Source organism: Pseudomonas sp. LH21 (assembly GCF_036549575.1).
In the GTDB taxonomy this organism is placed as follows: Bacteria; Pseudomonadota; Gammaproteobacteria; order Pseudomonadales; family Pseudomonadaceae; genus Aquipseudomonas; species Aquipseudomonas peradeniyensis.
The window spans coordinates 2,529,833-2,586,462 of the sequence record NZ_CP144367.1; the positions used below are offsets into that span (position 1 = coordinate 2,529,833).

The 56,630-nt window shown below is 63.7% G+C and carries 52 protein-coding genes (2 of these 52 running past the window's edge); 31 read left to right on the top strand and 21 right to left on the bottom strand.

All coding sequences use genetic code 11. The features are described from left to right. On the bottom strand, positions 1 to 341 hold the 5' portion of the coding sequence (locus VUG52_RS11650; RefSeq protein ID WP_050705154.1) for a DMT family transporter. Its footprint begins 619 nt before the window's first position; only the first 341 of its 960 coding nucleotides appear in the window; its start codon is at positions 339 to 341; the stop codon falls past the left edge of the window. A 104-nt stretch (positions 342 to 445) separates the two neighbouring features. Between VUG52_RS11650 and VUG52_RS11655 the strand changes: the two genes are divergently transcribed. After that, entirely contained in the window at positions 446 to 1,330 is an 885-nt protein-coding gene (locus tag VUG52_RS11655) for a LysR substrate-binding domain-containing protein (protein ID WP_050705574.1), read from the top strand. A 120-nt stretch (positions 1,331 to 1,450) separates the two neighbouring features. After that, the gene (locus VUG52_RS11660) at positions 1,451 to 2,605 is read left to right on the top strand and encodes a GGDEF domain-containing protein (protein ID WP_050705575.1); all 1,155 of its coding nucleotides are present in this window, start codon (positions 1,451 to 1,453) and stop codon (positions 2,603 to 2,605) included. A 1-nt stretch (position 2,606) separates the two neighbouring features. On the opposite strand, the gene VUG52_RS11665 is transcribed toward VUG52_RS11660, so the two are convergent. After that, positions 2,607 to 2,930: a DUF2790 domain-containing protein gene (locus VUG52_RS11665; protein WP_050705576.1), complete on the bottom strand. Its 324-nt coding sequence runs from the start codon at positions 2,928 to 2,930 to the stop codon at positions 2,607 to 2,609. Between the two features lie 279 nt (positions 2,931 to 3,209). Here VUG52_RS11665 and VUG52_RS11670 point away from each other — a divergent pair, with 279 nt between their 5' ends. The 8 genes from VUG52_RS11670 (at position 3,210) to VUG52_RS11705 (ending at position 12,857) form a co-directional block, all read left to right on the top strand. After that, complete coding sequence (locus VUG52_RS11670) at positions 3,210 to 4,553, top strand: OprD family porin (protein WP_050705577.1); 1,344 nt, start codon at positions 3,210 to 3,212, stop codon at positions 4,551 to 4,553. A gap of 362 nt (positions 4,554 to 4,915) precedes the next feature. Next, the gene (locus VUG52_RS11675; protein ID WP_050705578.1) at positions 4,916 to 7,747 is read left to right on the top strand and encodes a xanthine dehydrogenase family protein molybdopterin-binding subunit; all 2,832 of its coding nucleotides are present in this window, start codon (positions 4,916 to 4,918) and stop codon (positions 7,745 to 7,747) included. Beyond that, positions 7,740 to 8,279, top strand: coding sequence for a (2Fe-2S)-binding protein (locus VUG52_RS11680; RefSeq protein WP_110738705.1), 540 nt, complete (start codon positions 7,740 to 7,742; stop codon positions 8,277 to 8,279). The genes VUG52_RS11675 and VUG52_RS11680 overlap by 8 nt, the downstream gene beginning before the upstream one ends. A 2-nt stretch (positions 8,280 to 8,281) precedes the next feature. Then, positions 8,282 to 9,493: a cytochrome c gene (locus tag VUG52_RS11685; RefSeq protein ID WP_331832987.1), complete on the top strand. Its 1,212-nt coding sequence runs from the start codon at positions 8,282 to 8,284 to the stop codon at positions 9,491 to 9,493. Between the two features lie 3 nt (positions 9,494 to 9,496). Continuing rightward, positions 9,497 to 10,468, top strand: coding sequence for an XdhC family protein (locus tag VUG52_RS11690; protein WP_331832988.1), 972 nt, complete (start codon positions 9,497 to 9,499; stop codon positions 10,466 to 10,468). Further along, positions 10,465 to 11,028, top strand: coding sequence for a nucleotidyltransferase family protein (locus tag VUG52_RS11695; protein ID WP_262951239.1), 564 nt, complete (start codon positions 10,465 to 10,467; stop codon positions 11,026 to 11,028). Before VUG52_RS11690 ends, VUG52_RS11695 begins: the two co-directional genes overlap by 4 nt. 267 nt (positions 11,029 to 11,295) lie before the next feature. Further along, positions 11,296 to 12,150: a glyoxalase III HchA gene (gene hchA, locus VUG52_RS11700; protein ID WP_262951241.1), complete on the top strand. Its 855-nt coding sequence runs from the start codon at positions 11,296 to 11,298 to the stop codon at positions 12,148 to 12,150. Positions 12,151 to 12,155: 5 nt separating this feature from the next. Continuing rightward, the gene (locus VUG52_RS11705) at positions 12,156 to 12,857 is read left to right on the top strand and encodes a PA1136 family autoinducer-binding transcriptional regulator (RefSeq protein WP_262951242.1); all 702 of its coding nucleotides are present in this window, start codon (positions 12,156 to 12,158) and stop codon (positions 12,855 to 12,857) included. A 1-nt stretch (position 12,858) separates the two neighbouring features. Here the strand turns inward: VUG52_RS11705 and VUG52_RS11710 are convergent, their stop codons facing one another. Beyond that, entirely contained in the window at positions 12,859 to 13,851 is a 993-nt protein-coding gene (locus tag VUG52_RS11710) for an NAD(P)H-quinone oxidoreductase (RefSeq protein ID WP_331833169.1), read from the bottom strand. A gap of 189 nt (positions 13,852 to 14,040) precedes the next feature. On the opposite strand from VUG52_RS11710, the gene VUG52_RS11715 reads away from it, so the two are divergent. After that, the gene (locus VUG52_RS11715) at positions 14,041 to 14,904 is read left to right on the top strand and encodes a LysR family transcriptional regulator (RefSeq protein WP_186714121.1); all 864 of its coding nucleotides are present in this window, start codon (positions 14,041 to 14,043) and stop codon (positions 14,902 to 14,904) included. A 24-nt stretch (positions 14,905 to 14,928) separates the two neighbouring features. On the opposite strand, the gene VUG52_RS11720 is transcribed toward VUG52_RS11715, so the two are convergent. Then, positions 14,929 to 15,876 carry a LysR substrate-binding domain-containing protein gene (locus VUG52_RS11720; RefSeq protein ID WP_050705587.1) on the bottom strand — a complete coding sequence of 316 codons (948 nt, stop codon included), beginning with the start codon at positions 15,874 to 15,876 and terminating at the stop codon, positions 14,929 to 14,931. Positions 15,877 to 16,022: 146 nt separating this feature from the next. Here VUG52_RS11720 and VUG52_RS11725 point away from each other — a divergent pair, with 146 nt between their 5' ends. Continuing rightward, entirely contained in the window at positions 16,023 to 17,399 is a 1,377-nt protein-coding gene (locus VUG52_RS11725) for an L-serine ammonia-lyase (protein WP_050705588.1), read from the top strand. A gap of 121 nt (positions 17,400 to 17,520) precedes the next feature. Then, positions 17,521 to 18,828: a serine/threonine transporter gene (locus VUG52_RS11730; protein WP_050705589.1), complete on the top strand. Its 1,308-nt coding sequence runs from the start codon at positions 17,521 to 17,523 to the stop codon at positions 18,826 to 18,828. Positions 18,829 to 18,912: 84 nt separating this feature from the next. Here the strand turns inward: VUG52_RS11730 and VUG52_RS11735 are convergent, their stop codons facing one another. Continuing rightward, on the bottom strand, positions 18,913 to 19,590 hold the full coding sequence (locus VUG52_RS11735; RefSeq protein ID WP_331832990.1) for a DUF3313 domain-containing protein: 678 nt from the start codon (positions 19,588 to 19,590) through the stop codon (positions 18,913 to 18,915). Between the two features lie 181 nt (positions 19,591 to 19,771). Between VUG52_RS11735 and VUG52_RS11740 the strand changes: the two genes are divergently transcribed. Next, on the top strand, positions 19,772 to 20,077 hold the full coding sequence (locus VUG52_RS11740) for a helix-turn-helix domain-containing protein (RefSeq protein WP_050705591.1): 306 nt from the start codon (positions 19,772 to 19,774) through the stop codon (positions 20,075 to 20,077). Between the two features lie 10 nt (positions 20,078 to 20,087). Here the strand turns inward: VUG52_RS11740 and VUG52_RS11745 are convergent, their stop codons facing one another. From VUG52_RS11745 to VUG52_RS11755, 3 genes are all read right to left on the bottom strand, one after another. Further along, positions 20,088 to 21,383 (bottom strand): NAD(P)/FAD-dependent oxidoreductase, encoded by a 1,296-nt coding sequence (locus VUG52_RS11745; protein WP_050705592.1) that lies wholly within the window; start codon positions 21,381 to 21,383, stop codon positions 20,088 to 20,090. A gap of 13 nt (positions 21,384 to 21,396) precedes the next feature. After that, positions 21,397 to 22,485, bottom strand: a complete 1,089-nt coding sequence (locus VUG52_RS11750) for a polyamine ABC transporter substrate-binding protein (protein WP_050705593.1) — start codon at positions 22,483 to 22,485, stop codon at positions 21,397 to 21,399. 155 nt (positions 22,486 to 22,640) lie between these two features. Continuing rightward, positions 22,641 to 23,999 (bottom strand): glutamine synthetase family protein, encoded by a 1,359-nt coding sequence (locus tag VUG52_RS11755; protein ID WP_262951252.1) that lies wholly within the window; start codon positions 23,997 to 23,999, stop codon positions 22,641 to 22,643. A gap of 164 nt (positions 24,000 to 24,163) precedes the next feature. Between VUG52_RS11755 and VUG52_RS11760 the strand changes: the two genes are divergently transcribed. Continuing rightward, positions 24,164 to 25,063 carry a helix-turn-helix domain-containing protein gene (locus tag VUG52_RS11760; protein WP_262951254.1) on the top strand — a complete coding sequence of 300 codons (900 nt, stop codon included), beginning with the start codon at positions 24,164 to 24,166 and terminating at the stop codon, positions 25,061 to 25,063. A gap of 54 nt (positions 25,064 to 25,117) precedes the next feature. Then, on the top strand, positions 25,118 to 26,521 hold the full coding sequence (locus tag VUG52_RS11765; RefSeq protein ID WP_331832991.1) for an aminotransferase-like domain-containing protein: 1,404 nt from the start codon (positions 25,118 to 25,120) through the stop codon (positions 26,519 to 26,521). On the opposite strand, the gene panB is transcribed toward VUG52_RS11765, so the two are convergent. Then, a complete protein-coding gene (gene panB / locus VUG52_RS11770) occupies positions 26,509 to 27,324 on the bottom strand; it encodes a 3-methyl-2-oxobutanoate hydroxymethyltransferase (RefSeq protein ID WP_050705597.1) in 816 nt (271 codons plus the stop codon). The genes VUG52_RS11765 and panB overlap by 13 nt on opposite strands. 240 nt (positions 27,325 to 27,564) lie before the next feature. Beyond that, positions 27,565 to 28,950 carry an aldehyde dehydrogenase family protein gene (locus tag VUG52_RS11775; RefSeq protein WP_220690016.1) on the bottom strand — a complete coding sequence of 462 codons (1,386 nt, stop codon included), beginning with the start codon at positions 28,948 to 28,950 and terminating at the stop codon, positions 27,565 to 27,567. A 105-nt stretch (positions 28,951 to 29,055) separates the two neighbouring features. Here VUG52_RS11775 and ptrR point away from each other — a divergent pair, with 105 nt between their 5' ends. From ptrR to VUG52_RS11790, 3 genes are all read left to right on the top strand, one after another. Beyond that, complete coding sequence (gene ptrR, locus VUG52_RS11780; protein WP_052896490.1) at positions 29,056 to 29,931, top strand: putrescine utilization regulator PtrR; 876 nt, start codon at positions 29,056 to 29,058, stop codon at positions 29,929 to 29,931. An 88-nt stretch (positions 29,932 to 30,019) separates the two neighbouring features. Then, positions 30,020 to 30,463, top strand: coding sequence for a hypothetical protein (locus VUG52_RS11785; RefSeq protein WP_050705600.1), 444 nt, complete (start codon positions 30,020 to 30,022; stop codon positions 30,461 to 30,463). Between the two features lie 600 nt (positions 30,464 to 31,063). Then, complete coding sequence (locus VUG52_RS11790; RefSeq protein WP_331832993.1) at positions 31,064 to 31,585, top strand: acyloxyacyl hydrolase; 522 nt, start codon at positions 31,064 to 31,066, stop codon at positions 31,583 to 31,585. Positions 31,586 to 31,639: 54 nt separating this feature from the next. Here VUG52_RS11790 and VUG52_RS11795 read toward each other — a convergent pair whose 3' ends face one another. Beyond that, entirely contained in the window at positions 31,640 to 32,530 is an 891-nt protein-coding gene (locus VUG52_RS11795) for a universal stress protein (protein ID WP_331832995.1), read from the bottom strand. Positions 32,531 to 32,613: 83 nt separating this feature from the next. Then, positions 32,614 to 34,614: a peptidase U32 family protein gene (locus VUG52_RS11800; protein ID WP_262974271.1), complete on the bottom strand. Its 2,001-nt coding sequence runs from the start codon at positions 34,612 to 34,614 to the stop codon at positions 32,614 to 32,616. Positions 34,615 to 34,821: 207 nt separating this feature from the next. On the opposite strand from VUG52_RS11800, the gene VUG52_RS11805 reads away from it, so the two are divergent. After that, on the top strand, positions 34,822 to 35,703 hold the full coding sequence (locus tag VUG52_RS11805) for an RHS repeat-associated core domain-containing protein (RefSeq protein WP_082337733.1): 882 nt from the start codon (positions 34,822 to 34,824) through the stop codon (positions 35,701 to 35,703). Positions 35,704 to 35,737: 34 nt separating this feature from the next. Here VUG52_RS11805 and VUG52_RS11810 read toward each other — a convergent pair whose 3' ends face one another. Continuing rightward, complete coding sequence (locus VUG52_RS11810) at positions 35,738 to 36,118, bottom strand: RidA family protein (protein ID WP_050705604.1); 381 nt, start codon at positions 36,116 to 36,118, stop codon at positions 35,738 to 35,740. 168 nt (positions 36,119 to 36,286) lie between these two features. Here VUG52_RS11810 and VUG52_RS11815 point away from each other — a divergent pair, with 168 nt between their 5' ends. Next, positions 36,287 to 36,982: a tRNA (adenine(22)-N(1))-methyltransferase gene (locus VUG52_RS11815; protein ID WP_331832997.1), complete on the top strand. Its 696-nt coding sequence runs from the start codon at positions 36,287 to 36,289 to the stop codon at positions 36,980 to 36,982. Between the two features lie 6 nt (positions 36,983 to 36,988). Here VUG52_RS11815 and VUG52_RS11820 read toward each other — a convergent pair whose 3' ends face one another. Continuing rightward, positions 36,989 to 38,293, bottom strand: coding sequence for an MFS transporter (locus VUG52_RS11820; RefSeq protein ID WP_331832998.1), 1,305 nt, complete (start codon positions 38,291 to 38,293; stop codon positions 36,989 to 36,991). A gap of 99 nt (positions 38,294 to 38,392) precedes the next feature. Next, on the bottom strand, positions 38,393 to 38,638 hold the full coding sequence (locus tag VUG52_RS11825; protein WP_050705607.1) for a DUF2790 domain-containing protein: 246 nt from the start codon (positions 38,636 to 38,638) through the stop codon (positions 38,393 to 38,395). Between the two features lie 115 nt (positions 38,639 to 38,753). On the opposite strand from VUG52_RS11825, the gene VUG52_RS11830 reads away from it, so the two are divergent. After that, complete coding sequence (locus VUG52_RS11830; RefSeq protein ID WP_050705608.1) at positions 38,754 to 39,686, top strand: LysR family transcriptional regulator; 933 nt, start codon at positions 38,754 to 38,756, stop codon at positions 39,684 to 39,686. 90 nt (positions 39,687 to 39,776) lie between these two features. Here the strand turns inward: VUG52_RS11830 and VUG52_RS11835 are convergent, their stop codons facing one another. From VUG52_RS11835 to VUG52_RS11845, 3 genes are all read right to left on the bottom strand, one after another. Next, the gene (locus VUG52_RS11835; protein WP_050705609.1) at positions 39,777 to 40,088 is read right to left on the bottom strand and encodes a hypothetical protein; all 312 of its coding nucleotides are present in this window, start codon (positions 40,086 to 40,088) and stop codon (positions 39,777 to 39,779) included. A gap of 93 nt (positions 40,089 to 40,181) precedes the next feature. Further along, positions 40,182 to 41,486 carry an MFS transporter gene (locus VUG52_RS11840; protein ID WP_050705610.1) on the bottom strand — a complete coding sequence of 435 codons (1,305 nt, stop codon included), beginning with the start codon at positions 41,484 to 41,486 and terminating at the stop codon, positions 40,182 to 40,184. Between the two features lie 303 nt (positions 41,487 to 41,789). Next, positions 41,790 to 42,461: a class I SAM-dependent methyltransferase gene (locus tag VUG52_RS11845; RefSeq protein ID WP_050705611.1), complete on the bottom strand. Its 672-nt coding sequence runs from the start codon at positions 42,459 to 42,461 to the stop codon at positions 41,790 to 41,792. Positions 42,462 to 42,557: 96 nt separating this feature from the next. Here VUG52_RS11845 and VUG52_RS11850 point away from each other — a divergent pair, with 96 nt between their 5' ends. Beyond that, the gene (locus tag VUG52_RS11850; protein ID WP_262951272.1) at positions 42,558 to 43,310 is read left to right on the top strand and encodes a methyltransferase domain-containing protein; all 753 of its coding nucleotides are present in this window, start codon (positions 42,558 to 42,560) and stop codon (positions 43,308 to 43,310) included. 118 nt (positions 43,311 to 43,428) lie between these two features. Here the strand turns inward: VUG52_RS11850 and VUG52_RS11855 are convergent, their stop codons facing one another. Further along, positions 43,429 to 44,094 (bottom strand): HAD family hydrolase, encoded by a 666-nt coding sequence (locus tag VUG52_RS11855; protein ID WP_050705613.1) that lies wholly within the window; start codon positions 44,092 to 44,094, stop codon positions 43,429 to 43,431. Positions 44,095 to 44,439: 345 nt separating this feature from the next. On the opposite strand from VUG52_RS11855, the gene VUG52_RS11860 reads away from it, so the two are divergent. From VUG52_RS11860 to VUG52_RS11895, 8 genes are all read left to right on the top strand, one after another. Continuing rightward, positions 44,440 to 44,850, top strand: coding sequence for an acyl-CoA thioesterase (locus tag VUG52_RS11860; RefSeq protein ID WP_050705614.1), 411 nt, complete (start codon positions 44,440 to 44,442; stop codon positions 44,848 to 44,850). Positions 44,851 to 45,119: 269 nt separating this feature from the next. Further along, positions 45,120 to 45,647, top strand: a complete 528-nt coding sequence (locus tag VUG52_RS11865; RefSeq protein WP_050705615.1) for a thioesterase family protein — start codon at positions 45,120 to 45,122, stop codon at positions 45,645 to 45,647. A 160-nt stretch (positions 45,648 to 45,807) separates the two neighbouring features. Continuing rightward, complete coding sequence (locus VUG52_RS11870; protein WP_050705616.1) at positions 45,808 to 46,569, top strand: hypothetical protein; 762 nt, start codon at positions 45,808 to 45,810, stop codon at positions 46,567 to 46,569. Between the two features lie 3 nt (positions 46,570 to 46,572). Beyond that, positions 46,573 to 48,171 (top strand): hypothetical protein, encoded by a 1,599-nt coding sequence (locus tag VUG52_RS11875; RefSeq protein WP_050705617.1) that lies wholly within the window; start codon positions 46,573 to 46,575, stop codon positions 48,169 to 48,171. 1,424 nt (positions 48,172 to 49,595) lie between these two features. Then, positions 49,596 to 50,294 carry a hypothetical protein gene (locus VUG52_RS11880; protein ID WP_137164076.1) on the top strand — a complete coding sequence of 233 codons (699 nt, stop codon included), beginning with the start codon at positions 49,596 to 49,598 and terminating at the stop codon, positions 50,292 to 50,294. Positions 50,295 to 50,407: 113 nt separating this feature from the next. Then, positions 50,408 to 52,204, top strand: a complete 1,797-nt coding sequence (locus VUG52_RS11885) for a hypothetical protein (RefSeq protein ID WP_137164075.1) — start codon at positions 50,408 to 50,410, stop codon at positions 52,202 to 52,204. After that, positions 52,201 to 53,115: an ATP-binding protein gene (locus VUG52_RS11890; RefSeq protein ID WP_196188235.1), complete on the top strand. Its 915-nt coding sequence runs from the start codon at positions 52,201 to 52,203 to the stop codon at positions 53,113 to 53,115. Before VUG52_RS11885 ends, VUG52_RS11890 begins: the two co-directional genes overlap by 4 nt. Continuing rightward, positions 53,105 to 54,433 (top strand): hypothetical protein, encoded by a 1,329-nt coding sequence (locus VUG52_RS11895; RefSeq protein WP_331833001.1) that lies wholly within the window; start codon positions 53,105 to 53,107, stop codon positions 54,431 to 54,433. The genes VUG52_RS11890 and VUG52_RS11895 overlap by 11 nt, the downstream gene beginning before the upstream one ends. 45 nt (positions 54,434 to 54,478) lie before the next feature. Here the strand turns inward: VUG52_RS11895 and VUG52_RS11900 are convergent, their stop codons facing one another. Next, on the bottom strand, positions 54,479 to 55,570 hold the full coding sequence (locus VUG52_RS11900; RefSeq protein ID WP_137164072.1) for a site-specific integrase: 1,092 nt from the start codon (positions 55,568 to 55,570) through the stop codon (positions 54,479 to 54,481). Positions 55,571 to 56,367: 797 nt separating this feature from the next. Then, positions 56,368 to 56,630: the final stretch of a plasmid partitioning protein RepB C-terminal domain-containing protein gene (locus VUG52_RS11905; RefSeq protein WP_015270467.1), read on the bottom strand. 643 nt of this gene lie beyond the right edge of the window; only the last 263 of its 906 coding nucleotides appear in the window; the start codon falls outside the window, past its right edge — the gene reads right to left on this strand; the stop codon is at positions 56,368 to 56,370.

The following is a 56,630-nucleotide window of genomic DNA, read 5'->3' on the forward strand; positions in this document are numbered from 1 at the left end:
AACAGGATCAGGCGCTCCAGGCCGGCGCTGATGAACTGCAATCCATAGAAGTCGAACAGGCTGGCCAGGTAGTAGCCGAACAGGCCAAGCAGGGCAACCCGCAGGCCATCGCCAGCGCTCAGCGGCGCACCGCCCTGGCCACGACTGGCCCACACCAGCCAGGCGAACAGCGGCAGCGACAAGGCCATGCGCAACGCCAGCAGGCTGATGGCGTCCACGGGGCCGGCGGCATAGGCGAGCTTGACGAAGATGGCCTTGAAGCTGAAACCCAGGGCTGCGAGCACGGCATACAGGCTGCCGTTGGCGAGGGCGCGGTGGAGCGGGGTGGGCAGGCGGGTCATGACAGGTCCGTGACGGCAAGGGGGCGTGGCTTATTCTGCGCAGAACGCAGGCAGGCTAGAATCGCTTTTTCTCGAACATGGTGTTCTGATTTGGAGAAGCCCTGATGCACTTTGATCTGGCGGACCTGCGCCTGCTCGCGGCCATCGCCGCGACCGGCAGCCTGAGCAAGGCGGCGGCGACCTTTCCGGTGGCGGTCTCGGCCGCCAGCACCCGGCTGCGCCTGTTCGAGGCGCGCTGTGGCTTGACCCTGTTCCTGCGCAAGACCGACGGCATGCAGCTGACCCCCGCCGGGCGCCTGGTGCTGGAGTCGGCACGCGGCGTGCTGGGCGAGGCGCAGAAACTGCACGACACCCTCGGCGAGCTGGCCGGCCAGCGGCGCATCACCCTGCACCTGGCGGCCTCCACGGTGACCAACAGCACCTTGCTGCCGGCGGTGCTCGGGCCATTCCTGGCCGACTACCCGGAAGTGGACCTGCAACTGGTCGAGCACAAGAGCATCGATGTGCTGCGGGTGGTACTGGCCGGGGAGTGCGAGATCGGCGTGTACGACGGCAACCTGGTCAACGATGGCCTGGTGTCGCTGCCATTTCGCACCGAGCGCCTGGTGCTGCTGGTGCCGCTCGATCACCCGTTGGCCGGGCGTGGCCAGCTGCGCCTGGCGGATGCCCTGGGGTTTCCCTTCGTCTGCCTGCCGGCCGAGCGCGCCATGCAGCGTTTCGTCGAGGAGCTGGCGATGAACCTGGCCATGCCGCTGAAGGTGCGGGTGCGCGCCCCCAGCTTCGAAGCCATCGCCCAGCTGGTGGCCCAGCACGCCGGCATCTCCATGTTGCCCGAGACCGCCGCGGTGCGCGCCGAGCAGGAACTGGCGGTGCGCCGGGTGGCGCTGGAGGAGCGCTGGGCGACCCTGGAACTGCGCATCTGCTTCCGTGGCTGGGAGGCGCTGAGCTCCCATGGGCGGCAGCTGGTGAGCTTCCTTTCCGGGCAATAGCGCGGGCGGATGGGTTGTTCGTCAGAATGCCATCATTTGGATATCAAATGTGCCTGTGCAAACGCCGTCGAGCGCATACAATCAGCGCTCTGAACGGTAATACACAGGCCACCCCCACCCATGGCGTTCGACGCTTCCACCCTGCTGACCCTCTCCATTGCCCTGGCCGCGGTCGCCGCCTTGTACCTGGCCGCGGAATGGATCAGCGTGCGCGAGTCCTCCTTGCTGTGCTGGAGCGCCAGCTTCGCCACCATCAGCGTCGGCTCCTCGCTTGCCCTGCTGCGCGGCAGCGGTTATCTGTTCGTCGGCATCTGGTTTGCCAACGGCATGCTGGTCGCCGCTCACTGGCTGTTTTTGCTGGGGGGGTCGCGCTTCACCGAGACGCGGCTGTCACGGGCCTGCTACCTGGCGCCGCTGCTCTGGTCGGGCCTGTTGCTGCTGCCGCAATGGCCGCTGTGGTCGAAGACTTTCCTGGTGCTCAACTCGCTGCTGGTCGCCGGCTTCACCCTGTACGCCAGCGCGTTGCTGCGCCCGCACGGCAAGTCCCTGAGCGTGGGGGCGGTGCAGTTGCGCTACATCCTGCTGCTGCATGGCCTGTTCTACCTGGCCAAGACCTTGCCGGCGCTGCTGCCGGGGACGCTGATCGACCTCACGGCGTTCCGTGGGCAGATCATCCAGGCGTCGCTGGTGGAGGGCGCCATGGCGATCATGCTGATCGCCCTGTCGATGACCGGCACCGTGCGCTACCGCCGCGAGGAGCGCATCGAGCGTCTGGCCGCGCGCGATCCGTTGACCGCGCTGTACAACCGCCGGGCCCTGGAGGTGCGGGCGGCGAGCCTGCTGAAGGAGGTCTCGCCGCAGCGTCCGGGTGCTCTGTTGCTGATCGACATCGACCACTTCAAGCTGGTCAACGACCTGCACGGGCACGCCGCCGGTGACCGCCTGCTGGTGGCCTTGAGCGAAATGATCCGGGCATTGCTGCCGGAACGGGCGATCGCCGCGCGCCTGGGCGGTGACGAGTTCGTCATCCTGCTGGGTGATGCTTCGCGCCAGGCCATTGAACAGCTGGCCGATACCTTGCGCCGGCAGTTCCAGGCCACGGCCGAGCAATCGTTCCGCACCCCCGAGGCGGTGACCCTGAGCATTGGTGCCAATCTGTTCGATCGGCCACCGGCCAGCCTGGCGGCCCTGATCGAGCAGGGGGACGTGCTGCTGTACGCCTCCAAGCGCGGCGGGCGCAACAGCCTGCAGCTGGTGGACGGGCTGCGCGGCTGAGCTACTTGTTGTTGATGCATTGCGACTGCACCGAGTAGCGCACGGTGCGCAGGGTGCCCTGGCTGTCCTCGAAGGTCATCAGCCGGGGCACCACCTCGCAGGTGCGCGGGTCGCCCGACTGGCGCACGAGGCGGGCGACGTCGAGCTTCATGCCATAGCGATAGTCGACGATCTCCGGCATCGGCTTGGCGCGTTGCGCCGCGTAGGCCGCCACGGCCTGCTGATGGTCTTCGAGCAACTGCTCGTTGTCCAGCTTGGAAAAGCCCGTGGCCTGGGCCGAAAGGGAAAGCGCCAGCAGGGCGGCGATCAGGGTCGGTCGTAGCATGGTGCGTGTCTCCGAAAGGTTCGTTTCGCAGTCCACGCTAGCGACGGGCAGCCGACAGCGGCATGACGCCCGGGTTACAGATATGAAAGGTGGCCGTGGATGCCGATCCCGCGGCCGTGAATGACACGATTGTAATCCTCCCATCACCTTCCCGTTATCCGCCAGCGGCGAGCATCAGGCTCGGCCAACGGGGCTGGGTGCGCACGCATCTGGCCAGACCAGGGACGCTCCAGCGCCAAGGCCCGAGAACAAGAACAGCCGCAATCGAAGGAGCATCGGATGACAAGCAATCCAACACTTTCCCTGGCCGCCCTGCTGGCCCTGGCTGGCTTCGGCCCGGCGGCCTGGGCCGCGCAAGAGCAGCAGGAGGGGTTCATCGAGGGCAGCCGCCTGAGCGTGCTCAACCGCAATTACTACTTCAATCGAGACCATCGCGACGGTCGCGCGCCCACCTACAACCCCGGCAAGGCCAGCGACAACGGCTACTCCGAAGCCTGGGCCCACGCCATCATCACCCGCTTCGAATCCGGCTTCACCCAGGGCACGGTGGGTGTCGGCGTGGATGCCTTCGCCATGCTCGGGCTCAAGCTCGACACCGGTGGCGGGCGCAACGGCGGGCGCAGCTCGTTCGACGTGCTGCCGGTGGACCGTGACGGCCAGGCTCGCGACGAATACAGCAAGGTCGGCGGCGCGGCCAAGGTGCGCCTGTTCGACACCGTGCTGCGGGTGGGCGACGTGTTTCCGGTCAACCCGGTGGTCGCTGCCGGCGACTCGCGGCTGCTGCCGGAAAGCTTTCGCGGGGTGACCCTGGAGAACACCAGCCTGCAAGGCCTGACGCTGCAGGCCGGGCGCCTGCACGCCATGAGCCAGCCGGTGTCCAGCAACCTGCGCGAGAACTTCGTGACCTTCTACGGCGGCCCGGTGGACTCGCCGTGGATCGCCTATGGCGGTGGCGACTACGCGATCAATGAAAACGTCAGCGTGAGCCTGTTCGGCAGCCGCCTGAAGGATGTGTGGAACCAGTACTACGCCGGCACCAGCGTGACCTGGCCGTTGTCGGACGAACTGGCGCTGATCGGCGGCTTCAATTTCTACAACGCCAAGGACGAGGGGCGTCAGCGCCTGGGGCAGTTCGACAACGACATCTGGAGCGCCAAGCTCGGCGTGCGCTACGGCGCCCACACCCTCGCGCTGACCCACCAGCGCAACAACGGCGACGACGATTTCGACTACCTGCGCCAGTCCGACTCGATCTTCCTCGACAACTCCATCCAGTACAGCGACTTCAATTCGCCGAAGGAGCGCTCGTGGATGCTGCGCTACGACCTGAACATGGCCGCCTACGGCGTGCCGGGGCTTTCGTTCATGACCCGCTACGGCCGTGGCAGCGACGCCGACTACAGCCACGCCAACGCCTACTACATGCGCCGCGACGACAACGGCGACCCGCTCACCGACCAGAAGCGCTGGGAGCGCGACATCGAGGTCAAGTACGTGGTGCAGACCGGCGCGGCCAAGGACCTGTCGCTGCGCGTGCGCCAGGCCACCACCCGGGCCACGGCCTTTGAATCGGACCTGGACGAGGTGCGGGTGATCGTCGAGTACCCACTGTCGATCCTTTGAGCATTTCCCGGATTCACCTTGAGAAGCCCACGTGCTCCTTTGGTTACAGGTGAATGTCTTGACGCCTCTGATGAGGCGTCTTTTTTTGCCCCCGATTACGCCCCCCACCTGTAGGAGCGGGCTTGTCCCGCGATCACCAGCAACGCCTGTTCCCAGCAATAGCGATGCCTCGGTTGCCCTCCCCATGGGCCCTATCCAATCGAAGGCCCCACCCCGCGACAAGTTGTCTGCTTGACTTGCAGAGGCACCCTACGATCGTTAACTTGACTTCGTAGTCAGTTTTTGTGATCGTGCGCGCCCTCCCAGTTTCTCAAGCACCAGAAAAAGCATGGGCAGCCCAAGAGCTACCCAGAGGATCAACCATGTCCAACCGTGATATTTCCCGGCGCTCGTTCCTGCAAGGCGGGCTGATCGCCGGTGTCGGCGTGACCCTGGCGCCGCTCGGCAGCCAGGCCTTCGCCGCCCTGATGGAAAACAAGGTCACCACCTCGCCGCAGAAGTGGATGAACCACGACGGCAAGGCGCGCTTCCGTAACGACGCGCTGTCCAAGGTCTGTGGCAACAAGGTGTTCGCCCGCGACATCCGCGCCAAGGACATGCCCGGCTGGCCGCAGCAGCAGGGCCACGCCATGCTGCTCAAGGCCACCAAGGCCGACCGCCTCTACGCAGGCTACGACCTGTCCCTGCTGGGCGCCGAGCTGCAGCCGGACCGCATCGTCACCGCCGACGACCTGAAGAAGGACGGCATTGCCTGGCCCGAAGCCCATTCGCCGGACCCGCTGCTGCCCCCGGGCCAGGTGCCGATGTTCATCGGCCACCCGGTGGCGATCCTGATCTGGAACGACTTCGAGCGCTTCCGCAAGGCCAAGCTCAAGCTGCAGTTCAACGACCAGGCGATCCGCTACGGCGCCCAGGCGCCGCTGTACCAGCGCGACCCCTACGGCAGTTTCCGTTTCGTGCGCGTGGGCGGCAAGACGCCGTTCGACGAGGACGAATACTCGAGCCTGAAGAACACCATGCTGTTCCCCACCATCCTGGCGCGCAAGCCGGTATGGACTGCCGAGCCCAAGCAGCACGGCACCCTCACCGAGCAGGGGATGTTCTACGCCCAGCGCATCGACGAGCAGCTCAAGCAGCCGCCGGAAGACTGGCTGCTGTTCGACGAGCGCTACAAGACCCCGTCGATCGAGCCCGCGGCCCTCGAGCCGGACAACGGCAACGGCTGGTTCGACCCGGCCACCGGCACCCTGCATTTCGTCGTGGCCACCCAGTGCCCGTTCGAAGTGGCGCAGGAATGCGTGCACATGATCAAGCCGTCGCGCTTCGGCCTGAAACATCTGAACATGCATCCCGGCTACACCGTCGGCTACGGTTCCAAGGACAACAACATCTTCGTGTTCTACGCCGCCGTCGCCGCCCTGTACGGCGCGGGCGTGCCGATCCGCCTGGCCAACGACCGCTACGAGCAGTTCCAGAGCGGCATCAAGCGCCACCCGTTCGACATCCGCTACCAGCTGGCCGTCGACAAGAAGGACATGAGCTTCAAGATTTTCCGCGCCGACATGAGCGTCGACGGCGGCGGGCGCATCAACTACAGCCCGTCGGTGGCCGCCGTGGGCGCCACCGCAGCGCAGTCGATCTACTACATGCCGCAGAACGACCTGTCGGTGACCGCTTACCATTCCCGTGGCGTCGAGGCCGGCTCCATGCGCGGCTACGGCACCCTGCAGAGCATGGCCGCCACCGAGATGATGGTCGACGAGATCGCCGACCGCCTGGGCGTTGACGCCATCGAGCTGCGCCGCAAGAACGCGCTCAAGTCGGGCATGAAGAACACCCAGGGCGCAGTGCCCGCCGGTGCCTTGCGTCTGCACGAGATCCTCGACAAGGCCGCCGCGCACGACTGGTGGAAGAACCGCCACGCGCGCAAGCAGGCCGAGGACGCCAAGGACCACGACAACTGGTACGGCGTGGGCTTTGCCATCACCCAGAAAGACTTCGGCACAGGCTCCGAGGCGCCGATGGCGGCGGTCGAGTTCAGCGCTGACGGTCGTATCAGCCTGCGCCATATCGGCACTGAGCTGGGCACTGGCATGTCCACCTCCCAGGCCCTGGTGGTCAGCGACTTCCTCGGCCGTGTCGCCGATGAGGTGATGACCGCCCAGACCGAATGGCCGGAGCTGGCGCTGACCACCAGCGGCAACCCCTACCTGATCAGCCAGGCCGAGCAGGACGCCGCGCTGCGCAACCCGCGCTGGGTCGGCAAGCTGGCTTCGCCGTCGTCGGCGACCAACTCGGCGTTCTACTTCAGCCACGCCACCCGCGAAGCGGCGCGCGTGCTGTTCAACCATGGCCTGTGGCCGGCGGCCATGGCCCTGTGGAGCCAGGGCCCGTATGGCGGCCAGGCCAACCCGTTGGTGGTGCGCCGCGAGAACGCGGTGTGGGTCAACGGTGAGCTGACCGGCAACGGCCTGGCGCCGATCCCGTTCGCCACGCTGGCCAAGAAGGCCCACGAAATGGGCCTGGTCACCGGTGTCAGCGTGCACGGATTCAACCGCTGGAGCTGGGCCGAGGCCGACTTCGTCATTGACGGCGTGCGCGAGCGCCTGCCGCTCGATGCCGTGGCGGTGAAATACGGCGACGGCGCGGTGAACGCGAAGAAGGCGCAGATGAACAGCGCCGGCTTCCACCTGCTCGACCGGCAGAACGCCGAATACCCGGCCACCCAGTTGAACAACGCCATGGTCACCTACTACAGCCCGGTGGCGACCATCGTCGAGGTCAAGGTCAACAAGGGCAGCGGCGAGGTGACGGTGCTCAACCACCACAGCTGGGTCGAGTGCGGCCGGGTACTGGTGCCGGAGCTGGTCAAGGGCCAGCTCGAGGGCGGTATCGCCATGGGCATCGGCCATGCGCTGCTGGAGGAAATGCCGCTGTACGAGGGTGGCCCGGGTGAGGGCGACTGGAACTTCAACCGTTATCGCCTGCCGATGGCCAAACATGTGGCGGTGTGGAAGCAGACCTCGGAGATCCTGCCGCCGCTGTCGCCGACCGACCCGTCCAAGGGCATCGCCGAAGTGGTGATGATCCCGGTGGTCGGCGCCATCGGCAACGCCGTGGCCCATGCCATCGGCAAGCGCGTGCGCGACCTGCCCATCACCCCCGCCCGAGTCAAGGAGGCCCTCAATGGCTGACCGCAAGCTGCAACTGACCCTCAACGGTCAACCTGTCGTCACCGAAGTGGTCCCCGATGACCTGGCGATGATCGACTTCCTGCACGAGTACCAGAACCTCACAGGCTCCCGCCTGGGCTGCGGCCAGGGCATCTGCCATGCCTGCGTGGTGATCGTCGACAACCCCGACGGCACCAGCGAGGAAGTGCGCACCTGCATCACCGGCGCGCATTACTTCGAGGGCAAGAAAGTCCGCACCATCGAAGGCCACGCCAAGCTCGACGAAGCCGGCAATCCGGGCGAGTTGAACCCGATCCAGCAGAAGTTCGTCGACCGCTTCGCCTTCCAGTGCAGCTACTGCGCGCCGGGCTTCGTCAACGCCGCCACGGTGCTGGTGGAAAAGGCCCAGCGCAAGCCGCTGAAACAGAGCGAGCTGGAGGGCGCCATCGAGGCCAGCCTCGGCCACCATGTGTGCCGCTGCACCGGCTACGTGCGTTATTACGAGGCGACCCGCGAAGTGCTGGGTGACCTCGGCCTGGTCAAGGAGGGTTGAGCATGACGCGTGTTCTGAACAGCCTGGCCCTGGCCATCGGCGCACTGGTGACCTTCAACGCCCAGGCGGCGGACGAGGGCTTGATCAAGCGCGGCGAATACCTCGCCCGCGCCGCCGACTGCATGGCCTGCCACACCGCCGAAGGCGGCGCGCCCTATGCCGGCGGCCTGCCGATTCATTCGCCGTTCGGCACCATCTACGGCACCAACATCACCCCGGACAAGCAGTACGGTATCGGCAACTACAGCAGCGACGAGTTCTTCGCCGCCCTCACCGAGGGCAAGCGCAAGGACGGTGCCAACCTGTACCCGGCCATGCCGTACACCTCGTACCACCTGGTCAAGCGGGAGGATTCCGACGCGATCCATGCCTACCTGATGAGCGTGGCGCCGATCAATCGTCCGGCCCCGGAAACCAGCCTGAGCTTCCCGTTCAATGTGCGCACCGGCCTGATCGGCTGGAACCTGTTGTATGGCAAGAGCGTGCAGCTGGAGGAGGGCAAGGGCAACAGTGAGGCGTGGAAGCGTGGCCAGTACATGGTCGAGGTGCTCGGCCACTGCGGCGAGTGCCACACCCCGCGCAACCCGATTGGCGCGCTGCAGCAGGACAAGCGCCTGACCGGCGGCCTGCTGCTGGGCTATCTGGCGCCGAGCCTGCTGGCCCAGGACCTGGCCGACCGCGGCTGGAACCATGCGGATCTGGCGACCTTCCTCAAGCACGGTGTCAGCGCCCAGGGCAGCATGTTCAACGAGATGTACCCGGTGGTGCACCACAGCACCCAGCACCTTGAAGACAGCGACCTGGCGGCCATGGCCACCTACCTGCTCGGTGACCAGCCGCCGGCGGCCAAGGTGGTGCAGGCAGTCGCCCATGAAACCATGGGCGAGAGCGCCAAGCGCGGCCGCCAGCAGTACCTCAACGTCTGCGCCGGTTGTCACGGTGTCGAGGGCGAGGGCAAGCCGCACATCGCCGTGGCCATGCGCGGCAACACCGTGCTGCGCCAGGCCGACTCGCGCAACCTGGTCAAGGCCATCGTCGACGGCATCCGCGAGCAGCAATTCACTGGCTTCGAGCGCATGCAGCCGATGCCGGGCTTCGCCGACAAGCTCGACGACCAGCAGCTGACCGACATGGTCAACTACCTGCGCGAAGCCTGGGGCGGCCTGCCGGGCGACATGACCACCCAGCAGCTGGCCCAGCTGAAGGCGGACTGACCCGTGCAGCATCTCGACCTGCAGGTGGTGCGCCAGGCGGCGCAGTGGTCGCGTGACGGCTTGCGCGTGTGGCTGTGCACGGTGCTCTGCACCTACGGCTCGGCGCCGCGTGCGCCGGGCTCGCTGCTGGCGGTCAACGAGCAGGGGCACTGGGTCGGCTCGCTGTCAGGCGGCTGCGTCGAGGAGGACTTCCTCGAACGCGTCGCCGCCGGCGAGTTCGCCGGGGCCGTCGCCGTGGTGCGCTATGGTGACGGCAGCGATACCCGCGGCAACATCCGCCTGCCCTGTGGTGGCATCCTCGATGTACTGGTGGAGAACCTGCCGGGCGACTGCGCGACCCAGGCGCACCTCGGTGAGCTGGAGGCGGCCTTGCTGGGCCGTCGTCGGCTTGTGCGCGAGGTCGACCTGCGTACGGGCGAACGCCGCGTGCAGGATGACCACAGCCAGGGGCCACGGGTGGAGCAGGGCGGCGAATCCGTGCGCTTGCGCGTCGGCGCCGCCCAACGCCTGTTGCTGGCCGGCTACTCGAGCGTCGCGCACTTCTGCGCCGAGTTCGGCAAGGGCCTGGGCTTCGAGGTGGTGCTGTGCGACCCTCGTGACGAGGTGATGGACAACGTGGTGCTCGACGGGATAGAAATCCGTCGGGAACTGCCCTCGCTGTTCATCGCCAACGGTGGTTGCCACCGCGACACGGCGGTGGTGGCGCTCACCCACGACCCGAAGATCGACGACCTGGCCATGCTCGAAGCGGTACACACCGAAGCGTTCTACATTGGCGTGATGGGCTCGCGGGCCACCTCGGAAAAACGCCGTGAACGCCTGCGCCGTATCGGCGGGCTCGGCGATGCCGAGATGGCGCGCATCCATGCGCCCATCGGCCTCAACCTGGGCAGCAAGACGCCGGCGGAGATCGCCCTGGCGGTGCTTGCCGATATCTTGCGCACTCGTAGCGGCATTGCCCGCGAGGCCTTGTGAGCGTCGTCGCGCTGGTGTTGGCGGCCGGCCAGGGTTCGCGCTTTGGCGCGGACAAGCGTCGGGCCGTGCTGGGTGATGGTCGCAGTCTGTTGCAGCACAGCGTCGAGCGCGCCCTGGCGGCGTTCGACGAGGTGCGCGTGGTGCTGCGCGCTGGCGAGCGGGGCGAGGATCTGGGGTTACCGCCAGACTGTCGGGTTGTCCATAGTCTCGATGCCGGGCTGGGCATGGGCCATAGCCTGGCGGCGGGCGCCGCATCGCTGGGGGACAGCGAGGCACAGGCGGTCGCCATCCTGTTGGGAGACATGCCGTGGATCCTGCCCGCGACTTTCCAGCGTCTGATCGCAACTGCTGGCCCTTCGGTCATCGTGGTGCCGCGTCATCAGGCTCAGAATGGGCATCCGGTGCTGTTTGGGCGGGAGTTCTGGGCCGAGCTCGGCGGGTTATCCGGTGATGAAGGGGCGCGCGCCGTGTTGCGACGGCATGCCGATCGCGTTGTTGTTCTGGACCTGGACGATGGCGGGGTCGTGCGCGACGTCGATACGCCGTCTGCGCTCGACTAGACTGTCCCGGGCCATTTTGCGGTCGCTGTGTAGGAGCGGCCTTGTGCCGCGAAAGGGCTGCGGTAGCAGCCCCAGCGATATTGACGGTGACTCGGAAACTGGGGCCGCTGCGCGCCCCTTTCGCGGCACAAGGCCGCTCCTACACAGGGACCGCGCGGTCTGATGTACCGATGCCACAGGCAGCCATTGAGGGAAAACCCTCATTGCCGCTCATCCGGTGGCCTCCTAGCATGGATCCGGTAAACCCCCAGGCACAGGAGCACAGCCATGACCAGCAACAACGACGACAAACGCCCGACCCCCGATCCGGCCGAGGACAATGCCTTCTTCCCCTCGCCGTATTCCCTCAGCCAGTTCACCTCACCCAAGTCCGACCTCAGCGGCGCCGATTACCCCGACGCCTACAAGGGCGGACGCTGGAAAATCCTCCTGATCGGCGCCGACGAGCGCTACCTGCTCACCGACAACGGCACGCTGTTCTCCACCGGCAACCATCCCGTGGAAACTCTGCTGCCCATGTACCACCTGGACAAGGCCGGCTTCGCCTTCGACGTCGCGACTTTGTCGGGTAATCCGGTCAAGTTCGAATACTGGGCCATGCCGCGCGAGGACCAGCAGGTGCTCGGCCTGTTCGAGCGCTACAAGCCTGCCTTCAAGCAGCCGCGTAAGCTCGCCGAGGTGATCGACAGTGCCCTGGGGGACGACTCGGACTACATCGGCGTGTTCATTCCCGGTGGTCACGGCGCGTTGATCGGCCTGCCGGAAAGCGAAGAAGTTGCCCAGGTGCTGAAATGGGCGGCGGATCACGACAAGTTCGTCATCACCCTTTGCCACGGGCCGGCGGCGCTGCTGGCTGGCGGCAAACTGTTCGATGGCTACAAGATCTGCGCCTTCCCCGATGAGCTGGATGCCAAGACCCCGGACATCGGCTACATGCCCGGTCACCTGACCTGGAAGTTCGGTGAGCGCCTGCAGGCCCAGGGTGTAGAGATCGTCAACGACGGTATCTCCGGCGCAGTCCACCAGGACCGCCGGCTGCTCACCGGCGACAGCCCGTTGGCCGGCAACGCCTTGGGCAAGCTGGCCGCCGCGGCGTTGCTCAAGGCGACCAACGGCGGGTGAACGGCATGCCGTTCGATGCGGTGGTACAGGCGGTCCGGCAGATCGAGCAGGCCACCACCCTGGCGGCGATCCAGTCGGCCGTGCGCACGTTCGCCCGGCCGCTGGGTTATGACCGCTTCGTGCTGTTCAGCGCCAGCGCTGCTCGGGAAGAAGTGGTCGAGCGCATCCACTGGGTGGAAGGGGACTGGTTCGGTGACGGCCAGGCGGTCGATGCCCGGACCTACGTGCGCCATTGCCCGGTGACCCGCCATCTGCTGGCCGCCCGTGAAGCGTTCTTCTGGAGCAAGCAGCCTAGCCACGAAGGTGAGCGCTATCGGGTGGTTCGGTTGCCCAGCGGGCCGGGTATCCATGGCCTGCAGGTGCCGGTGTTCGGCCCGGCAGGCCTGGAGGGCGCGATGAGCCTGGGTGGCGTGCGAATCGACGCTTCGGCGTCGGCGCGCCTGGCCCTGACCCTGTTGGCCAACGCGGTGTTCCTCGGCGCCCGGCGGCTGCTGGAGGCCCCGCCCGGCGAGGGTCAGCTGTCGGCGCGTGAGCGCCAGGTGCTGGCCTGGACCGCCGCCGGGCAGCGCCAGGCGGATATCGCCGCCACCCTGGGCCTGTCGGTGCGCACTGTGGAAAACCATCTTCGCGCCGCTCGCCGTCGCCTGGGGGTGAGCACCACCGCCCAGGCGATCAGGCTCGCCCTGGGCAGCGGCGCGCTCGACTGACTCAGCCGTTGTGCGCAACCTGCAACACCACCTTGCCGATATGCCGGCCAGATTCCATCAGGGCATGGGCCTGGCTGGCTGCCGCCAGTGGAAAGGTCGCGTGGATCAGCGGCTTGACCGCGCCGCTGCGCACATGGGGCCAGGCCTTCGCCTGCAGTTCCGCGAGAATCGCCGCCTTGTCGTCGGCGCTGCGCGCGCGCAGCGTCGAGCCGATATGGGTCAGGCGCTTGGTCAGCAGGGGGAACAGGTCGACCTCGGTGGCCGGGCCCTTGACCACGCCGATCTGCACGATGCGCCCATCCATGGCCGCGGCCTTGAAATTGCGGGCCACATAGTCGCCGGCGATGATGTCGACGATCACGTCCACGCCCTTGCCCTCGGTGTGCAACATGACCTGTTCGACGAAGTCCTCGCGGGTGTAGTCGATGGCCACGTCGGCGCCCAGTTCGAGGCTGGCGGCCTGTTGCCCGACGCCGTTGACCGTGGTGAGGATCTTCGCCGCGCCCAGGGCCCGGGCCAGTTGCGTGGCGGTGGTGCCGATGCCGGACGCGCCGCCGTGGATCAGCACGCTTTCACCGGCCTTGAAGCCGCCGCGCTGGAACAGGTTGACCCAGACGGTCATGAAGGTTTCCGGCAAGGCCGCGCCCTCGACCATCGACAGGTTGTCCGGCAGGTGCGCGGTGGTGCGCTCGTCGGCCGCGGCGTATTGGGCGTAGCCGCCGCCCTGGACCAGGGCGATCACCGCGTCGCCCACGGCAAAGTGACGGACCTGCTCACCGGTGGCCACGACCTTGCCGGCGATCTCCAGCCCCGGAATGTCCGGCGCGCCGGCGGGCGGGTCGTACAGGCCCTTGCGCTGCAGCAGGTCGGGGCCGTTGACGCCGGCGGCATGGACCTGGATCAGCACCTCCCGGGGGCCTGGTCGAGGCGTGGCATGGGTGGCGGCCTGCAGGACCTCGGGGCCCCCAGGTTGGGTAATATCGATGGCGGTCATGTGAGTGGGGATGTGACGCATGAAGACCTCTGTCATTCTGAGGAAAGGCCGCTTTGGCCTGGTGCGTCACAGGGTATGAAACCCACGCTGCGTGGTCGCGCGGCGATTTTGCGACGCACCTTTGCAGATTTTCTTCAGGTGAGATTTCTGTCGCGATGCCTGCGGGCCGACAAGTAATGGAGTGAGCGAATGAACTGGGATGACGCCCGCATGCTGCTGGCCTTGAGCCGCGAACTGACCCTGCGCCGCGCCGCCCGGGTGCTGCGCGTCGACCAGGCCACCGTGGGCCGGCGGGTGGCGGCGCTGGAGGCCGACCTTGGTGCGACCCTGTTCCTGCGTACCCCCGCCGGTTACCAGTTGACCGCCACCGGCGAAGTGGCCGTGGAGCTGGCGCAGAAGATGGAGCAGGCCGCCCTGGAGCTGGCCCGTCGCACCCGGGGCAGCGATAACGAACAGGCCGGCGAGGTGCGGATCGCCACCACCGATTCCCTGGCGCTGGAGTTCGTCATCCCGGCGCTGCGCCGGTTGCACGACGACCACCCCGAGGTGCGCATCGTGCTCAGCGGCAGCTCGGAGATCGTCAACCTGTCGCAACGCGAAACCGACATCGCTATCCGCAACCAGCGCCCGGACAACCCCGACCTGGTACTGCGCAAGCTGGCCAGCTGGCAGATGGGCCTGTTCGCCTCGGCGGACTACCTGGCGCGTCGCGGCATGCCGCAGGAGGGCAGTTTCGCCGGCCACGACCTGGTGGTGTACGAGCCGTACTGGCGTGATCGCGGGGTACCGACCCTGGTGGACGTGCCCATGGGCGAGGGCCGGGTGGTGATGGCGGCCAATGCCAGCATGATGCTGCGTCGGGGCATCGCCGAAGGGTTGGGCCTGGGCGAGATTCCCGTGGAGTTGGGGCAGCGCGACGGCCTGCTGCGGGTCTGGCCGCAGCGCGCGCGCAGCCAGCCCTACGAGGTCTGGATGGTCACCCATCGCGACCTGCGCCACACGGCGCGGGTGCGGGCAGTGATCGAGCATCTGGTGCGGGCGTTTGCCGATTGAAGAGGCGGTTCTGTCCGGATGCTTTCAGCTGGCGGGCAGCTTCAGCGGATGCAAGGCGCGGAAACTCAGGGCCTCTTCAACCAGCCAGTCATGCACTGCACGCGCTCCCGGCTGGCTCAGCCCGCCCGGCGGATACAGCAGCACATAACGCTTGTGGTTGGCGATCGGCACCCCGAACGGCACGATCAGCGCGCCGCGTTCCAGCTCGTCGTTGAGCAGGGTGCGCCGGGCGATGGCCACGCCGACCCCGGCGATGGCGGCCTCGATGGTCAGGTGGTTGCGGTTGAAGGTGTGTCCGCGGCGCACGTCCAGCCCGCCGGCGCCGATGCCGTCGAGGTAGAACTCCCATTCGGCGTATTCCGAGCTGCCGCGCCAGGCGGTGATGTCGTGCAGCAGCGGGTAGTGGGCCAGGTCCGCCGGGCCGTGCAGCGGCGGGCGGCCGCGCAGCAGGGCCGGTGAGCAGACCGGAAAGATCTGCTCGTCCAGCAGCGGGGTGGAGAGCATGCCCGGATAGCTGCCGTCGTTGAGGTCGATGGCCAGGTCGAAGTCTTCCGGGTGCAACGCCTGGTTGCTGTCCTCGGCCACCAGGCGCAGCTCGATGTCCGGGTAGCGCTGCTGAAAGCGCGGCAGGCGCGGTGTCAGCCACTTGGCCAGGAACGAGGGGATCGAGCGCAGGCGCAGGGTGCCACGGATTTCGCCGGCATCCAGGCGCAGCAGCTCGGCCTCGATGCCGCCGTAGGCTTCGGCCACGGTCTGCGCCAGGCGCTGGCCTTCGGCGGACAGCTCGACGCCGCGGGCGCGGCGCAGGAACAGGCGAAAGCCCAGGCGCTCCTCGAGCTGACGCATCTGCTGGCTGACCGCGCCGGGGGTGATGTGCAGCTCCTCGGCGCAGCGGGTGAACGACAGGTGCCGCGCCGCACAGGAGAACACGTGCAGCCAGACGAACACCTGGCCGTTGAGTGGGCCTTTCATCGTTTAGTCCTGCTAAAGGCTTATGTAGGAAGTTTCGTTGGTCAAGCTGGCCTGAGAGGGGCAGTATCGCGCAACTTGGCAATACCGCTCAAATTTTCCAGAGAGCCGTGGCACATCGTAAAGGGTTGTCACGGTCAGGCATTAGCATGGCTATCAGTGTTTTCGACCTTTTCAAGATTGGCATCGGCCCGTCCAGCTCCCACACCGTCGGCCCCATGCGCGCCGCGGCGACCTTCGCTCAGGCCCTGCGTGAACGCGGCCTGCTGGCCCAGGTGCGGCGAGTCGAGGTGCGCCTGTATGGCTCGCTGTCGGCCACCGGTGTCGGTCACGCCACGGACCGCGCCTGCCTGTTGGGTCTGATGGGGCAGTGGCCTGACCGCATCGACCCGCACAGCATCGAGCCACGCATTGACCAGCTGATGCAGGAGCAGTGCCTGATGCTCGATGGCAGCCAGCCGATCGAGTTCCAGTACAGCCGTGACATGCGCCTGCTCGACGAGAGCCTGGCCTATCACCCCAATGCGATGACCCTGGAGAGCTTCGACGGGCAGGGCTGCCAGTTCAGCCAGACCTACTACTCCGTGGGCGGCGGTTTCATTGTCGAGCAAAGCGAGATCGACGCGCCGCAAGGCAGTGACAGCGAGGTCGCCTTGCCCTATGAGTTCTCCAGCGGCGCCGAGCTGTTGGCCTTGTGCAAGGCCCATAACCTGAGCGTCAGCCAGCTGATGCTGGCCAATGAGTGCGCCTGGCGCCCGGAAAGCGAGGTGCGCGAGGGCCTGCTGAAGATCTGGGCGGCGATGGGCGAGTGCGTCGACAACGGTCTGCGCAACGAAGGCATCCTGCCCGGCGGGCTCAAGGTCAAGCGCCGGGCGGCGCGCCTGCACCGCAGCCTGCAGGAGGTCGGCAAGCCCAACGTGATCGGTTCGACCCTCAGCGCCATGGAGTGGGTCAACCTGTTCGCCCTGGCGGTCAACGAAGAGAACGCCGCCGGTGGGCGCATGGTCACAGCGCCTACCAACGGCGCGGCCGGGATCATCCCGGCGGTGCTGCATTACTACATGAAGTTCAACCCCGGTGCCTGTGACGACGACGTGGTGGCGTTTCTCCTGGCCGCTGCAGCAGTGGGCATCCTGTGCAAGAAGAACGCCTCGATCTCCGGTGCCGAAGTGGGCTGCCAGGGCGAGGTGGGCTCGGCCTGCTCGATGGCCGCCGCGGGGCTTGCCGAAGTGCTTGGCGCCACGCCGCCGCAGCTGGAAAACGCTGCCGAGATTGCCCTTGAGCACAACCTCGGGCTGACCTGCGACCCGGTCGGCGGCCTGGTGCAGATCCCCTGCATCGAGCGCAACGCGATCGCCGCGGTGAAGGCCATCAACGCCGTGCAGATGGCCCTGCGCGGCGACGGCGAACACTTCATCTCCCTCGACCGGGTGATTCGCACCATGCGCGACACCGGCGCGGACATGCACGCCAACTACAAGGAAACCTCCCGCGGCGGCCTGGCTGTCGCGTTCGTCGAGTGCTGAAAATCCAGTCTTTGACTTCGTGAAAGCGGCGGTGCACCGCTCCCACGAAGTGCCCGACAAACCTGATTGAACCTGCAACACCCGCTGTACCTGCGACAAAAACAACTACAAGGCGATACCCATGACTGATGTACAAAGCACCACGAGCGTTCGTGCGGATTCGGCTGCCCTGGCTTCGACCAGCGGCTCGACCACCTGGAACCGCCACGACACCACCTGGGCCCTGGGCCTGTATGGCACGGCGATCGGCGCCGGCACCTTGTTCCTGCCGATCAACGCCGGGGTCGGCGGGTTCTGGCCGCTGCTGATCCTGGCGCTGCTGGCGTTCCCCATGACCTTCTTCGCCCACCGGGCGTTGACCCGCTTCGTGCTGTCCGGGCGCAAGGGCGGCAACGAGGACATCACCGAGGTGGTGGAAGAGCACTTCGGCGTGGGTGCCGGCAAGCTCATCACCTTGCTGTACTTCTTCGCCATCTTCCCGATCCTGCTGGTCTACAGCGTGGCCTTGACCAACACCCTGACCAGCTTCTTCGAGCACCAGCTGCACATCGGCGCGCCGCCGCGGGCGCTGCTGGCCCTGCTGTTGATCTGCGGGCTGATGATCGTGGTGCGCTGCGGCCAGCAGATCATCGTCAAGGCCATGAGCGTGCTGGTCTATCCCTTCGTTGCCTCGTTATTGTTGCTGGCCTTGAGCCTGATTCCCAACTGGAACGGCGCGTTCTTCGCCCAGGCCAACGAAGGCATCAGCGCCTCGAAGCTGCTGCTGACCCTGTGGCTGGCGATCCCGGTGATGGTGTTCTCGTTCAACCACTCGCCGATCATCTCGGCGTTCGCCGTCGACCAGAAGCACCGTTATGGCAATGATGCCGACCGCAAGAGCGGCCGCACCCTGGCCACCGCCCATGTGATGATGGTGCTGACGGTGATGTTCTTCTGCTTCAGCTGCGTGCTGGCCCTGAGCCCGGCCGACCTGGCCGCGGCCAAGGCGCAGAACATCTCGATCCTGTCGTACCTGGCCAACCACTTCCAGACCCCGGTGATTGCCTTTGTAGCGCCGCTGATCGCGCTGGTGGCGATCACCAAGTCGTTCCTCGGTCACTACATCGGTGCCAGCGAAGGCTTCCAGGGCATGATCGTCAAGAGCCTGCGCGGACGCGGCAAGACCTGGCCGGCCAAGCGCCTGGAGCGCGCCACGGCGTTGTTCATGCTGGTGACCTGCTGGGCGGTGGCGACCCTCAACCCGAGCATTCTCGGGCTGATCGAAAGCCTGGGTGGGCCAGTGATCGCCTGCCTGCTGTTCCTGATGCCGATGTATGCGGTGCAGAAGGTACCGGCGTTGCGTCAGTACTCGGGCAAGCTGTCGAACGTGTTCGTGGTTTTGATCGGCTTGATCACGCTGTCGGCGATCGCCTATAGCTTCATGGCCTGACCGATGATCGCGGGGCCAGCTCGCTCCCACACCTTGATGTGGCGGCTGGCTGGCCCCGCGATAAGCCCTACGGGCTGGACTGCCTCACTTCGACTTCTGCTGCAATGCCACGAAGCTGCGGCGCATGTCGCTGGCCCAGCCATCGAGCACCGGCTTGACGTCGTTCAGGGTCAGTTGCGTGCTGTCGTTCTCCAGCTCCTTGCCGCTGCCCTTGCGTACCACCTGCGCCAGCACGTTCTGGTTGCCGCCGTCGAGGAACGCAGCCTCCACGGCAATGTCCACGGCCTGGTCGCGACCGCCCGCGGCCGTGTTGACCGCCGCGGCCACCAGGGCGATGGGGATCACCTCGTAGGGTTTGAGGCCTTCGGTGCTGGTGGACACCGCGGTGATCGCCGGGCGCACCACGATGGTGTTCGGGCCAGGCTCGTTGACCAGGGTGAGCACGCTACCCAGTTCGCGGCGCATCGCTTCGTTGAAGTAGCGGGTGATCTCCTGCAGGGTCTGCGCCGAGATCACGTTGGTCGGTTGCGGCTTGGGATAGAACTGGCTCGGTTCGATGAACACCTTGGTGTACTGGCTGGCCTTCACATCCGGATCGATCCAGCGCATCACCGGCGCGCCGGAGACGCTCTCGGCCGGTTTCAGGCGGCTGTAGTCCTTGAGAAAGCCGGAATAGTCCTTGGGATCGATACGGTTGCTGGAGCAGGCAACCAGGGCCAGCAGAGCAGCGCACAGCAGGGTGGTGCGAGGCAGGTGCTTCATGATGACGAGGTCCATGAGGGAAGTGGCCAGAACAACGCTAGCAGGTGGTTGGCCGAAGGCCAGTGTCCGGTGTCGACGGTTGCAGTTTCCTACTGTGTTGCCGGAATTCGCTGGCTATCGATGGAGCTCTGGCACTGTGAAGATATGCCCTTTACGGGTACGTTTACTCTGGAGGTCCACTATGACCAGCAAACTCATTGAATCACTGCGTGCCGACCTATCGGCCCTCGAGCAGGCAGGTGCCGTCGGCAAGGTCACGTTGCGTGACTTCGAGGCCATCTGCCCAGCCCCGTTGCGGGCGTTCAGCGCCCAGGATATTCGCCACCTGCGCGAAGCGCTGAATTTCAGCCAACCGGTGTTCGCCCTCCACCTGCACACCAGTGCATCGACGGTGCGCAAGTGGGAGCAGGGCGAAACGCGCCCGGCCGGGCCTGCCTTGAAGCTACTGAACATCATCGCCGACAAGGGGCTGCAGGCCATCCTCTGAAGCAGGGTTGTCAGCCCAGCGCCTCGCGCAACCGGTACCACAGCATGCCCAGCGCCAGCAGCGGTGAGCGCAGTGCCTTGCCGCCGGGGAAGGTCAGGTGCGGCACCGCGCTGAACACATCGAAGCCGTGGCTGTGCTCGGTGGCGATGGCCTCGGCGAGCAGCTTCGCGGTCCAATGGGTGACGTTCAGGCCATGCCCGGAGTAACCCTGGGCATAGAATACGTTGGGGTGCTGGCCGAGCCGACCGACCTGGGGGAAACGGTTGGCGGTGATGCCGATCATGCCGCCCCACTGGTAGTCCAGGCGTACCTCGGCCAGTTGCGGGAATACCTTGAGCACCTTGGGCCGCATGTAGGCGCCGATGTCCTTGGGGTCGCGCCCGGAATAGTGGCAGGCGCCGCCGAACAGCAGGCGGCGGTCGGCGGTCAGGCGGTAGTAGTCCAGCCCCACCTTCTGGTCGCACAGCGCCATGTTCTGCGGGATCAGCGTGCGCGCCAGGGCCTCGGGCAAGGGCTCGGTTGCCACCACATAGCTGCCAGCCGGCAGCACCTTGCCGCACAGGCGTGGTTCCAGCGCGTCGAGATGGGCGTTGCAGCCCAGGATCAGGCTTTGAGCGCGGACCTTGCCCCGGGCGGTGTGCAGGGTCACCGTGCTGCCATGCTCGATGCGCAGCACCGGGCTGTGCTCGAAGATCCGCACACCCAGGCCGTGGGCGGCGCGCGCCTCACCCTGGACCAGGTCGAGCGGGTGCAGGTGGCCCGATCCCATGTCCACCAGGCCGCCGGCGTACAGGTCACTGGCGACGATCTCGCGCATGCGTTCAGGGTTGACCAGACGGGTCTCGTGGCGATAGCCCTGTTCAGCCAGGTCGCGCTGCTCGTCTTCGAAGGCGGCGAACTGGGCGGGAGTGTTGGCCAGCTCGCAGAAACCCCAGCGCAGGTCGCATTCGATGCCGTATTGCTCGATGCGATTGGCCACCAGGGCCACCGAATCGATGCCGGCCTGCTTGAGGTAGCGCACGCCGTCCTGGCCGACATGGCGGGCAAAGCCGGACACGTCGTGGCCGATGCCGCGGATCAGCTGGCCGCCGTTGCGTCCGCTGGCGCCCCAGCCGATGCGGCGAGCTTCCAGCAGGATCACCGAGAGGCCGCGCTCGGCCAGTTCCAGGGCGGCATTGACCCCGGTCAGGCCGCCGCCGACCACGCAGACATCAGCCTGCAGGTCCTGGTCGAGCACCGGATAGGTGGCCGCCTGGCGCGCCGAGGCGGCATAGTAGGAGGCGGTGTGTTCGTTCATCTGTGGCATGGGTGGGCTCGGCTCAGCGGTTGGACTTGATCTTGCTCCAGGAGCGGGTCATCTGCCGCAGGATCCCGGGGCTCTGCATGGTCGAGACATACAGGTTGTCCAGCACTTCCTGGGGCGGGTAGATTTCGGGGTTGTTCACCAGCGCCGGATCCATGTCGGCCTTGGCGTCCGGGTTGGCGTTGGCGTAGCCGACCGTGGCGCTGACCTTGGCAATTACCTTGGGGTCGAGCAGGTAGTTGATGAAGGCCAGGGCCTGCTCGGGGTTCTTGGCATCCTTGGGGATGGCCAGCAGGTCGAACCACAGGTTGCTGCCTTCCTTGGGAATGCTGTAGGCGACCTTGACGCCATTACCGGCCTCTTCGGCGCGGTGGGCGGCTTGCAGCACGTCGCCGGAATAGCCGAAGGCGACGCAGACATCGCCGTTGGCCAGGTCCGAGACGTACTTGGAGGAGTGGAAGTAAGTGATGTAGGGGCGCAGCTCCAGCAGGCGGGCCTCGGCCTTGCGGTAGTCGTCGGCCTTCTCGCTGCGCGGGTTCATGCCCAGGTAGTTGAGCATGGCCGGGAACAGCTCGTCCGGCGAGTCCATGAACGCCACGCCACACTGCTTGAGCTTCTTCAGGTTCTCGGCTTCGAACAGCACCGCCCAGGAATCGATCTTGTCGATGCCCAGCACCGCCTTGACCTTGTCGACGTTGTAGCCGATACCGTTGGTGCCCCAAAGGTACGGCACGGCGTACTGGTTGCCCGGGTCGTTTTGCTCGAGCTGCTTGAGCAGCTGTGGGTCCAGGTGTCGCCAGTTCGGCAGCTTGCTGCGGTCCAGCGGCAGGAACGCGCCGGCCTGGGCCTGGCGCGCGAGGAAATGGTTGGAGGGCACGACCACATCGTAGCCGGTGCGCCCGGCCAGCAGCTTGCCCTCCAGGGTTTCGTTGGAGTCGAACACGTCATAGACCACCTTGATCCCGCTGCTGGCCTGGAAATCGGCCAGGGTGGTGTCACCGATGTAGTCGGTCCAGTTGTACACGCTGACCGTCGGCTGGGCCTGGACGGCGGCGCCGAACAGCAGGGCGAAGGTTGCGGGGATCATGGCTTTGCGATGACTCATGGTCGACACCTCGTTGGTCTTGTTCTTCGAATTCGGTGGTGTAGGGGCTGCTGCGCAGCCCATTCGCGGCACAAGGCCGCTCCTACTGAACGCGCGCAGCCCCTGTAGGAGCGGCCTTGTGCCGCGAAAGGGGCGCAAAGCGCCCCCGAGGGGGCTTAAACGCTCAGCAGCAGGAACTCCCGCTCCCACGAGCTGATCACCCGCTTGAAGTTCTCATGCTCGGCACGCTTGACCGCGACATAGCCCTGGACGAACTGCTGGCCCAGGTACTGCTGGACCTTTTCGCTGTCTTCCATGTGCTGCAGTGCGTCCTCGATGGTGATCGGCAGGCGCAGGTTGCGTCGCTCGTAGGCGCGGCCCTGCACCGGGGCACTGGGCTCCAGTTTTTCGACCATGCCGATGTAGCCGCACAACAGGCTCGCGGCGATGGCCAGGTAGGGGTTGGCGTCGGCGCCCGGCAAGCGGTTCTCCACGCGCATCGCCTCGGGGCTGGAGGTCGGCACGCGCAGCCCGGCGGTGCGGTTCTCCTCACCCCACTCGACGTTCACCGGCGCCGAGGTGTCGGGCAGGAAACGACGGAACGAGTTGACGTTCGGGGCGAACATCGGCAGCAGCTTGGGGATGTACTTCTGCAGGCCACCGATATGGTGCAGGAACAGCTCGCTCATGCTGCCGTCGTCATTGGCGAAGATCGGCTTGCCGGTGGCGATGTCGACCACGCTCTGGTGCAGGTGCATGGCGCTGCCCGGCTCGTCGGTGATCGGCTTGGCCATGAAGGTGGCGGTGACGTTGTGCTTGAGCGCCGCCTCGCGCAGGGTGCGCTTGAACACGGTGATCTGGTCGGCCAGGTCCAGGGCGTCGCCGTGACGGAAGTTGATTTCCATCTGCGCCGGGCCGTCCTCGTGGATCAGCGTGTCCAGGTCCAGGCCCTGGATCTCGCACCAGTCGTAGACGTCCTCGAACAACGGGTCGAATTCGTTGGCGGCGTCGATGGAGAAGGACTGGCGGCCACTTTCGGCGCGCCCCGAGCGGCCCAGCGGCACCTGCAGCGGCAGGTCCGGGTCTTCGCAGCGCTGGGTCAGGTAGAACTCCATCTCCGGCGCGACGATCGGCTGCCAGCCCTTGTCGGCATACAGCTTGAGCACTTTCTTCAGCACGTTGCGCGGCGACAGCTCAATGGGGTTGCCCTGCTTGTCGAAGGTGTCGTGGATGACGATCGCGGTCGGTTCGATGGCCCAGGGGATCTGGTACACCGCCGCGGGGTCGGGGCGGCAGACCATGTCGATGTCGGCGGCGTCGAGCAGGCTGTAGTAAATGTCGTCATCGACGTAGTCGCCGGTGACGGTCTGCAGCAGCACGCTCTCGGGCAGGCGCATGCCGCGCTCGTGGAGGAACTTGGCGGTCGGGGCGATCTTGCCGCGGGCGATGCCGGTCAGGTCGCTGATCACGCATTCGACTTCGGTGATCCGGTGTTCTTTCAGCCAGGTGGACAGCTGATCGAAGGGGGCGTTCATACAAACCTCTTGGTTGGGTAGTTGTGGTGGGACGCAAGGCGTTCATCGCCGCAGGGCACTTCCCACAGGTGACGCTGAGGACTATCTTGGTCGCTGCCCCCCGGGGCGATCTATCCACTTTCTTCGGCAATCAATGCACCAAAAGAGTGCAACTAGGACAGCGCGTGACAACGCCAACCGCCTTGCAGGTCCAGGACTTCCGCACCACCGACGTGACCGAGCAGACCCGCACCACCCCGGGCTGGCAGCAGCAGTACCGGCAGATGTCCCCCGGGCATTTCAACGGCCAACTGCGCTGGCTGGGGCTCGATGGCGTCGAGGTGTACGAGGAGCGCCTGAACACCCGGGTCGAGCAGTTCTTCCGCGCCCCCAGTGGCGCCCTGGCGTTCTGCTTCGACCGTAGCGAGAACAGCCTCTATCTGCTCAACGAAGACAGCCGCAACATCTGGATCACCCCGGAGAACTACCAGGAAGTGGCGGTGGTGTTCGAGCAGCCGTTCCTGGCCAGCCATGGCCTCGACCTGGAGCGTCTGCGCGGCCTGTTCATGGTGCCGCTGACCTGCCAGCAGAATGCCCTGTTCGGCAACTGGCTGAGCGCCACCCTGACCCGCCTGGGCCAGGCCGATTGCCCGCTGGAGGGCAGGGCGCTGGCCGAGCAGCTGCTGGAGGATTGCCTGTTCATCCTCGACAACGCTGGGCAGCGCCTGCAGGGCGAGGCGCTCGGACGGCGCGACGAGGAGCGGGCGATCATGCGCCGGGTCAGCGAATGGGCCGCAGACTGCCCTGACGAAACCCTCAACCTGGTGGAGCTGGCCAAGGTCGCCGGGGTTTCCGTGCGCCAGTTGCAGCAGGCCTTCAAGGGCTTCACCAACCTGCCGCCGGCGCACTGGTTGCGCCTGCGGCGGCTGAACGGCGCGCGACGCGACCTGCTGGCAGGTGACGCGACCGTGGCCGAGGTGGCCATGCGCTGGTCGTTCTGGCATTTGGGGCGGTTCTCCGAAAGCTACCGCCAGCTGTTCCGCGAACTGCCGAGCGAGACGCTCAGGCGTGGTCGGGGAAACTAGGACCGAGCGGCAAAACTTGCTAGGGTGCCCGCCGAACTCCCCGGGAGCATCGGCATGGATACCGAGCGGGCACCACGTTTCACCTACCAGAAAGTCCACCGCTACCTGAGTGACTGGCTCGACGCCCGCACGTCGGAGCTGGAGCATCGGTTACCCTCGCTGCGCGATGTCGCCCGGCATCTGCAGGTCTCGCTGTCGACCAGCAAACAGGCGTTCGCCTTGCTGGAGGCCCAGGGCCGCATCCAGGCCCGGCCCAAGGTCGGCTACTTCAGCGTGGCCCTGGCCTCGGTCGGGCAATTGCCCCCTTCGTTGAACCTGATCGACCGCCTGTACGCCAGTGCCCGGCAGCCGGGCATGCTGGCCCTGAGCAGCGACTCGCCGACCATGCTCGCTTCACTCGAAGGGCCGCTGCTGACGGTCGAGCGCGAGCTGCTGCGCCAATTGCCCCGAGCCGACGCGCCGCCGTTCTCACCCTGTGGCGAGTCCTCGCTGCGTGAGGCCCTGGCCCGTTGCTACAGCCGTAGCGTCGATGATCACTGGCAGGCCGACCAGGTGTTCATCGGCGCCGACTGGCGAAGCGTGTTCGAACTGGCCGTGCGCACGCTTCTGCCTCCGGGCGCCCGGGTGCTGGTCGAGTCGCCTTGCTCCTGGCTGGTCCTGCGCCTGCTGCAAGCGGCGGGGCTGAACATTGTCGAGGCGCCACTCGGCGCGGATGGCCGCTTCGATCTGGAGGCGATGGCGCGGCTGCTGGCAGAGAAGCCCGTGCAGGCGGCGGTGCTGTCATCGACCGTGAACATTCCCCAGGGTGGCGTGATGCCGGTCGAGGACAAGCAGCGGTTGTGCGCGCTACTGGCCGAACATCAGGCGTGGCTGTTCGAGAACGACAGTTATGGCGCGTTGTGCGACGACCCGGCGCGCTCGCGCTATCGCGACCATGCCGATCCCCAGCGCCTGCTGGTGCTGGCCGGTTTCGACAAGTGCATCGGCGCCGAGGCGCCGTTCGGCTACCTGCTGTGCCGTGGCGCGGCCGCTAGCCTGGCGGCGGCCTTCCTGGCCCAGGGCTTTCGCCTGCCCAGCTACCGTCAGCAGGCCGTTGCCCGCCTGCTGGTTTCCGGGCGCCTGGCGCGACACCAGGTGCAACTGATCCGGCACCTGGCGCATAGCCGAGAGCGCATGGCGCAGCTGCTGCAGCGCCACGCCGCCGATTGTCTGCGCCTGAGCATGCCGGTGGCGGGCGCCACGTTCTGGCTGCAGGCATTGCGTCCGGTGGACATGCAAGCCGTCTGCGAGCAGTTGCTGGAGCAGGGCATCGTCATCGTGCCGGGCACGGTGTTCAGCCAGGCCGGACACTGGCGCGACCACCTGCGTCTGAGTTTCACCGTCGATTGGCAGCAGGATATCGAGGGTGCGCTGGTATCGCTGGCCCAGGCGATCCGCCGGGCGCCTCAGCAGCCGTAGCAATGCTCGCGTTCGGGGAACTCGCCCTGGCGCACTTCGTTGGCGTAGCGGGCGCAGGCGACCCGGATTACCGCCGCCACATCGGCATACTGCTTGACGAACCTTGGCTTGCGCGGTCCACCCAGCCCCAGCAGGTCCTCGGTCACCAGGATCTGGCCATCGCAGGCGGGGGAGGCACCGATGCCGATGCACGGTTGCCGGCTTTCCTCGCTGATACGCCGGGCCAGAGGCTCGGCCACGCCTTCGAGCAGCAGGCTGAAGGCACCGGCGGCCAGGTTGGCGCGGGCGTCCTCGTGGATGGTTGCGGCGCTTTGCTCGGTAAGGCCCTGGGCCTTGTAACCGCCCAGCACATTGACGAACTGCGGCATCAGGCCAACGTGGGCCATCACCGGGATGCCCCGATCAACCAGAAAGGCCACGGTGGCGGCCAACGTCCGGTTGCTCTCGAGCTTCACGGCGTCGCAGCCGGTGGCGGACAGGACCTGGGCGCAGTTGCGCAAGGCCTGCTCGGGGGATTCCTGGTAGCTGCCGAACGGCATGTCGGCAATCACGCAGGCATGCTGGGTGCAGTCGACCACGGCGCGGGTGTGGCTGATGGTTTCTTCCAGGCGCATGGCCAGGGTCGAGCGCCGGCCGTAGGCGACCATGGCGGTCGAATCGCCTACCAGGATGAAATCCACCAGAGGGTCTATCAGGCGCGCGATCGGGGCGCTGTAGGCGGTGAGGGCGACGATCTTCTGCCGGCCCTTCATGGCGGCAAGATCAGGAACGGTCAGGCGGTGGCTGGTGGTTTGGGAGCTCATCGGTACCTCCGGAGTGCTGGGGAGGTGCTCGATTATTCGTTCGCGTGGCGCGGATTCAAGATACAGGATTGCACCAATTTGCAGCTCAGTCCCTGTGTAGGAGCGGCCTTGTGCCGCGAACGGGCCGCAGAGCGGCCCCGGCGATCTGTCTTGTGGCGCAGACCCTGGGGCCGCTACGCGCCCCGTTCGCGGCACAAGGCCGCTCCTACACAGGGATCGCGCAGGGTTTGAGGCAGAGGATCAGTTGCGATCCAGCCACACCGTCTGTGCGTTGGTGAACTCGCGCACGCCGAAGTGCGACAGTTCACGGCCGAACCCGCTCTTCTTCACGCCGCCGAACGCCACGCGGGGGTCGGAGGCGCAGTAGCCGTTGATGAACACGCCGCCAGTGTCCAAGGCCGCGGTCATGCGCTCGGCCAAGGCATAGTCGGCGGTGTAGATCGTCGCAGCCAGGCCGAACTCGCTGTCGTTGGCCAGCTCCACGGCGTGCTCTGCATCGCGGGCGCTGATGATCGCCGCCACCGGGCCGAACAGCTCCTGCTTGAAGGCGGTCATGCCCGGGGTGACGTTGGCGAACACCGTCGGCGCGTAGAAGTTGCCCACGCCTTCGATCTTGTTGCCGCCCAGCAGCAGGGTGGCGCCTTCGGCCAGGGTCGCCTGGACCTGGCCGTCGAGTTCGTCGCGCAGGTCGTAGCGGGCCATCGGGCCGATGTAGGTGGCGTCGTCCAGCGGGTTGCCGAGGGTCAGCGCACGGGTGGCCGCGACGAACTTCTCGGTGAACGCCTCGACGATGCTTTGCTCGACGATCAGGCGCTTGGCGGCGGCGCAGACCTGCCCGGTGTTCTGGTAGCGGCCAATCACGGCGGCCTTGACCGCGGCATCGAGGTCGGCGTCGGCCAGCACGATGAACGGATCGGAACCGCCCAGTTCGAGCACGCACTTCTTCAGCGCGGCACCGGCCTGCGCGCCGATGGCCATGCCGGCGCGCACGCTGCCGGTAAGGGTGATGGCGGCGATGCGCGGGTCGTTGATGGCGCGGGTGACGCCTTCGGGGGTGACGTTGAGCACCTCGAACACGCCTTCAGGCAGGTCGGCGCGCTTGAACAGGTCGGCCAGCAGGTAGGCACTGCCCATCACGTTGGGCGCGTGCTTGAGCACATAGGTGTTGCCCGCCAGCAGTGCCGGCACGGCGCCGCGCAGCACCTGCCAGATTGGGAAGTTCCACGGCATCACGGCGAGGATCGGGCCCAGCGGGCGGTATTCGATACGGGCCTTTTCGACCTGGGTCGGCTCCGGCGCCAGCATGGCCGGGCCGTGTTCAGCGTACCACTGGCACAGGCCGACACACTTGCTGACCTCGCCGCGGGCCTGGCTGATCGGCTTGCCGATCTCGCGGGCGATCATCTGGGCAAAGGCTTCGGCGTTGGCCTGCAGGGCCTGCCCGAGCGCGACCAGGTACTCGCTGCGCTGACCCAGCGACACGTTGCGCCACTGGTTGTAGCCGGCCTTGGCGCGTTGCAGCGCCGCGTCCAGTGCGGCGTCGGTGTCGAAGGCGTAGTGGCCGATCCGTTCGCCGCTGTAGGGGTCGACGGAGATGGCGTGGGTCAGGCTGCTGATCTCGCTCATGGCAGGACTCTCATTGTTTTGATCGGGTGAGCCCAGACTAGGGGTAGCGTGCTTTAATGAAAACTGAATAATAATGAGTGAAACATTCACGTTTGGAGAATGACCGTGGACCTGGTGCAACTCGAGATGTTCAAGGCCGTGGCCGAGCACGGCAGCATCAGCGCCGCCGCCCAGCAGATCCATCGGGTGCCGTCGAACCTGACCACCCGCATCAAGCAGTTGGAGGAGGATCTGGGCGTCGAGCTGTTCATCCGCGAGAAGAGCCGCCTGCGCCTGTCGCCGGCCGGCTGGAATTTCCTCGAGTACACCCGGCGCATTCTCGATCTGGTGCACGAGGCGCGGCTGACCGTGGCGGGTGAGGATCCCCAGGGCACCTTCGCCCTGGGCTCGCTGGAAAGCACGGCGGCGGTACGCATCCCGGCCTTGCTGGCGGCGTACAACCAGCGCTATCCCAAGGTCGACCTGGACCTCTCCACCGGCCCGTCGGGGACCATGCTCGAAGGCGTGCTGTCCGGGCGCCTGGTGGCGGCCTTCGTCGATGGCCCGGTGCTGCACCCGACGCTCGAGGGCATGCCGGTGTTCGAAGAGGAGATGATGGTCATCGCGCCGCTCAACCACCCGCCGGTCACCCGCGCGCGCGATGTGAACGGTTCGAGCATCTACGCGTTTCGCGCCAACTGCTCGTACCGCCACCATTTCGAGAGCTGGTTCGTCCATGACCAGGCGGTTCCGGGCAAGATTCACGAGATGGAGTCGTACCACGGCATGCTCGCCTGCGTCAGCGCTGGCGCAGGCTTGGCAATGATGCCGCGCAGCATGCTCGACAACATGCCGGGGTGCAGTACGGTCAGTGCCTGGCCGATGGCCGAGGACTTCCGCTACCTGAAAACCTGGCTGGTGTGGCGGCGGGGCACGGTGTCGCGCAGCCTGAGCATGTTCATCAAGCTGCTGGAGGAGCGTCGTGAGCTGCCCACGTCCTGACGGACTAACGGTGCGCCGCAATGCGAACCCCTGCCTCGGAAAATCCTCCAAATGGTGTAGACCATCCCCCAAGTGGGAGGAATGCACCATGCGTACCCATCATTACGGCCTGTGCGCGGCGCTGTTGCTGGCCTTGGCCATGCCCTGGACATTGGCGGCGGCCGCCGACCTGAACGCGCCCATCGATCCGCAGGGCGTGCAGCTGCAACCCCAGGAGCAGAACGGCATCCGCTACCTGCAAGGCGGTATTGGCCAGGACGAGGCCAATGCCCTGCGCCGCACGCCCGGCTATGACCTGCATATCACCCTGTCGACCGGCGCGGACGGCAAGTTCCAGAGCGGCGCCGCGCTGGATATCCAGTCGGCCCAGGGCCAATCGGTGCTGGCGCTGCAGGACGTCGGGCCGCTGATCTTCGTGCAGTTGCCTGCGGGGCACTACCGGGTGATCGGCAATGCCGATGGCCGGACCGTGCAGCAGCAGGTGACGGTGGACGGCAAGGCGCCGGCGCGGGTTGATCTGAACTGGCGCTGAGGGCCAGCCTTTCAAGGTGTTTTGGGGCGCTAGGCGATAGACCGAGTGAGGGCTACCACGTGTCCGCCGTTAGGCTTGCAGCGCTTATGAAATCGAGCGCCGCCCGCGCGGCGCATCGCGACGCAAGGCCGCTCCTACATTTGTTGCAACGTGCCGAACCTGTCAGGCCATGGTTGCCCGCCTTGGTGCAAGTCTTGAGACAGGTGAGGCGCTAGTGGTGCCCACGCTGAAACCGCGTCGTACCAACAAGGCTTACCCGGTGATGGCACAGGATTGACTGGCCCGAAACAGATGTAGGAGCGGCCTTGCGTCGCGATGCGCCGCGCGGGCGGCGCTCGATCTGATAGGCGCAGGAGCCTTCGCGGCGAATAAGCAAAATACGACTGAACCCTTGAATGGAACGCAGTGTCCTTAGCCAATAGTGGCAAATCACTTTCCACTATCGGATTATTCGGACAATAATCGAGGAAGTATTACCACTTGTAACCCGGTTGGATGTGCCGGGTCGCCGGTGCACAACGAGGGGCGCAGCCCCCACTTGCCGCAGGCACGCGCAAGATCGCGGGCCTGCCCGTGAAGACCATCAGGAGAAGTCATTTGATGAAGACCCGTCTCGCCACTACGTTGGCAGCCGCCGTGCTGGCATTCGCCGGCGCCAACCTGGCCCAGGCCGCCCAGATATCCGGTGCCGTGGGCGCCACTGGCCAGGGCGACATGACCTACCGTATTGGGATGTCGTTCGACTGGGACAAGAAATGGCTGGAGAGCAGCACCGGCCATCTGACCGGTTACTGGGACGCGGCCTACACCTACTGGGAAGGTGGCGAGGCCAGCGGCGCCCACTCGCTGTCGTTCAGCCCGGTGTTCGTCTATGAGTTCAGTGGCTTCACCTACACCCCATTCATTGAAGCCGGTATCGGTCTGGCAGCCTTTTCCAAGACCGACGTGGGCGACCAGCGCCTGGGCTCGTCGGTGAACTTCGAGGACCGGATCGGTTTTGGCCTGAAGCTGCCAGCGGAGCAGAAGATCGGCATTCGCGCCATGCACTATTCCAACGCCGGGCTGAAGCAGCCTAACGATGGGATCGAGTCGTACTCGCTGTTCTACAGCAAAGGCTTCTGAACCGAACAAACCCGCTCCCGCAGCGTGGGAGCGGGCTTGCCCCGCGATGCTGCCTCAACGCACCGCCTTGATCGCCAGCACATTGCACAACGGGTGCTCCAGCACATGCGCCGTGGTGCCGCCGAGAAACGCCTGCAAGGCATCGTGCCGGTGGTTGCCCATGACGATCACATCCACCCGGTGGGCTGCAATGTACTGGGTGATCGCCTTGACCGCCGGCCCTTCGAGGAAGTGGCGGCGTTCCAGATCGATCTGGTAGTGGTCGCCCAGGCGGTTGAATGCCGTGCGCTGGGCCGTGCGCACGCTGGTGTCGAACCCGGGCATGGTCACGGTGCCGGCGCCGAAGTCGGCGATATGGGTCCTGGCCGCATCACACACGTGTAACAGGTGCAGCTCGGCGTTGCACTGCAGGGCCAGGGCGTGGGCGCTGCGGATCACTTGGTCGTCCAGGTGCTCGCCGCTGCCATGGCTGTTGAGGTCGACCGCCGCGGCGATCTGCCGGGGCAGGGGCAGGCGGATGTCGCTGACCAGGTGCACCGCCACCGGGCTGTCCTTGAGCAGTTGCCAGTCCAGTGGGGTGACCAGCAGGCGCTTGAGGATGGGTTCGTGCTGCACGTCCTTGACCAGCAGGTCGCAGCCCAGGCGCTCGACTTGTTCCAGCACGCTGCCCAGCGGGTCGCGGGTCAGCAGCAGTTCGGTGGAGACATCCAGGCCGGCATTGCGCAGCTGCTCGGCCTCGTCGGCCAGCCACTGGCGGTTGTCCTCGAGCAGGCGTTCGCGCTCGCGGCCGTCGCTCATCAGGCCGAAGGTGTCGACATCGTCGACGAAGACATTGAGGTCCAGCAGGGCACCGCTGGATTCGGCCAGCGCCGCAGCGCGCTGCAGGGCAGGCGTGTGGCGCATCTGCGGGCCGAGCATGACCAACAATCGCTTGAACTGGCTCATCTCACACCTCCACGTGTGGCAGCCCCCTGTTCAGTCTAGACCCGCCGCCGGCGAAATCCCGTGGAGCGACGGCGGGTCGTCTTTCAGTGCGGCGCGCGCGGGATGGTCTTGAGCAGGTCTTCCGGGCTGATGTGCCCGACCACCTGGGCCACCGCGCTGCCCGGGGTCGGCAGGTCGATGATGTGGCTCTTCATCTTGCCGATCACGTGCATTTCGCAAGGCTTGCAGTCGAACTTCAGGGTCAGCACCTCGTCACCCTGGATCAGCTGCATCGGCGCCACCTTGGTGCGCACGCCAGTCACGCCCTTGGCCTGCTTGGGGCACAGGTTGAAGGAGAAACGCAGGCAGTGCTTGGTGATCATCACCGGCACTTCGCCGTGCTCTTCATGGGCCTCGTAGGCGGCGTCGATCAGCTGCACGCCATGGCGGTGGTAGAAGTCGCGGGCCTTCTGGTTGTAGACGTTGGCCAGGAACGACAGGTGCGACTCGGGGTAAACCGGTGGTGGCGTGGTCTCGGCCTTGCGTCCGCCCCGTGGGTGCGCCTGGACCCGTGCTGCGGTCAGTGCCTCGATGGCTTCGCGGCGCAGGGCCTTGAGCTGCGAGTTGGGGATGAAGTAAGCCTGCGGTGCATCGAGGTCGATGGCCGTGGCGTGGTACATCGTGGTCCCCAGCTGGCCAAGCAGGTCGTGCAGTTGGTCCAGGGCCTGCTGTGGCTTGTTGGCGGCACCGAATGGCCCGTCGAGGGCCACCTGCACACTGACACCCTCTTCACTGCTGAGGGTGAGCATCAGGCACTGTTCGCGCAGTACCGCGTGCCACTCGACACCGACCCGACGCTCGGCGGAGGTGCGCTGCAGTGCCTGCTGCCAGTTGTGGTCGAGGTTGCGCGACAGCGGGTGGTTGGGGCGCAGCTTATACAGGCCCTCGGGCATCTCGTTAGGTTCGACGCGGTAGCGGTAGCGCTTCTGGCCGTCTTCCTCGGATTCGCTCTTGAGTTCGGCGATGTTGGCGCGGAAACCCACGACCTCGCGCTTGACCAGCACGTTGAGGCCGTCGCCGTTGGTCAGTGGGACATCGGTGGCCACCAGCAGGTCGCGTTTGCCGACTTTCTCCACCACGCCCACCGGCAGGCCGGTGAAGGTCGGCGAGTCGAAGGCACCGATGTCGATCTTGCGATCACTGACGAAGTAGTCGGTGCTGCCACGGTGGAAGGTCTTGTCCGGGTCCGGCACGAAGAAGTGCTCGGTACGCCCGCTCGAGGCGCGGGCCAGTTCAGGACGGTCCTCGAGGATGGCATCGAGTTCCTTGCGGTAGTGGGCGGTGATGTTCTTCACATAGCCCACGTCCTTGTAGCGACCCTCGATCTTGAACGAGCGCACGCCGGCATCGACCAGGTCGCGCAGGTTGGCGGTCTGGTTGTTGTCCTTCATCGACAGCAGGTGCTTCTCGAAGGCCACCACGCGGCCTTGGTCGTCCTTGAGGGTGTACGGCAGGCGGCAGGCTTGGGAGCAGTCGCCACGGTTGGCGCTGCGCCCGGTCTGGGCGTGGGAGATGTTGCACTGGCCGGAGAAGGCCACGCACAGCGCGCCGTGGATGAAGAACTCGATGGCCGCGTCGGTCTCGGCGGCAATGCTGCGTATCTGCTGCAGGTTCAGCTCGCGGGCCAGCACCAGCTGGGAGAACCCGGCCTGGTCGAGGAACTTGGCCCGCTCCAGGGTGCGGATGTCGGTCTGGGTGCTGGCGTGCAGCTCGATCGGCGGGATATCCAGCTCCATCACCCCCAGGTCCTGCACGATCAGCGCGTCGACACCGGCGTCGTACAGCTGGTGGATCAGCTTGCGCGCAGGTTCGAGCTCGTTGTCGTGGAGGATGGTGTTGATGGTGGTGAATACGCGGGCATGGTAGCGCCGGGCGAACTCCACCAGTTCGGCGATATCGCTGACCTCGTTGCAGGCATTGTGGCGCGCGCCGAAGCTCGGGCCGCCGATGTAGATGGCGTCGGCGCCGTGCAGGATCGCCTCGCGGGCGATGCTCACGTCACGGGCAGGGCTGAGCAGTTCCAGGTGGTGCTTTGGAAGGGACATGTCGTTATAGGTTCGGGCTGTCACGGTAAGGCGGGCATTGTAGCGATGAAACGGGGCGGGGGCATCCATAACCGATGAACTTCTCGGAAACGGCAGTCAGGGCTGTTCTTCCTCGGAGAAGAGGGGACGCCTGGCATTTTTGTCAGTTATGCCTGCCAGGCAACGGTGATAGCGTCAGGGGCATTATTGTCGAGATCAGGTATCGTCATGACATCCAATTGTTTGTTGGCCATGGCCGACCTGCAGCGTTCGGTACTGGGTGGCTCCGGCCCGGCCAGGGCCTATACGCCATATGGAGGACATTCCGACAAGCGGGGAGCTGTGTTGGCTTACTGCGGTCAGGCTCGTGATCAGTTGACGGAGCATTATCATTTGGGGAATGGACATCGAACCTTCAGTCCGTTCGTGATGCGGTTCCACTCACCTGATCGCTTGAGTCCGTTTGGGGTAGGCGGGGTCAATGCCTATGCTTATTGTCATGGAGACCCTGTTAACTTTCATGATCCGAACGGTAAGGAGGATACCAGGTCGGGATTGGCGATTTCAGCCCTGGCTTTCGGAGGGTGGGGGGCAGAGAAGGTCTTTCATCATATTGAAATGGCATCAAAGATAAGTAGGATCGAGACGCTTCAGGGGATACTAAAGGAAAATGGATTGCCGTCAGGGCCAAGAGTCCTCCCCTGGGAAAAAAGTGATCATATAAAAGGCGCCATATCCAGCGCTGGGGCCGCTGTCGTGGGCGGGGTGGCGGGTCTGTATTTTTACTTTGTGCCGGCTAGTTGGTCTGGGGCTAAGTACGCTGATGTGGGTGCGGTAGGAGCAGTATCAGCTATGACTATTGCGTCCAAAGCACATGACCGATTAATCGGAAATAATGGCGCTGAAATCGACAAGCAATTGAAGTTTTTAATAAAAGCCTTCAAAGGTATGGATGACAGACTAACAGAGGTCGTTACACCCTCTCGCAGTACACAAGCTATGCAAAGTGTAGCTGCGTGGTTAGCGAGTCAAGCCAATGAGCAAGTGCGCATGATGAATGATCAGGCATCACACGGAAGTTTCCAGAGCATACCGGAGAGTCGATCCTAAAAGGGCCGCGTAGGTGCGGCCCTTGGACGGTCAATCAGCCCTTGGCCGCCATCGCCGTCACTTCCACGCGCATCCCCTCGAACGCCAGCGAAGCCACGCCCACTGCCGCGCGCACTGGCCATGGTTTCTTGAAGAACCGCTGGTACACCTCGTTGAACGCCGCCCGGTCGGCCATGTCGGTCAGGTAGATGGTCAGGTGCAGCACCCGGTCCATCGAGCTGCCGGCGCGCTCCAGGGCGACCTTGAGCGCCTGCAGGGTGCATTCGCACTGGGTGGTGATATCGCCCAGCTCGAGGCTGCCGTCGGCCTGCACGGGGATCTGGGTGCTGACCAGGATGCCGTTGTACTCGGCAACGTCCGAGGAGATCGAGTCGGCGTCCGGGTCGGGGGTGTAGATGATGTCGCTGTTAGCCATGGGGTTTCGCCTTGCAACGGAAGGAAACCGCCAAGCCTACGCGAGCGGGTCGGGCAGGTCGAGGCGGGCGGCCGGTCGCGGGCATTTGAAATGCGCGGCGCGGGCGGTCAGAATCGCGCCCCGACCCGGCCACAGGTGCCGGGCCCAGGTTGTCAGAAGAGGCTTGCGTTGAACCAACACACATTGTCCATGCGTCTGGAGCGCGTGGCCGCCCATGTGCCGGCCGGGGCGCGTCTGGCCGATATCGGCTCGGACCATGGCTACCTGCCAGTGGCGCTGGTGCGCCGCGGTGCGATTGTCGCGGCGGTGGCCGGCGAGGTGGCGCTCACGCCCTGCGAGGCTGCACGGCGTACCGTGCGCGAAAATGGCCTGGATGATTGCATCACGGTGCGGCACGCCAGTGGCCTGGCGGCCATCGAGCCGGGTGATGGGATTACCGCGATCAGTATCTGTGGCATGGGCGGCGAGACCATCCGCGACATTCTCGAAGCCGGCAAGCAGTACCTGGGTGGTCATGAGCGCCTGGTCCTGCAACCCAACGGCGGCGAGCCCGCGTTGCGCCAGTGGCTGATGGACAACGGCTACCGGATCGTCGGCGAGGAAGTGCTGCGGGAAAACCGCTTCGACTACGAAATCATCGTCGCCGAACGTGCCGAGGCGGTCGCCTACACGGCCGAGCAGCTGTACTTCGGTCCGCTGCTGATGCAGGCGCGCAGCCCGGCTTTTCTGTTCAAGTGGCAGCGCATGCTGCGCCAGAAGCAACAGAGCCTGGACAACTTCGCCCGCGCACGCCAGCCGGTGCCCGAGGACAAGGTGCGCGACATCACCCGCCAGGCCGGTTGGATCCGCGAGCTGCTGGCCTGAGCCCATTCATTTCGGGTTGACCACGCTGGCGGGCACCTTCAGCACCAACATGCCACCGAAGACGATGGCCACGGCCAGCACCTGCAGGGCCAGGCCAGGGTTGGCGGTGCTGTCGCGCATCCAGCCGATCAGGTAGGGCGCGGCGAACGAGGCGATGCTGCCGAACGAGCTGATCATGGCGATGCCGGCGGCCTGGGTGTCACTTGCCAGGAACGCCGGCGGCAGTTGCCAGAACATCGGCAGGGCGGCGCTGGCGCCCATGCCGGCGATCACCAGCCCAGTCATCACCAGCAGGGCATTGCCCGGCGCCGAGCCAGCCAGGGCGATGCCGGCGGCGGCCATCAGCAGCGGCACGCACAGGTGCCAGCGGCGTTCGCGCTGGCGGTCCGAGGAGCGCCCGCAACCGAGCATGAACAGGCATCCGGCCAGATAGGGAATGGCGCTGAGCAGGCCGACCTGGCCATCGCTGCCGATGCCGGCGCCGTGGATAAGGCTGGGCATCCAGAAGGCCAGGGTGTTGACCGCCAGCATCACCGCGCAATACACCGCCACCAGCAGCCAGACCTGCGCGTTGCCGAGCAGACCGGCCAGCGAACTGATGGGTTTGTGCCGCTCCTCACCGGCCATTTCCTCGCGCAACGCCTGCTTTTGCCCGGCATTGAGCCAGGCGACCTGCTCGAAGCTGTCCGGCAGGCACTTGAGCACCACCAGCCCGAGCAGCACCACCGGCAGGCCCTCGATCAGGAACATCCATTGCCAGCCGCGCAGGCCGCCCTGGTCGTGGAAGGCCTGGAGGATGCCGCCGGACAACGGCCCGCCGACCACGCCGGCCAAAGGCACGGCAATGGCGAACAGCGCGGTGATCTGGGCACGACGCCGTGCCGGATACCAGCGGTTGAGCACCACGAGGATGCCGGGGAAGAAGCCCGCTTCGGCCACCCCCAGCAGAAACCGCAGGACATAGAAGCCGGCGGCGTCCTGCACCCACATCATGCCGGTGGACAGCAGGCCCCAGACCACCATCAGGGTGGCGATCCAGCGCCGCGGCCCGACCCGGTCCAGGGCCAGGTTGCTGGGCACGCCGAACAGCGCGTAGGCGATGAAGAACAGGCCGGCGCCCAGGCCGTAGACCGTGTCGGAAAAGCCCAGGTCGGCGCTCATCTGCATCTTGGCGAAGCCGATGTTGATGCGATCCAGATGGGCGAACAGGTAGCACACCAGCAGCAGCGGCATCAGCCGCCAGGTGATGCGGGCATGGGTGGCGTCGCAGGCGCGCACGGACGTGGCCGTGGAGGTTTCTATCGTATTCATGGTCCGGGACGTTCTTGTTGTTGTCCCGGCAGATCATGCGGCGGTGTCGCGGGCGGGCAAATGCACTTTCAGCAAGATGGCTGGTATTTTTCCCAGGGCTTACAGCTGCGAGCAGTTGCCCATCTGGCGGTAGTCGACTTCACGGGTCTGGCCCTGGTGGTCGACGTAGACCATGTGCGCGGTGCCCACCTGGCAGTCGGCGTCATTGCTGGCCGGGGTGATCGAGATGACCTTGGCGATGTCCAGCGGCATGCCGTATTCGTAGGTGCTGGCGGTGCTGTCGGCCAGTGCGCCGAACGAGGCGAGGGTGGCGCTCAGGGCGAGCAGGGCGATCGAACGTTTCATGACAGGCTCCTCATTTGTTGCGGATAGCTAATGATCCATTCATTTGTGTTTCACAATAAATGGGCTATCCCGTGATAGATTGCTGCCTTTCATGTATGAATGAGGCTGCCTGCCCATGGACATGCTGCATGCGATGCGAACCTTCGCCCGGGTAGTGGAGTGCGGCAGTTTCGCCGCGGCGGCCCAGGCCCTGGACATTTCCGCAGCGCAGGTGTCGCGGATCGTCGCGGAGCTGGAAAATCAGTTGCAGACCCGCCTGCTGCACCGCACCACCCGGCGCCTGCGCATGAGCGAGGCGGGGGAGCGGTTTTTAGAGCGCACCCGGCAGATCATGCTGCTCACCGAGGAGGCGGTGGACGAGGCCCGTGGCGCCCACCTCACGCCTCGCGGCCACCTGCGTTTCCATTGCACCCATGGCCTGGGGTTGCTGATGATGCCACTGGTGGCGCGCTACAACGCCACCTGCCCGGAAGTGGTGATGGAACTGACCCTGTCGCAGCGCAACCCCGACCCGCTGGCCGAGGGTCACGATGTGGTGATCACCATCGGCCAGGGCCTGCCGGACTCGCAGCTGATCGCCATCCCGCTGGGCAGCATCCACAGCATCCTATGTGCTTCCCCGGAGTACTTGGCCCGCCACGGCGTGCCCGAGCGGCCTGAGGATTTGCACGAGCACATCTGCCTGCGCACGGTCGACCCGCTGTTCGAGGAGGACTGGTCGTTCGAGGGCCAGCCCGACAGCTGTGTGATCGTGCCCCAGGACACCTTCCTCACCAACGTCGCCGACGCCATGCTCAAGGCTACCGAACTGGGCATGGGCGTGGGGCTGCTGCCGTACTACTCGGCGAGCCAGGCCATGGAGGAGGGGCGCCTGTGCCGGCTGCTGGCGCCGCACCGGCTGCGCCAGCGGGAAATCTACGCGATCTACCCGTCGCGGCATTACCTGGATGCCAAGGTGCGCACCTGGCTGGACTTTCTCAAGGAGCAGTTGCCGTTGCTGTTTGCCGAGCACCAGCGCATTGCGGATGAGCCTCGCTACTGGCGCTGACAGACATCGCGGGGCAAGCCCGCTCCCACAAGGGCCTGTACAGGCTTGGTGGGAGCGGGCTTGCCCCGCGATAAGGCCGGTACAGCCAGGTCAACGACTGTCCTGATCCTCGGCATTGCCACCTGATGCTCCGGCCCCGGAGCCTGTGGCTTCACCCGTGCTGTTGGAGCCTCCGGCAGCGCCGTCGGCGGCATCGGAATCGCTGCCGGTATCGCTGCTGTCGTTATCCTTGCTGCCACCGGGGTTGTTTATGCTGCCGCCGTCTCCGGCGGTCTTGCCCTGGTCTGTGGCGTGTCCGCTGTGGCTGTCGCCATCGTTCATGTCGGTCGCGGCAAGGCTGAGGGTGGCGCCGCCACCGAGCAGCAGCGCCAGCATCAAGGCGAGGGGGCGTGGATTGACCATGATGAATCTCCTGTCGGATGACCTGTCATGGTTGGGCTGCCACGGTGCTGCCAAGGTGCCCGTCAAGCGACGGGCGGTCATTGGCGCGGGCTTTCAGTGGGCGTCGGGACGCGGCGCCTGCTGGCCGTGCGTGGCGTCCATTGCCTCCAGCGTCGGGTGCTCCTGGGCCGCGTGCATCAGGTCCTCGGTCACCCGTAGTTCCGCGCCGGTCGGCGAGAAAGTCGCGGTCGGCGCGAACGGCGCCGGGTGCTCCGGTGCCGGGCGCTTGCCACGACGCCAGAGGAAGAATCCGACCATGGCCAGGTTGATCGCCGCGAAGGCCCAGAACAGCCCAGCTTCGCCGTAGGCGGTCATCATCGGCGAAATGGCCAGCGGCGCCATGGCCGAGCCCAGCGAGTTGATCAGCAGCAGCCCCTGGATCATCGGCACCAGCGCATCGGCCGGGGCGCGGTCGGCGGCGCTGCTGACCGCCACCGGGTACAGCGCGAACACGCCGCCGCCGAGCAGGAACAGCAGCGCCGGCAGCAGCACGGTGTCGGCCGGCAGCAGCACGATCAGCACCGACAGCACGGTGCACAGGGCGGCCAGGGCGATCAGCACGTCCTGGCGGTCCTTGCGGTCCGACCAGCGCCCGACCGGGTACTGCAGCAGCATGGCGCCGAGAATGACCCAGGCCATCATGTCGCCGACCTTGCCCACATCCAGGCCGATGCGCTGCAGGTACAGCGGCAGCAGGGCATAGATGCCAGCGATGGCGACCCCCGAACCGAAGCAGCCGACCAGCCCGGTCGGCGCCACGCCCAGCAGTTGCCGCGGCTTGAGCGGCTCGACCTGGTCCAGCAGCGGCGATACCCGCGGCAGGATCACGATCGGCAGCACCGACAGCGTGGCGAGCATGCCGGCGACCATGAACGGCGCGGTGTCGCCCCAGCCGGTGACCTCGCCCAGGCCGGCCTGGGCGATCACCCCGGCGCCGTAGAAGGCGATCATGTACAGCGCCAGCAGGCGTCCGCGGATCTTGGCGTCGCCGGCCAGCAACAGCCAGCTCTCGATCACCAGGAACACCCCGACCGCGGCCCAGCCGTTGATCAGGCGCAGGGCGAACCACCAGGTGGTGTCGTAGAACAGGCCCTGCAACAGGATGGTCGCGCCGATCAACGCGGCGAAGCTGCTGTAGGCGCGGATATGGCCGATGCGCAGGATCAGGCGATCGTTGAATATAGCGCCCAGGGTCAGGCCGATGAAGTAGGCCGAGGAGACCACGCCGATGGTGGTCGCCGATTCGCCGGCGGCGCCCAGGCGCAGGGTGGTCAGGGAAGACAGCACGCCATTGCCCAGGGCAATGATGAACAGGCCGAGCAGGGGTGCCAGCGCCATCGCCAGCAAACGCACAGACATAGTTACCTCAAGGTTGAAAAGAGCTCAGATGCGCCTTTTCGGCTGCACGGGCCGGGTCATGGCGGCGTGCAGTGCGGCCTGGGCGGGCTGCGACCTTGGCAAGATTCAACCGCGGACCTGATGCAGGCAGGTCGGGCGGGGGCGGTTGAGCCTGTGGCACATGCGCGATGTGATGAGGCACGGACGCTGTCTTTGCGGGCGGTTGCCACCGGCTGGGGCGACGGGCGAAAAGGAGGCGGGATTTTAAGGCCTGTGCAGGATTTGCCAAGTAGGAAAAGGCTGCGACGAGTGGCCGCAGGGGCGTCAGTCCAGCCTGTGTGCCGCCAACAGCAGGGATTGCGGCACCTGGCTCTGCGGATGTTGCGGCTCCTGCAACTCCAGCAGGCCGAACCCGGCCAGCTCCAGCGCCTTCAGCCAACTGCCCAGGGTGCGGAAGTACCAGGGCATCGGGCGCCAGTCGCCGGTGAAACCGGCAAACGACTCCTCACGCCAGCCATCCTGGTAGTGGCCGGCAGCCGCCGTCCACGGGTGCAGGGTCTGGATCAGGATTGTGCCGCCGGGCAGCAGCAAGGTCCGCATGGCGCAGAGCAGGGGGATGATGTCTTGTTGCAGCAGGGCGAAGTTGGCGCACACCAAGTCATAGCCCTGGCCGATGTCCACCGCGCCTTCGGCCAGCTGCTGGTAGCTGGCCAGGTGTACTTGGGGCGAGCCCGCCGAGCGCGCGGCGGCGACCAGCGTCGCATCGCCATCCACGCCGACCGCGTCGATGCCCCGTGCCGCCAGGGCGCGCAGCAACCAACCCTCGCCGCAGCCCAGGTCGAGCACCCGCGAAGGCTGGCGGCCCAGCACGGCGAGCAGTATCGCCTGGTCGGTGACCTCGCGGCGGGAGGCGATGGCGCCGGAGCGTACGGCTTCGATCCAGGCCTGGGCGTTGTGCTGCCAGCTGTCCAGCAGGGGATCGGTGGTGGTGGGCATGGCCGGGTCCGGTAAAGATGGTGGCTCTAGCATAGGCCAGTCTTGTGTCCGGGGGCCTTTGCTCTGCACACTGGCGCACCTGCGAAGGAGCATGGCATGGCACTTGCGAAAGCGGATTTCACCACGCGACTGCTGGTCGATGCCGGTATCGGCCCCGGCATGCGTGTGCTCGACGTCGGGTGTGGCAGCGGCGATGTGAGCTGGCTGCTGGCCCGGCTGGTGGACGGCGATGGCGCGGTGGTTGGCGTTGACCAGGCGGCTGATGCACTGGAGCTTGCGCGTCTGCGTGAGGCACCCAAGGGCGCGGCGGTACCTGAGTTCGTAGAGGCCGACCTGCGTGCACTGCCCGAGTCCCTGGGGTTGTTCGACGCTATCGTCGGGCGCCGGGTGCTGATGTACCAGGCGGAGCCGGTCAAGGCCCTGCGCCTGCTGGCCCGGCATCTGTTGCCCGGTGGGCTGATGGTCTTTCAGGAGCACGACAGCAGCCTGACCCCGGCCAGCCTGGAACCTTTTCCGTTGCATCGCAAGGCCCAACAGTGGCTGCAACGCATGCTGGCCCATGAGGGGGCCGACTTGCATATCGGCTTCAACCTGCACCGGCTGTTCTGCGAGGCGGGACTGGCGGTCGAGGACCTGCGGGCCGAAGGCCTGGTGCAGACGCCCGACAGTGCCTATCCCCTGGCCGATATCATTCGCGCCTGTCTGCCACGGATCATCGCCCATGGCGTGGCTACGGCCAGGCAGGTCGGGATCGATACGCTACCGGCGCGGCTGGAGGCCGAGCGTCTTCAGTCGCGGGGCATCTACATAGGCGACATGGCCTTTGGCATCTGTGCGCGCAAATGCTGAATAACAGGTTCATTCAGTTGGGAAAGTGCAAATTGCAGGCGTGAATCATTTGCTTGCTTAAAGGGTTGCATGCGCCTTCATTGGCGATGTCGACGCATAGTCACCCTCTCGCCATCGATCAGGCGCTTGCCTGCATCTGCGCGAGCAGCTCCCACAATCGTGAATCGTCATAGTCCTCGATCACCAGGCTTGCCCCGGCTTCCAGCAACCGCTCGGCGGGCTGGGTGGTCGCCAGCCCGACGGTGAAGATGCCGGCATCTACGGCGGCCTTGACGCCTGGCAGCGAGTCCTCGAATGCCAGTGCCTGCCCGGCCTTGGCGTCCAGACGCTGCAGGCCGGTGAGGTAGGGCAGGGGATCGGGCTTGGGACGCGCCAGTTCGTCCGCCACCAGCACATGCGCGAAACGGGTGGCCAGGTGCATGGCGCCGAGCATGTGCTCGGCATTCAGGCGTGGCGCGTTGGTCACCACGCACATGCCGATGCCATGCCGTTCGGCGTGGTCCAGCAGGCGCAGCAGGCCGGGCATCGGCGCCAGGGTCGGTGACAGTTCGCGGAACAGTGCTTCCTTGCGTTCGGCCAGGGCCTGACGGCTGGCGGCATCGGCCTGGGGGAACAGTTCGGCGAACAACAGGCCGTTGGAGCGGCCGCTGACCTGGGTGTTGAACTGCTCCTGCGTCAGCTCGCGGCCGTCATGGTCGAACAGCAGCTGGCGGAAGGCTTGCAGGTGCAAGGTGTCGGTGTCGGTGAGGGTCCCATCGAGGTCGAACAGCAGGGCAGTCAGCATCGGGCATCCTGAGGGTGGAGAAACCATTCAGCATCATAAGGGATCAGGGGTGGGGAATGCACTCGGCTGGGAGGGACTGGGGTATTTCCAGGTGCTCGGCGGGGGCGTTGTAGCGCCTGTGAGATCAAGCACCGCTCGGCGGGGGAGTTTCACCGCCTATCAGATCGAGCGCCGCCCGCGCGGCGCATCGCGACGCAAGGCCGCTCCCACGTCTGTTTCGGGCCAGTCAATCCTGTGCCATTACCTTGTCCGCCTTGGTGCATGGCTTGAGAGCGGTGGGGCAGCAAAGGCGCTGGCACGTTAGTATGAGCGGCCAGGCATTCCCAGCACGGAGCACACAACGCCATGCCTTTCGTCACTACCCGGAAAATTCTCTTTGGCGACTGCGATCCCGCGGGGATCGTCTATACGCCGCGCATTTCCTATTTCGTCATCGAGGCGATTCACGAGTTTCTCTCCCGCTGCCTGGGCGGCGAAGGCCTGCGCAGGTTGTTCGCCATGGGCGTGATGCCGCCGGCGCGGGCCCTGTCCATCGAATTTCTGGCGCCCATGACCTGGGATGACCTGATCAGCGTGCAGGTCAGCAGTGGCGTGCCTGGGACGACCTCGTTCAGTTTTGCCGTCGAGGCACGCGGTGCCGGCGGCGAAGTGTGCTTTCGCGCCAGCATGACTCAGGTGTGCGTCTGCCCTGAGAGCAAACAGCCAGTTGCAGTGCCCGAGGCATTGCGCCAGGCATTGAGCGAGCACATGGACTAGTGGACACCGCGACGAATAGTTTTCCAATAAAAGAACAAACGTTTCAGCATCAATTGGATATAAAGTCCGAACGTGACCGGTTATTCAGTTGGCGTTTTTCGAGCAATTACGGTGTTGGCCACTGGTTGCTACCGGCGAAAGCTGTTAGTTTCAGCCACCGCTGAGAAGCAAACAAGCAGGCCTGCAATGCGCCGCTTGCCGCCAACCGATTAATCAACGGTTGGCTGAACAGGGAACGATAATAAAAAATCCTAGGGAGGGATAACCGGATGAATCTGTACATCCGCCTGTTGCTGGCTGTCCTGCGCGGTTTCTTCAAACCGCCCATGGCCCTGACCGATACGCTGCACCGCACGCTACGGGTCTGGCCGAACGATATCGATATCAACAAGCACATGAACAATGGTCGTTATATGACCATCGCCGACTTGTTCATGCTGGAACTTTGCCTGCGCGCGAAAATCCTCATTCCGGCCTTCAAGTTTGGCTGGAAACCGATGCTAGGTGGCAACTTGGTTGTCTACAAAAAGCAACTTTCCATGTTCGAAAAGTATACCGCCGAATTCAGCATCTGCTGCCTCGACGAAAACTGGACCTACTTCCAGTACAGCTTCTTCAATATGGCCGGCGAGGTGGTCGTAACCGGCTACTCCAAAGGCGCCTGGGTCGGTCGCAAGGGCCTGGTCGCCAACGCGGTGATCGCCGAGAAGCTCAAGGTCCAGCCCACCACCGCGCCAATGCCTGAAGCCGTGAAGAAATGGCTGGAGGCTGAAGCCCACGTCCTCGGCAAGGCCTGAGCCAGGCCGCGCCGCGGCCCTCTTGCCAACCATCTGATACCTGCAACGCCTGTCCATTGCTCCACCGTCCCCGGCCTCTGGCCCGGGCGTGCGCGGCAGGCTTTGCCGTGCCTGGCGTTCGCGCTGCACATCGATCCATGAATGAGTAGGGAAACACCTCATGCCGAACACCTTGTTGTTGATGCTGGCCTTCTTCGCCGCCTTCCTGCTGGTCGCCGAGCTGTTCAGGCGCTACCGCCTGGTGGGCCTGACCTTCTTCGTCCTGTCGCTGCCGGCGCTGCTGGTGCCCAACGCCAACCTGTTCATGCGCATCAAGACCATCAGCGTGCTGCTGCCCATGTGTTTCCTGGCCTATGCCCGCTACAAGCCACGCATCGAAGGCTTCATCTACAAGCTGATCTACGTGGTGATCGTGCTGAACATCATCGAGGCCTCGGTGATCGATTGGCAGACCGGCAACCTCCTCAACATCGTCGCCGCCGTGGGGCTGATCGTCTGCCTGCCGTACTCGCGCAAGCATTGGCAGATTTCCGGGCGCCACAGTGATTTCGTGGTGCACGTGCCGGCCTACTGGCCCTACCTCTACACCACCTGGAACCTGTGCTTCCTGTACTCGGCGCGGATCACCACCTTCGGCTACGCCCTGCCGCTGTTGCTGGCGCCGGTGGCCTACGCCTTGCTGCTGCGTCGTTCGGACCTGTACTTCCAGGCCCGTGCCTACACCTTCGGCTTCTACCTGTTCGTGCGCACGCTCGCCGGTGACACACCGTTGATGAACCTGCCGGCCTTCGACCTGACGAGCTGGTACAGCCCCGACGCGGCGCTCGCCTGGAGCGTCGTCAACGTGATTTTCACAGGCGCCTGCCTGTACAGCTACGGCGCAAGCCGCAACAAGAACAAAGCGATCGAACAAGGAGTTTGAAGCATGCTGGAAGTCATCCTGCTGGCGTTTTTCATAACCGTCAGCCCCGTGATCATACTGATGAGCAAGACCCGCGCCGAGCCGTTGAAGCATGTGTACGTGGGCCTGTACTACGTGAAGTTCGTACCGCTGCTGCTGGCGCTGTACGCGGTCAATCTCGGCACCAGCTTCCTGGCCTGGAAGTGGGTCCAGCTGAAATGGCTGCTGCCTCGCTACTTCGGTTATCGCCACTACAACCGCGACTCCATCTCGATGGAAAGCACGCCGATCCCGGGCACCGACTACCACATGGGCTACATCCCCAAGAAGCTGCCCGCCGAGCTGGTCTACCGCTGGAGAAAGGACAAGGTCTACCACAACTACATCCAGTCGATCATCAAGGCCAACCGCGACTACTACAAGGTGCCGCTGGGCCAGTTCCCGCAGCCGACGGCCATCTCGGACGAGGACCTGAGGGTGTTCCTGATGTCGTCGCAGATTACCCACTACCTGCAGACGGTCGATGGCGTGTCGACCTTCGACATGCGTGACTTCACCCGCGAGATCCGCCTGTCCAGCTCGGTGTTCGACGTGGCCAGCATTGCCATTGCCGAAGATTTTGCCGCCGACAGCATGCGCATCACCCTGCGCGACGGTTTCAGCGTCGGCCCGGGCGAGCCGCACTGGGACCTGGCCAAGGTGTACTTCATGTCCAACACCATGGTGTTCTTCATCCTCGGCGCACACCTGCACCACCACCTGTTCTTCGCCGAAATGGGCGCGGCGTTCCTGTTCAACCTGGTGCCCAGGGAGTCGAACTTCCACAAGCTGATGGACCCGCACACCGCCTACATCCTGATGCTCAACCACCAGTTCAAGGAATCGCCGCTGTCGCTGCGCGAAACCACCGGCATCGCCGACAAGTTCCTCTACAGCTGCATCGGCTACTACTCGGCGCAGACCTTCTACAAGGTCGGCTATGAAAATGCCCTGAACATGTACAACAAGCGCGAGACCGAGGACCAGGCGCTGACCCAGAAATTCGAGATCAGGTTCGCCATCCCGTTCGACCAGTACCTCAATGGCCAGCACGCGCTCAACGCCCAGTACCGCGACTACTACGCGGCGGTGCTGAAGTTCGTCTCGGCCAGCTACGACGACCTGCTGCGCGACGGCTCCGAGCCCTACATCAACAACTGGGTCGCTGAGCTGTGCCGCTACGTCAACCTGCCGTGCCAGCCCGGCGACAAGGCCTTCAACATCGAGGTGATCGCCACCTACATCTGGTACGTGTCGTTCGTCCACTCCCTGGAGCACTACCAATTCCACAAGTACAAGATGAACTACTGCCTGCTGACCCGGGTGCCGTTCTCGGTCGCCAGGCACCTGCCGCAGGACCAGGTGTTCAGCCAGTACGACATCTGGAAGTCCAAGCACATCGTGCACACCTTCGGCAAGAACCACCTCAATGCCGGCGTGTCGGAAAGCTATGCCGACCTGGACTACAAGTTCCGCGACCTGGCGCTGATCGACCGGCAGGAGCAGTTGAAGAAAGAGGTGCTGGGCCTGCTGGACAAACACCAGACGCCAAACGAGGCGATCGCCTTGTCCATTCGTTACTGAGGAGTCATCTTAACTAAATCTTCCAATTTCTGGCTAGTCGATAATCTCGGCATTTCAATGGTTTGCGTTCCTGTCGGCTCGCGGATTTTAATATTTACTTGGTGCTTTCGAGGTGAGGGTTTAGTTGAGCTGGAGCGTTGTTACTAAAAATTGGCGAATAAGCTTGCAGCTACGCAATAAGAATTGCTGTTTTAGGTTCTTGAGGATATATAGTTTTCTGCTGATCGGGTGTAATGGCTCAAGATGGTCGTCAGGACCCTATCTATTGGTAAGTCCTGTCGATTGCGTCCTTGTTTTTGGAACTCCTTTTGAAGATGCCGAATGTGCTTTCTCCGATACTGGGGTAAGCACTGCGTGATGTCTGCTGCTGACCATCCACAATCCAGCAGAAAAGCCAGTAATCCGTTTCTCCACACAATCGGTCCTTTTAACGCATCAGGTGTAATGCGCTTTGCTCGGGATCTGAAATGATTTTGTAGGTTAGTTGCGGGCGTGTCAGCTAGTAATTCGCCCGCTCTAATGTCTGGGAACAGGAGTCCCTCGCTAATTTTGCAAAGTCCTAACCAGGCGTGAGTTGCTCGCACTGGACATAGCTGAGGTAAATAACCAATAGTCAAAAGCTGGGGCGGCGACTTATGCGACTTTGGGGTTGGGCGGACTATTATCTGTATTCTTTTTGGCGTCACCACCACGTCCTCCAGGCTCAGTGCGCAAGTCTCATTTATCTCCAATCCGTACCAGTAAGAAACGAGCAATATCGCTCGATTACGCACTGACTTGAGGAGTTTATGATGTATCAGGCGTGCTCTGTCATGGTTCAGGAGGGCTCGGGCTTTTTTGAGCTCCTGTCGGTGGCGATGGATCTCGCCGTTTAGCATTTTAGTCAGTTCGGAGACGCAATGAAATGTAGGAGTCGTCTGTGAAGATATAGGTGCTTGTAAGCATGTTACGTTCTCGAACTCTCTGCAGAGCCTTAACACGGAGGGGCATTGGGTAGGATCTGCAAGTCCGAGTGTTCGATGATAGCGAGAGAACGCTGTTAGGATCCGATTGATTTCGGCAGGGGTACCTTGGAAGCTACGCAACAGATAGAGGCACAATTCTTCAGCTGTGCAGGGAGGGCCACCTTTATAGAAATTTTGGAAATCACGTATATAACCCATTGTTTGACGGTCAAATAGGGAGGGCGTGGGACCTGACATGGATAGTGTTTTCATCGCGTCGCCTCCTATATGTTTGTGATTCCGTAGCGGCTTATTACTTTTTCCACGTAATGCGGTGCTTTTTATTTCCAATAGGCATCATGGCCGTGGGGCAGCTGTGCGATTATCATATTGTGGAATCCGCCCCCATTCGTCATAGAAGACCTCCGCGAGGGGTTGGCATATCTACCTAAGCATGAAGTTTATGTTGAGGGTGTAGATATGTCTAAAAAAAGTACGAAGCAAGCGACACCCAGCAATGCCTTGATTGCTCAGATGCGTAATCGCGGATCTGTACGCAGCAGTATTTGGCATGTTTATAGTTTGAAAGCCAATAATGACCTGATTCTAGAAAGCCATCGTGAAGTCGCGCACTGGCTGATCTATCTTGAGTTTGACCCATCAATAGTAACTTTCTGGAAGCCACAAGGCGACGAGTTCAATGCAGACCAGCGAGGCGGGCGCAAGGTAAAACTTGATGCGATTGCGACGAATGTCGAGGGCTTTATCGAGTGGCATGAGGTGAAGCCGGGATACATTGATGATCTAGAGGCGCATGAGCAACTGAAGGTTCAGAAGGAGTTGGCGCAGGCTGCCGGTGCTCTTTACCGACTCTTCGATGAGTCAACACGCGACGCCCGTCATTATCAAGTTATGCCCTTGCTAAGATTGGCAAGTTTCGTGGCGTTGACGCGTTGGAGTGTGGATATCAACGCAACGGAAGCGCTTCTTTCTCAAGCCGTCGGGCGAAATAGAACCGGTACCATTGGCAGCTTGGCGCAAATACTACCCAACCTAGACATGACGGAGTTGATCGGCGGACTCAGCCGTTTGGCAATCAAAGGGCAGGTAGAGTTAACCATTGATGCTTTCACCCCAAACCTGCAGACCACATGGTCTTGCAAAGTTGAACGGCCATGAAGCGGGTTGTGATACCCCAGACCGTGCAAGCCGGGAACTGGCCGAGACTACCAGCCTCGGCAGTCCCCGAGGAACACTGGCAGCTGTTTTGTCGGCGTCGCACCGCAGTGCAGATGTACATTGAAGGTCACGCTTTGCGCGCAATCGAGCAGAGGACCCACCTAAAAGGGTGGGAAGTTAATCGATTAGCGTCCCGCTTTCTGACTTTGGATGACCAAGGCCAGTGTATTGGCGAAAGAGCGTTGCTTCCCCATATTCATCTCAAACCCTACGAACGACGCAAACCATCGGGCAATAAATACAGTGGCCAGCAGGGGGGGATGTCAGGCTGCCTTCAGCAGTTGCTCGAGACATACCCCGAAATTGAAGAGCGGATGGTCGCGGTTCTCAAAGACTCTGCACAGACGCTCGATGATCATAGGAACGCTATAGCGTTCCTCACCAAAAAGTTCATGCAGATTTTGCACGCCATAGCCCCCGATCATCGTGGTTGGCCTTATTCGACTAAGTATCAGGGACGCGTTAGCATACGCCGCTATATTCTCGCGCTGCGCAACCACTTTCCGGCCTCGTACATCAATGCGCATGGTAGTCCTGAGGCGAGAGCGCATATTGTCACCGGTACCGGGCACCGGCCTTACCTCGTCGCGCAGCGCCCGTTCGACATTGTCGAGTTGGATGGCCATTTTATCAGTGCTTTTTTTGTTTTGTTGGTGGAGCAAGTAAATGGCTTGATGTTGCCGATTCCGTTAGATCGCATGTGGTTGCTTACCGCAATTGAACCATATTCTCATGCCGTTCTCTCGTATAAATTGGTCTTACGAAGCCAGCCTGGGGCCAGTGATGTTCGCGAAGTGCTTGTGCGGGCAAGTTTGGGAGGGTGGAAGGCGCAAACACTGGAAAACACCAATTTTTCCTACAAAGTCGATGCGGGTTTTCCTTCAAGCGTGATTGAGGAATGTTGCGGTGTCACGTTCAGTGTGCTTAGTGTTGACTCGCATCTTTCCAATATTGCTAAGAAAATTACGCTTCAAGCTCGGCAGGATTTCGGCTTTCACCATTATTTGGGGCCAACCGGGCGTTTTGAAACGCGCGCAAAGATCGAGCGACTTTTTGCGGAGGTGGTACGACACACAGCTTTATTACCGTCGACAACCGGTAGTCACCCTCGCCATGGTAGAGCGGATGGCGCACAGGAAAAAGCCGTTGAGTATCAGTTGGATCTGACACGATTTATCCAAGCATTGGACGTTGCGCTAGCCAATTATAATACGGAGCCTTCGGAAGGTATTGGCATGTTTTCGCCGTTGGGCTTGATTCGACAGTATATGAGTCAAGCCGCCATACTACCACGCATTGCTGTTGAACGCCGTGAGCGGCTGAAAGTCGACTTGATTACTAAGTATGTGACGGTGCGCGGAAGTTTGGCGGAAGGGCGACGGCCATACATCATGCTGGATCGGGTCAGGTATACCAGTGAGCATTTGGCGGCCAACTTTGATCTGATCGGACTCAAATTGTGTGTGGAAATTGATGAGCATGATTATCGCGCTGTCAACGCTTTTCTACCCAATGGTGCAGCAATAGGTGTACTCCACGCCTGCGGTTGGTGGGCGACCTTTAGGCATACACCGTACATTAGACGTTTGGTAAATTCATTGATTGGTCAACGAGCGTTGACCATCACAGAGGACCTTCCACCCAGTCAGCAGATCTGTGACTATTTTATTCGCCACAACGAACCCAACCGGGCGCTGCTGGTTAAGCAGGCCGAGGATCCGAGCCTGTCGACACTGCCACGCGCCGTCGTACCTGTGAAGAAGCCAGTTAAGGACTACTTGCTTCAGCCGGATCAGGAATATCCCGGTCTTCCCGCAGCAGGACAAGCCGATAATCGAGGGGGATCATGAATATAACGCATCCCTTAATCAGCAAGCAGGCACGTATCATCACGCCAGCGTTAAATTGGGCGGTGCGGTTGTGCCTTGATCGGGTTGCAATGAGGCGTTCCGCAGTGATGTTTCGTGGGCAATCACGGGTTGGCAAAAGTCGTTGCGCCGTGTTTGTGGCCGAGCAGCTAAAAAAACAGTTCCCTGAATGTCATGTTGCTTTTTATATAGCGCTGAAGCGTAAGACACGACATCCTAATAATCTTTGTCGTGAGCTTTGCTATACTGAAAATATTCATCCAAAGGAGCGCGTGGATCTGCGTTATCATTTGGTAGCCCATTTGGAATCATTGTTGGTCGGGCAGCAAGCCGGGCAGTATCTTTTGGTGATTGATGAGGTTCAAAGATTATTGCCGGTGGATTACTTCGACTTGGCGGATCTCTACAATCTGTTACAGGCGAAGAGCATCTGCATGACGCTGATTGCCTTTGCTCAGCCGGACATTGACGCACAAATCACCATGATTAAGGCGACACGTGAGCAGCAGTTGATGGCGCGGTTTTTAACCGAAGTATTGACTTACCCTGGTTGTCGCGGAGTGGATGAGCTCGGTGTGATTTTGAATGCCTATGATACGGGCTCCGAGTTCCCCTCGGGTTCCGGGACGAGCTATACCGCGCATTTCATACCCAAGGCCTTCTCGGCAGGATTTCGTTTAGCGCGTGTCACCGAGCCGCTTTGGCTCGAGTTGTCGTCCAGTACCTCCGGACCTTATATGAACAACATTCCCATGGAACATCTGTGTGAGTCGATACTTAATCTATTGCTCAGTCTCGCAGCCAAGGACAGCACCTCCATGGAGCTTGATCCTCGCTGGGTGAGTGAAGCAGTGCAAAAAAGCAACCTACGGGCTTTTTGTGATGCATTATAACCGTGGCTATTTCTTTCCTGATGGGTTTCCCACCCCCTTCGAAGCGGCCTTTGCTACTGTGCAAAGAGCTGCGGTCATCAACGGGGTACCGGCACGCGCTTTGTTGCTGGCTTTCAGTCCTGGCGAAGGCGATCATCGGTGGCGCCACGGCAGCGTGGCCAGCGCAACGATTCAGGGGTTGTATGCGCCCGGGCGTCCCTACCTGGCGAATACGCACTTCATTGGCAGCGTTGCACAATTTTTTGCCCCGCGTGTCATGGATAAATTGCAGTACTGCCCACTGTGTGCCGCTGACTCAGGCTACCTTTCGCTCTTTTTCCATTTGCGATGCGTCCGGTGGTGTCCATGGCATCGGATTGAACTCAAATCTTTGTGCGCGCAATGTGCTGATGCCGCGGCCTTTTGTCCCGATCGGAACAGTCAGCCGTGTGCTACCTGCGGTTATGCCGTGCCCAGCTTGAAAGTGATCATCGACAGCTTGCGCTCGGGTCTCTGTGCTCAGCGTGCCGCTCATAGTTTGCGGCTATTTAGCACCTTGGCGCGTCTTCAGCGTCTGGGAATTTTAGACACCATGCGGTTGGGGGAGGGGCCTATAGATCCTCCCGTTCTGATTCAACCTCACAGTTTTTACGACGCGTTCGAAGAAGACTCGACCCTACGGCGATACCGGGTGGCATTAGACATGAGAGGGGGCGAGGATAGCCTGACGCAACCGCGGCAGGTGGATGTGGTCTATCGACGGTTTGTGTCATTCTGGAGGTCGAGGCTACTTCGGCGCCATCGTCATTGCCTGCATAACGCCAACAGTTGCCTGGGGATCCGCGAACGGGGATCGTGCGTGTTCGCGCTCACACTGATGCTGTTTCGGCAGAAATTTGAAACATTGCCTATTTCAAATACTCGCATTTGCATGTCTGACAGGGCTCTGGAGTGCCTAAGTGAGTTGGGCTTCACGCGTAGTAGCCTACGCAATTATTTCAAAGTAATGTTTTATCGGTTGCTTTCCCGGCTGTGGTATCGCTGCGCCCATAGCAACGGTTTTTCTGTCCGTGTGGATTCTCGCTTCTTCTTCACGCCCTTTCTGGGCAGAACGCCATCACTTAGCGACTACCTCGGTGAGACCGTCCGAGGACGGGTCCATGAAATCATCATCGACTTGCCTGCCGGACTACCGGTGGTGCGCAAGCTCATGAGCCACGGGCGCACCGATGCGTTGCTGCGGATTTCCCATGCTGCCGGCACCGTTTCAGTTCATACCGACGCCCAGCCAAAGTTCTTGTTCGGTTTCGAAATCCTGGCGAGCGCCTTTGTATTTTGAGTTCAGTGCACTGTGCGGAATGACGGATGTCACTGATTGAGGCGATTATTCATCGGAGGGCGCGCTGGCACTCGCTTGAGGTGTGAGGGCCTGGCCAAGTAGCTTGGTCGCACGACTGCCCAGCAGCGATCCTGCCTGGAAATAGCCCATCACCGTAGTGATGCTGCGGTGCTCGGTCATCGCCATCACCTCTCCCAGTGGCACTCCTTGACGCCCGGCCTCGGTGACAAAGCCCGAGCGCAGGCTGTGCGCTGCCCAATCTCCTTCAAGGCCGGCCAATTGCGCTCGACGCTTGACGATACGCGCCACCTGATCGCCTGATAGTCCGGTGCTACTGACCCCGCCGCCTCTGTACAGCCGACGGAACAGTGGTCCGGTCTGCGCGGGCGCCGCCTCCAGCCACGCCTGCAGCGCGTGGGCTGCGGGCCCTTGAAGGGGCTTTTCCCGCCGCTCGCCACCGGTATCAGTCTTCGTCGCCCCCAAGGCGTAGAGCCAAGTGTCTGCGTCCAAGCGACGGAGGTCCTGAACCTGCAGGCCAATCACTTCTGAACGCCTGCGTCCGCCGCCACTCCACGCCAACAGCAACAGAGCACGGTCGCGGAGGCCGCGAATACCGTCAGTACAGGTAGCAAGCATCGCCTGCAGCGGTTCCAGCGCCACGGCGGTTTTCTTGCGAACCGAGACGCCGTGGCGAGCCTGGGCCTTACGGGCTTCACGCAACAGGGTTTTTACGACCTGACTCTCTGCCGGGTTTTCCCACTGCTGCAGGCGATGCCACTTGGCCAGGACAGCCAGACGGTGGCTGACCGTGCTGAACGCCAACGGGCCTGGTTTTCCCTTGACGCCGGCGGCGATCAGCGCGGCATCGAGATTCGCTGGCAGCAGGTGGCTCCAGCCGCCCGCGCCGTCGGGTCGGGCAAGGTGGTCGACAATGAACTGCACCGCCACCTCCGGGGGCAAGGCGCCATCACCGAGTGCGCGTCGGTAGCGCAGTTGCAGCCAGGCGGACCAATAGGCAAGGGCGCTCTGGTAGCTGCGCACAGTGTTGGCCGCAGTACCGGCGGCGATGAATGCGTCGGCGGCGGCACGGGTGCTGGCGGCCAGTTCCGCCGACACTAAAGGCGAGGAGGAGGGCATCGCTATCGGTTCTGTCAATGTCTTCTCGCTCAACGGTGCAATAGGTTCGGATAACCGGGTGCTTATCAGACCTAATATAACGAAGAGGTCGGCATGACGATATCCATGATCGTGAAGGGCCGTTATCGACCCATAGCTGCCCTTCGCAAAGTGCCGCAATCGGCAAAAGCTGCTAGTCACGAACGCTGCCTTCGGCCCAGCGCAATCCTTCATCACGTTCGACTACAGCTGACGCTGATCCTTGAATTCCGTAACGCTTGCATCAGTGCACCGCTGTACCCAAACCGGCTGGATACCGCAAAAACCTGTTCGCTGCTAACGGAACTCGAGGGCGGCTCACGGCTATCCGTTAAAAGCGAAGAACCGGAAACACCAGACCTATCAGCGCTTGATATAGACCACATTTTGCCGCGTAGTTGGCACGTCCCGCTGGACGCAGAAAGATGGCAGCGTGGCAGCCGACAGCGACGAGTCGGATATCGAAGTGATTGTGCGCTCTTGCGGCACATTGACGCCCTGGCAGCTCCTGATTCGTGAACGGCATGAGAGCATCCCAATGCTAGGCAACTTGACGTTGCTGAACCTTGGCGTCAATAGGACGGCGCAACCCTGCAATTTCGCGACGAAACGCGACAAGCTGATGCCATTGCTAGCCTTGGTCTCAATGCCCCACTGATTGCCACCTCTGCACGGGACGAAGCCGCGATTCCAGCCAAAGCCCATGCCCTCGCCAACATAGCACTGACGATCTGCCCCCGAAACGAATGATGTCCTCCCACTAAGCACAGCAGGTAGGTCTATTCACGCTCCAGACTACGAGCATCTGCGGTGACCGCCTCCACAACCCCCGCCAGCTCCCGCACTAGGTCAGGCTCGAAACGCTCCAGGTAAGCTGCGATAGTCTGATTGCGCAGCATGCGAGACACATAGCCCTTGGCAACCACGAGTACCAGCATGGTTTCGCCGAGGGTGTCCTCGACCAACCGGTAATCGTGGTAGAGTTTTTCCATCTCTCGCTCCATGCGTGCAATGTCTTCAGCAGTCACGCCCTCACTGACTT

Coding starts and splice junctions, on each gene's coding strand:
- VUG52_RS11655 (WP_050705574.1), top strand. CDS start 446: ATGCACTTTGATCTGGCGGACCTGCGCCTGCTCGCGGCCATCGCCGCG.
- VUG52_RS11660 (WP_050705575.1), top strand. CDS start 1,451: ATGGCGTTCGACGCTTCCACCCTGCTGACCCTCTCCATTGCCCTGGCC.
- VUG52_RS11665 (WP_050705576.1), bottom strand. CDS start 2,930: ATGCTACGACCGACCCTGATCGCCGCCCTGCTGGCGCTTTCCCTTTCG.
- VUG52_RS11670 (WP_050705577.1), top strand. CDS start 3,210: ATGACAAGCAATCCAACACTTTCCCTGGCCGCCCTGCTGGCCCTGGCT.
- VUG52_RS11675 (WP_050705578.1), top strand. CDS start 4,916: ATGTCCAACCGTGATATTTCCCGGCGCTCGTTCCTGCAAGGCGGGCTG.
- VUG52_RS11680 (WP_110738705.1), top strand. CDS start 7,740: ATGGCTGACCGCAAGCTGCAACTGACCCTCAACGGTCAACCTGTCGTC.
- VUG52_RS11685 (WP_331832987.1), top strand. CDS start 8,282: ATGACGCGTGTTCTGAACAGCCTGGCCCTGGCCATCGGCGCACTGGTG.
- hchA (WP_262951241.1), top strand. CDS start 11,296: ATGACCAGCAACAACGACGACAAACGCCCGACCCCCGATCCGGCCGAG.
- VUG52_RS11705 (WP_262951242.1), top strand. CDS start 12,156: ATGCCGTTCGATGCGGTGGTACAGGCGGTCCGGCAGATCGAGCAGGCC.
- VUG52_RS11710 (WP_331833169.1), bottom strand. CDS start 13,851: ATGACCGCCATCGATATTACCCAACCTGGGGGCCCCGAGGTCCTGCAG.
- VUG52_RS11715 (WP_186714121.1), top strand. CDS start 14,041: ATGAACTGGGATGACGCCCGCATGCTGCTGGCCTTGAGCCGCGAACTG.
- VUG52_RS11720 (WP_050705587.1), bottom strand. CDS start 15,876: ATGAAAGGCCCACTCAACGGCCAGGTGTTCGTCTGGCTGCACGTGTTC.
- VUG52_RS11725 (WP_050705588.1), top strand. CDS start 16,023: ATGGCTATCAGTGTTTTCGACCTTTTCAAGATTGGCATCGGCCCGTCC.
- VUG52_RS11730 (WP_050705589.1), top strand. CDS start 17,521: ATGACTGATGTACAAAGCACCACGAGCGTTCGTGCGGATTCGGCTGCC.
- VUG52_RS11735 (WP_331832990.1), bottom strand. CDS start 19,590: ATGAAGCACCTGCCTCGCACCACCCTGCTGTGCGCTGCTCTGCTGGCC.
- VUG52_RS11740 (WP_050705591.1), top strand. CDS start 19,772: ATGACCAGCAAACTCATTGAATCACTGCGTGCCGACCTATCGGCCCTC.
- VUG52_RS11745 (WP_050705592.1), bottom strand. CDS start 21,383: ATGCCACAGATGAACGAACACACCGCCTCCTACTATGCCGCCTCGGCG.
- VUG52_RS11750 (WP_050705593.1), bottom strand. CDS start 22,485: ATGAGTCATCGCAAAGCCATGATCCCCGCAACCTTCGCCCTGCTGTTC.
- VUG52_RS11755 (WP_262951252.1), bottom strand. CDS start 23,999: ATGAACGCCCCCTTCGATCAGCTGTCCACCTGGCTGAAAGAACACCGG.
- VUG52_RS11765 (WP_331832991.1), top strand. CDS start 25,118: ATGGATACCGAGCGGGCACCACGTTTCACCTACCAGAAAGTCCACCGC.
- panB (WP_050705597.1), bottom strand. CDS start 27,324: ATGAGCTCCCAAACCACCAGCCACCGCCTGACCGTTCCTGATCTTGCC.
- VUG52_RS11775 (WP_220690016.1), bottom strand. CDS start 28,950: ATGAGCGAGATCAGCAGCCTGACCCACGCCATCTCCGTCGACCCCTAC.
- VUG52_RS11785 (WP_050705600.1), top strand. CDS start 30,020: ATGCGTACCCATCATTACGGCCTGTGCGCGGCGCTGTTGCTGGCCTTG.
- VUG52_RS11790 (WP_331832993.1), top strand. CDS start 31,064: ATGAAGACCCGTCTCGCCACTACGTTGGCAGCCGCCGTGCTGGCATTC.
- VUG52_RS11795 (WP_331832995.1), bottom strand. CDS start 32,530: ATGAGCCAGTTCAAGCGATTGTTGGTCATGCTCGGCCCGCAGATGCGC.
- VUG52_RS11800 (WP_262974271.1), bottom strand. CDS start 34,614: ATGTCCCTTCCAAAGCACCACCTGGAACTGCTCAGCCCTGCCCGTGAC.
- VUG52_RS11805 (WP_082337733.1), top strand. CDS start 34,822: ATGACATCCAATTGTTTGTTGGCCATGGCCGACCTGCAGCGTTCGGTA.
- VUG52_RS11810 (WP_050705604.1), bottom strand. CDS start 36,118: ATGGCTAACAGCGACATCATCTACACCCCCGACCCGGACGCCGACTCG.
- VUG52_RS11820 (WP_331832998.1), bottom strand. CDS start 38,293: ATGAATACGATAGAAACCTCCACGGCCACGTCCGTGCGCGCCTGCGAC.
- VUG52_RS11825 (WP_050705607.1), bottom strand. CDS start 38,638: ATGAAACGTTCGATCGCCCTGCTCGCCCTGAGCGCCACCCTCGCCTCG.
- VUG52_RS11830 (WP_050705608.1), top strand. CDS start 38,754: ATGGACATGCTGCATGCGATGCGAACCTTCGCCCGGGTAGTGGAGTGC.
- VUG52_RS11835 (WP_050705609.1), bottom strand. CDS start 40,088: ATGGTCAATCCACGCCCCCTCGCCTTGATGCTGGCGCTGCTGCTCGGT.
- VUG52_RS11840 (WP_050705610.1), bottom strand. CDS start 41,486: ATGTCTGTGCGTTTGCTGGCGATGGCGCTGGCACCCCTGCTCGGCCTG.
- VUG52_RS11845 (WP_050705611.1), bottom strand. CDS start 42,461: ATGCCCACCACCACCGATCCCCTGCTGGACAGCTGGCAGCACAACGCC.
- VUG52_RS11850 (WP_262951272.1), top strand. CDS start 42,558: ATGGCACTTGCGAAAGCGGATTTCACCACGCGACTGCTGGTCGATGCC.
- VUG52_RS11855 (WP_050705613.1), bottom strand. CDS start 44,094: ATGCTGACTGCCCTGCTGTTCGACCTCGATGGGACCCTCACCGACACC.
- VUG52_RS11860 (WP_050705614.1), top strand. CDS start 44,440: ATGCCTTTCGTCACTACCCGGAAAATTCTCTTTGGCGACTGCGATCCC.
- VUG52_RS11865 (WP_050705615.1), top strand. CDS start 45,120: ATGAATCTGTACATCCGCCTGTTGCTGGCTGTCCTGCGCGGTTTCTTC.
- VUG52_RS11870 (WP_050705616.1), top strand. CDS start 45,808: ATGCCGAACACCTTGTTGTTGATGCTGGCCTTCTTCGCCGCCTTCCTG.
- VUG52_RS11875 (WP_050705617.1), top strand. CDS start 46,573: ATGCTGGAAGTCATCCTGCTGGCGTTTTTCATAACCGTCAGCCCCGTG.
- VUG52_RS11880 (WP_137164076.1), top strand. CDS start 49,596: ATGTCTAAAAAAAGTACGAAGCAAGCGACACCCAGCAATGCCTTGATT.
- VUG52_RS11885 (WP_137164075.1), top strand. CDS start 50,408: ATGTACATTGAAGGTCACGCTTTGCGCGCAATCGAGCAGAGGACCCAC.
- VUG52_RS11890 (WP_196188235.1), top strand. CDS start 52,201: ATGAATATAACGCATCCCTTAATCAGCAAGCAGGCACGTATCATCACG.
- VUG52_RS11895 (WP_331833001.1), top strand. CDS start 53,105: ATGCATTATAACCGTGGCTATTTCTTTCCTGATGGGTTTCCCACCCCC.
- VUG52_RS11900 (WP_137164072.1), bottom strand. CDS start 55,570: ATGCCCTCCTCCTCGCCTTTAGTGTCGGCGGAACTGGCCGCCAGCACC.